Annotated in this window: 50 protein-coding genes, 1 pseudogene, 1 riboswitch and 1 other annotated feature (1 of these 53 cut by a window edge); of the genes and pseudogenes, 14 read left to right on the forward strand and 37 right to left on the reverse strand. The window is 41.9% G+C overall.

Annotation, left to right across the window (positions count from 1 at the left end; translation table 11 throughout):
* Together LJE72_RS04600 and LJE72_RS04610 are read left to right on the forward strand one after the other, a co-directional pair.
* Nucleotides 1-474 carry the 3' portion of an ATP-binding cassette domain-containing protein gene (locus LJE72_RS04600; RefSeq protein WP_229246448.1) on the forward strand. Its footprint begins 180 nt before the window's first position, so only the last 474 of its 654 coding nucleotides appear in the window; its start codon lies off the left edge, out of view; it ends in the stop codon at nt 472-474.
* A 352-nt stretch (nt 475-826) separates the two neighbouring features.
* A complete protein-coding gene (locus LJE72_RS04610; protein ID WP_229246449.1) occupies nt 827-1,123 on the forward strand; it encodes a hypothetical protein in 297 nt (98 codons plus the stop codon).
* 35 nt (nt 1,124-1,158) lie between these two features.
* Here LJE72_RS04610 and LJE72_RS04615 read toward each other — a convergent pair whose 3' ends face one another.
* From LJE72_RS04615 to LJE72_RS04640, 6 genes are all read right to left on the reverse strand, one after another.
* The gene (locus LJE72_RS04615; protein ID WP_312038894.1) at nt 1,159-1,386 is read right to left on the reverse strand and encodes a DUF1848 family protein; all 228 of its coding nucleotides are present in this window, start codon (nt 1,384-1,386) and stop codon (nt 1,159-1,161) included.
* 98 nt (nt 1,387-1,484) lie between these two features.
* Nucleotides 1,485-2,447, reverse strand: coding sequence for an ABC transporter ATP-binding protein (locus tag LJE72_RS04620; RefSeq protein WP_229246450.1), 963 nt, complete (start codon nt 2,445-2,447; stop codon nt 1,485-1,487).
* On the reverse strand, nt 2,444-3,430 hold the full coding sequence (locus LJE72_RS04625; protein ID WP_229246451.1) for an ABC transporter ATP-binding protein: 987 nt from the start codon (nt 3,428-3,430) through the stop codon (nt 2,444-2,446). Before LJE72_RS04625 ends, LJE72_RS04620 begins: the two co-directional genes overlap by 4 nt.
* A 14-nt stretch (nt 3,431-3,444) precedes the next feature.
* Complete coding sequence (locus LJE72_RS04630) at nt 3,445-4,338, reverse strand: ABC transporter permease (protein ID WP_229246499.1); 894 nt, start codon at nt 4,336-4,338, stop codon at nt 3,445-3,447.
* A 42-nt stretch (nt 4,339-4,380) separates the two neighbouring features.
* A complete protein-coding gene (locus tag LJE72_RS04635; protein WP_229246452.1) occupies nt 4,381-5,397 on the reverse strand; it encodes an ABC transporter permease in 1,017 nt (338 codons plus the stop codon).
* A gap of 88 nt (nt 5,398-5,485) precedes the next feature.
* Nucleotides 5,486-7,048, reverse strand: a complete 1,563-nt coding sequence (locus LJE72_RS04640; protein ID WP_229246453.1) for an ABC transporter substrate-binding protein — start codon at nt 7,046-7,048, stop codon at nt 5,486-5,488.
* A gap of 339 nt (nt 7,049-7,387) precedes the next feature.
* On the opposite strand from LJE72_RS04640, the gene LJE72_RS04645 reads away from it, so the two are divergent.
* On the forward strand, nt 7,388-7,621 hold the full coding sequence (locus tag LJE72_RS04645; protein ID WP_073031377.1) for a hypothetical protein: 234 nt from the start codon (nt 7,388-7,390) through the stop codon (nt 7,619-7,621).
* Nucleotides 7,622-8,761: 1,140 nt separating this feature from the next.
* Here LJE72_RS04645 and fabG read toward each other — a convergent pair.
* Nucleotides 8,762-9,505, reverse strand: coding sequence for a 3-oxoacyl-ACP reductase FabG (fabG, locus tag LJE72_RS04650; protein WP_229246454.1), 744 nt, complete (start codon nt 9,503-9,505; stop codon nt 8,762-8,764).
* A gap of 340 nt (nt 9,506-9,845) precedes the next feature.
* Here fabG and LJE72_RS04655 point away from each other — a divergent pair, with 340 nt between their 5' ends.
* A complete protein-coding gene (locus tag LJE72_RS04655) occupies nt 9,846-10,424 on the forward strand; it encodes a Uma2 family endonuclease (protein WP_229246455.1) in 579 nt (192 codons plus the stop codon).
* 58 nt (nt 10,425-10,482) lie between these two features.
* On the opposite strand, the gene LJE72_RS04660 is transcribed toward LJE72_RS04655, so the two are convergent.
* The 8 genes from LJE72_RS04660 to LJE72_RS04695 form a co-directional block, all read right to left on the reverse strand.
* Nucleotides 10,483-11,067, reverse strand: coding sequence for a helix-turn-helix domain-containing protein (locus LJE72_RS04660; protein WP_229246456.1), 585 nt, complete (start codon nt 11,065-11,067; stop codon nt 10,483-10,485).
* Nucleotides 11,068-11,072: 5 nt separating this feature from the next.
* On the reverse strand, nt 11,073-11,990 hold the full coding sequence (locus LJE72_RS04665) for an aminopeptidase (protein WP_229246457.1): 918 nt from the start codon (nt 11,988-11,990) through the stop codon (nt 11,073-11,075).
* Nucleotides 11,991-12,004: 14 nt separating this feature from the next.
* A complete protein-coding gene (locus LJE72_RS04670; protein ID WP_229246458.1) occupies nt 12,005-12,976 on the reverse strand; it encodes an ABC transporter ATP-binding protein in 972 nt (323 codons plus the stop codon).
* Nucleotides 12,969-13,940: an ABC transporter ATP-binding protein gene (locus tag LJE72_RS04675; RefSeq protein WP_229246459.1), complete on the reverse strand. Its 972-nt coding sequence runs from the start codon at nt 13,938-13,940 to the stop codon at nt 12,969-12,971. Before LJE72_RS04675 ends, LJE72_RS04670 begins: the two co-directional genes overlap by 8 nt.
* A 10-nt stretch (nt 13,941-13,950) precedes the next feature.
* Nucleotides 13,951-14,790, reverse strand: a complete 840-nt coding sequence (locus LJE72_RS04680; RefSeq protein WP_229246460.1) for an ABC transporter permease subunit — start codon at nt 14,788-14,790, stop codon at nt 13,951-13,953.
* A 7-nt stretch (nt 14,791-14,797) separates the two neighbouring features.
* Nucleotides 14,798-15,808: an ABC transporter permease gene (locus LJE72_RS04685; protein WP_229246461.1), complete on the reverse strand. Its 1,011-nt coding sequence runs from the start codon at nt 15,806-15,808 to the stop codon at nt 14,798-14,800.
* Between the two features lie 13 nt (nt 15,809-15,821).
* Entirely contained in the window at nt 15,822-17,381 is a 1,560-nt protein-coding gene (locus LJE72_RS04690) for an ABC transporter substrate-binding protein (protein ID WP_229246462.1), read from the reverse strand.
* 390 nt (nt 17,382-17,771) lie between these two features.
* The gene (locus LJE72_RS04695) at nt 17,772-18,125 is read right to left on the reverse strand and encodes a cupin domain-containing protein (protein ID WP_229246463.1); all 354 of its coding nucleotides are present in this window, start codon (nt 18,123-18,125) and stop codon (nt 17,772-17,774) included.
* 168 nt (nt 18,126-18,293) lie between these two features.
* On the opposite strand from LJE72_RS04695, the gene LJE72_RS04700 reads away from it, so the two are divergent.
* Together LJE72_RS04700 and LJE72_RS04705 are read left to right on the forward strand one after the other, a co-directional pair.
* The gene (locus LJE72_RS04700; RefSeq protein WP_229246464.1) at nt 18,294-19,520 is read left to right on the forward strand and encodes an aminopeptidase; all 1,227 of its coding nucleotides are present in this window, start codon (nt 18,294-18,296) and stop codon (nt 19,518-19,520) included.
* Between the two features lie 248 nt (nt 19,521-19,768).
* Nucleotides 19,769-19,969 (forward strand): Uma2 family endonuclease, encoded by a 201-nt coding sequence (locus tag LJE72_RS04705; RefSeq protein WP_229246465.1) that lies wholly within the window; start codon nt 19,769-19,771, stop codon nt 19,967-19,969.
* A gap of 6 nt (nt 19,970-19,975) precedes the next feature.
* On the opposite strand, the gene LJE72_RS04710 is transcribed toward LJE72_RS04705, so the two are convergent.
* On the reverse strand, nt 19,976-21,151 hold the full coding sequence (locus tag LJE72_RS04710) for an AI-2E family transporter (protein WP_396390379.1): 1,176 nt from the start codon (nt 21,149-21,151) through the stop codon (nt 19,976-19,978).
* A gap of 573 nt (nt 21,152-21,724) precedes the next feature.
* On the opposite strand from LJE72_RS04710, the gene LJE72_RS04715 reads away from it, so the two are divergent.
* From LJE72_RS04715 to LJE72_RS04725, 3 genes are all read left to right on the forward strand, one after another.
* Entirely contained in the window at nt 21,725-22,279 is a 555-nt protein-coding gene (locus LJE72_RS04715) for a ferritin-like domain-containing protein (protein WP_229246466.1), read from the forward strand.
* Nucleotides 22,280-22,507: 228 nt separating this feature from the next.
* Nucleotides 22,508-22,954, forward strand: a complete 447-nt coding sequence (locus tag LJE72_RS04720; RefSeq protein WP_229246467.1) for a MarR family winged helix-turn-helix transcriptional regulator — start codon at nt 22,508-22,510, stop codon at nt 22,952-22,954.
* Nucleotides 22,955-22,968: 14 nt separating this feature from the next.
* The gene (locus tag LJE72_RS04725) at nt 22,969-24,411 is read left to right on the forward strand and encodes an MATE family efflux transporter (protein ID WP_229246468.1); all 1,443 of its coding nucleotides are present in this window, start codon (nt 22,969-22,971) and stop codon (nt 24,409-24,411) included.
* A 398-nt stretch (nt 24,412-24,809) separates the two neighbouring features.
* On the opposite strand, the gene LJE72_RS04730 is transcribed toward LJE72_RS04725, so the two are convergent.
* The 6 genes from LJE72_RS04730 to hgcA all read right to left on the reverse strand — a co-directional run bounded on the left by LJE72_RS04730 (nt 24,810) and on the right by hgcA (nt 34,700).
* Nucleotides 24,810-28,262, reverse strand: a complete 3,453-nt coding sequence (locus LJE72_RS04730) for a pyruvate carboxylase (protein ID WP_229246469.1) — start codon at nt 28,260-28,262, stop codon at nt 24,810-24,812.
* Nucleotides 28,263-28,635: 373 nt separating this feature from the next.
* Nucleotides 28,636-29,895, reverse strand: a complete 1,260-nt coding sequence (gene lysA / locus LJE72_RS04735) for a diaminopimelate decarboxylase (protein ID WP_229246470.1) — start codon at nt 29,893-29,895, stop codon at nt 28,636-28,638.
* Between the two features lie 94 nt (nt 29,896-29,989).
* Nucleotides 29,990-30,163: riboswitch (Lysine riboswitch) on the reverse strand.
* 225 nt (nt 30,164-30,388) lie between these two features.
* The gene (locus LJE72_RS04740) at nt 30,389-31,999 is read right to left on the reverse strand and encodes a hypothetical protein (RefSeq protein ID WP_229246471.1); all 1,611 of its coding nucleotides are present in this window, start codon (nt 31,997-31,999) and stop codon (nt 30,389-30,391) included.
* A gap of 313 nt (nt 32,000-32,312) precedes the next feature.
* Nucleotides 32,313-32,666: a hypothetical protein gene (locus LJE72_RS04745; RefSeq protein ID WP_229246472.1), complete on the reverse strand. Its 354-nt coding sequence runs from the start codon at nt 32,664-32,666 to the stop codon at nt 32,313-32,315.
* Nucleotides 32,667-33,377: 711 nt separating this feature from the next.
* The gene (gene hgcB, locus LJE72_RS04750) at nt 33,378-33,677 is read right to left on the reverse strand and encodes a mercury methylation ferredoxin HgcB (protein WP_229246473.1); all 300 of its coding nucleotides are present in this window, start codon (nt 33,675-33,677) and stop codon (nt 33,378-33,380) included.
* A 24-nt stretch (nt 33,678-33,701) separates the two neighbouring features.
* Complete coding sequence (gene hgcA / locus LJE72_RS04755; RefSeq protein ID WP_229246474.1) at nt 33,702-34,700, reverse strand: mercury methylation corrinoid protein HgcA; 999 nt, start codon at nt 34,698-34,700, stop codon at nt 33,702-33,704.
* A gap of 481 nt (nt 34,701-35,181) precedes the next feature.
* Here hgcA and LJE72_RS04760 point away from each other — a divergent pair, with 481 nt between their 5' ends.
* The 3 genes from LJE72_RS04760 to LJE72_RS04770 are packed head-to-tail and all read left to right on the forward strand — an operon-like array spanning nt 35,182 to nt 37,885.
* On the forward strand, nt 35,182-35,730 hold the full coding sequence (locus LJE72_RS04760) for a ubiquitin (RefSeq protein WP_229246475.1): 549 nt from the start codon (nt 35,182-35,184) through the stop codon (nt 35,728-35,730).
* Between the two features lie 27 nt (nt 35,731-35,757).
* Complete coding sequence (locus LJE72_RS04765) at nt 35,758-36,432, forward strand: response regulator transcription factor (RefSeq protein WP_229246476.1); 675 nt, start codon at nt 35,758-35,760, stop codon at nt 36,430-36,432.
* Nucleotides 36,422-37,885, forward strand: coding sequence for a sensor histidine kinase (locus tag LJE72_RS04770; protein WP_229246477.1), 1,464 nt, complete (start codon nt 36,422-36,424; stop codon nt 37,883-37,885). Before LJE72_RS04765 ends, LJE72_RS04770 begins: the two co-directional genes overlap by 11 nt.
* 186 nt (nt 37,886-38,071) lie before the next feature.
* On the opposite strand, the gene LJE72_RS04775 is transcribed toward LJE72_RS04770, so the two are convergent.
* The 8 genes from LJE72_RS04775 to LJE72_RS04810 all read right to left on the reverse strand — a co-directional run bounded on the left by LJE72_RS04775 (nt 38,072) and on the right by LJE72_RS04810 (nt 46,070).
* Nucleotides 38,072-39,385 (reverse strand): TRAP transporter large permease, encoded by a 1,314-nt coding sequence (locus LJE72_RS04775; protein WP_229246478.1) that lies wholly within the window; start codon nt 39,383-39,385, stop codon nt 38,072-38,074.
* The gene (locus LJE72_RS04780; RefSeq protein ID WP_229246479.1) at nt 39,382-39,894 is read right to left on the reverse strand and encodes a TRAP transporter small permease; all 513 of its coding nucleotides are present in this window, start codon (nt 39,892-39,894) and stop codon (nt 39,382-39,384) included. Before LJE72_RS04780 ends, LJE72_RS04775 begins: the two co-directional genes overlap by 4 nt.
* Before the next feature lie 21 nt (nt 39,895-39,915).
* Nucleotides 39,916-41,004 (reverse strand): TRAP transporter substrate-binding protein, encoded by a 1,089-nt coding sequence (locus LJE72_RS04785; protein ID WP_229246480.1) that lies wholly within the window; start codon nt 41,002-41,004, stop codon nt 39,916-39,918.
* Between the two features lie 443 nt (nt 41,005-41,447).
* Nucleotides 41,448-42,164: an ABC transporter ATP-binding protein gene (locus LJE72_RS04790; RefSeq protein WP_229246481.1), complete on the reverse strand. Its 717-nt coding sequence runs from the start codon at nt 42,162-42,164 to the stop codon at nt 41,448-41,450.
* Nucleotides 42,157-42,924, reverse strand: a complete 768-nt coding sequence (locus LJE72_RS04795; protein WP_229246482.1) for an ABC transporter ATP-binding protein — start codon at nt 42,922-42,924, stop codon at nt 42,157-42,159. Before LJE72_RS04795 ends, LJE72_RS04790 begins: the two co-directional genes overlap by 8 nt.
* Nucleotides 42,925-42,938: 14 nt before the next feature.
* Nucleotides 42,939-43,931, reverse strand: coding sequence for a branched-chain amino acid ABC transporter permease (locus tag LJE72_RS04800; RefSeq protein ID WP_229246501.1), 993 nt, complete (start codon nt 43,929-43,931; stop codon nt 42,939-42,941).
* A gap of 54 nt (nt 43,932-43,985) precedes the next feature.
* Entirely contained in the window at nt 43,986-44,861 is an 876-nt protein-coding gene (locus LJE72_RS04805; protein WP_229246483.1) for a branched-chain amino acid ABC transporter permease, read from the reverse strand.
* A 15-nt stretch (nt 44,862-44,876) separates the two neighbouring features.
* Complete coding sequence (locus tag LJE72_RS04810) at nt 44,877-46,070, reverse strand: ABC transporter substrate-binding protein (protein WP_229246484.1); 1,194 nt, start codon at nt 46,068-46,070, stop codon at nt 44,877-44,879.
* 218 nt (nt 46,071-46,288) lie between these two features.
* Nucleotides 46,289-46,571: a binding site (T-box leader), on the reverse strand.
* Nucleotides 46,572-46,714: 143 nt separating this feature from the next.
* Here LJE72_RS04810 and LJE72_RS04815 point away from each other — a divergent pair.
* Both LJE72_RS04815 and bshB2 read left to right on the forward strand, forming a co-directional pair.
* Entirely contained in the window at nt 46,715-47,065 is a 351-nt protein-coding gene (locus tag LJE72_RS04815) for a YojF family protein (RefSeq protein WP_229246485.1), read from the forward strand.
* Nucleotides 47,066-47,092: 27 nt separating this feature from the next.
* Entirely contained in the window at nt 47,093-47,764 is a 672-nt protein-coding gene (gene bshB2, locus LJE72_RS04820) for a bacillithiol biosynthesis deacetylase BshB2 (protein ID WP_229246486.1), read from the forward strand.
* Nucleotides 47,765-47,892: 128 nt separating this feature from the next.
* Here the strand turns inward: bshB2 and LJE72_RS04825 are convergent, their stop codons facing one another.
* The 7 genes and pseudogenes from LJE72_RS04825 to LJE72_RS04855 all read right to left on the reverse strand — a co-directional run.
* Nucleotides 47,893-48,783 carry a formate/nitrite transporter family protein gene (locus LJE72_RS04825; RefSeq protein ID WP_229246487.1) on the reverse strand — a complete coding sequence of 297 codons (891 nt, stop codon included), beginning with the start codon at nt 48,781-48,783 and terminating at the stop codon, nt 47,893-47,895.
* Nucleotides 48,784-49,206: 423 nt separating this feature from the next.
* Nucleotides 49,207-50,364 carry a cache domain-containing protein gene (locus tag LJE72_RS04830; RefSeq protein WP_229246488.1) on the reverse strand — a complete coding sequence of 386 codons (1,158 nt, stop codon included), beginning with the start codon at nt 50,362-50,364 and terminating at the stop codon, nt 49,207-49,209.
* A 197-nt stretch (nt 50,365-50,561) separates the two neighbouring features.
* The gene (locus LJE72_RS04835) at nt 50,562-50,759 is read right to left on the reverse strand and encodes a DUF3102 domain-containing protein (protein WP_312038895.1); all 198 of its coding nucleotides are present in this window, start codon (nt 50,757-50,759) and stop codon (nt 50,562-50,564) included.
* Between the two features lie 425 nt (nt 50,760-51,184).
* Nucleotides 51,185-52,489 carry a homocysteine S-methyltransferase family protein gene (locus tag LJE72_RS04840; protein ID WP_229246489.1) on the reverse strand — a complete coding sequence of 435 codons (1,305 nt, stop codon included), beginning with the start codon at nt 52,487-52,489 and terminating at the stop codon, nt 51,185-51,187.
* Between the two features lie 320 nt (nt 52,490-52,809).
* Entirely contained in the window at nt 52,810-53,319 is a 510-nt protein-coding gene (locus LJE72_RS04845; protein ID WP_229246490.1) for a ribonuclease toxin HepT-like protein, read from the reverse strand.
* Nucleotides 53,316-53,666, reverse strand: coding sequence for a nucleotidyltransferase family protein (locus LJE72_RS04850; RefSeq protein WP_229246491.1), 351 nt, complete (start codon nt 53,664-53,666; stop codon nt 53,316-53,318). Before LJE72_RS04850 ends, LJE72_RS04845 begins: the two co-directional genes overlap by 4 nt.
* Before the next feature lie 84 nt (nt 53,667-53,750).
* Nucleotides 53,751-53,953, reverse strand: a pseudogene (locus tag LJE72_RS04855) (NADH-quinone oxidoreductase subunit N); the annotation flags it as partial.

Raw genomic sequence — 53,953 nt, forward strand, 5'->3', positions numbered from 1 at the left:
ATTCTCATTGGAGGTAAGAAACCAGGCGTTGAGACAAAGAAAATCATATCCTACCTCCCAGAAAAGACGTATTTGAATGAATGGATGCACGTAAACCAAATCATTGAGCTATTCTCTGATTTCTATGATAATTTTAAAACAGAAAAGGCTTATGACATGCTTAAAAGCCTCAATATCAACCCTAACGACAGACTGAAAACCATGTCCAAAGGAACGAAGGAAAAAGTGCAGTTAATTCTTGTTATGAGCCGCGAAGCAGAACTTTATCTTTTGGATGAGCCAATAGGTGGAGTGGACCCAGCAGCAAGGGACTATATTCTTAACACTGGGATCACACGTCTCACCCTCTACCCTGATATCACTGAGATCGCCAGAGAAATTGAGTTAGAGGTTGAAGATGAAGGACAGCTTCCACCGCCCACAGTCACCCCGAGTTCCGTATTAAAGATCACTTCGCCTTATATCAAAGGTTAGGAAGAAAAATTTCGCTATTATCCTACAGCCTATCAATGAACATTGAGTGATCCAAAGAACTCCCCCTATGAAGAAGTGTGTTGCTATTGAAATGATATCCAGAGATATAAGCTATAAAGGAAAATGCCTGTCAGTTCATTGAATTGAAGGGCATTTTCCTTTATAGCTTCATAAACTCCATTCCATGGGGAACACCATAATAATCGTTACTCATGAACAGACATTGCTGATTATACTCGCCGTATAGTTGGTTTCCGAGATGGCAGGCTAGAAAAAGACGAGATGGTATCTGCAATGTAACTATGGCCAATACTAAGGTGTAAAGAAAATCAAGGGAGAGGTGGCCATTTTGATGGAGGATTTCAATAATATTGAAGCTGAGTCCGATCAGCAGCAAAATGCAGCTAATACCGCAGAAGGTTCAATTCCATTTACCGATCTTTTTTCGTTGCAATTTAGGCAACAGTATACACAGTTTGATTCCATTGACGAATTGCTGTCATCTGGTGGATTTGAAGTAAATTCCGAAGAAGATTATGAGGCTATCTCAGATGAAGACATAGATGCTCATGTAGTAAAAACTACCAAATTTAATTCTTGGAAAGAAATGCTTACGAACGCGATAGCTACAGGATTTACTATGAAATAGGGTTGATATGGGAAATTGCGTTTTCTTGATTGGTGTTAAATAGTAAAACAAGGTGTTCCGCCAAACAGCGAAACACCTTGTTTTTGTGTGTTAAGGCAGTATGCACAGCCGTGCAAGCAGGTGTCATACACCCCAATATCCTTACTTTTAATGCAACCACACTCTGAACGTTGTGATTTATCCTTAACCCCTGGAACATCTTGACCAAATACTCGTCGGATATACTGGTTGTCGCATGATATCCTTATCCACCATGACTGTATTCCTCCTTAGCCAACTCGTAATCTCGAGTTAACTGCATAGTCAGGATGAGTTTTTATCACACATTCAATAAAATCGCTATGTTTACAAGGAAATCATTTTAAAACAGATGACATGCGACCCAATGATCGGGAGAAACTTCTTTTAGTTTCGGTGTATTTAGTTTGCAAGGTCCAAACTCCTTAAAACAGCGGGAACTGAAGCGGCAGCCGGCGGGGGGGTTAATGGGACTGGGCACGTCGCCCTTTAAGATAATGCGTTCCTTTTTCTCCGAATTAATGACGGGAATAGCCGAAAGTAAGGCCTGAGTGTAAGGGTTCAGGGGGTTGGCGTAAAGCTCTTTTTTCGGAGCGATTTCAACCAGTTTCCCTAAATACATCACCCCTACCCTGTCGCTGATGTGTTTGACTACCCCTAAGCCATGAGCAATAAACAGATAGGTAAGCTTGAACTCTTCCTTTAAATCATCGAGGAGATTTAAAACCTGGGCTTGGATGGAAACATCCAGGGCGGAAACCGGCTCATCACAGACGATTAGCTTGGGCTCCACAGCCAGGGCACGGGCAATCCCCACCCGCTGCCTCTGACCGCCGGAGAACTCATGCGGAAAGCGGTTGCGCTGGTGCCTTGCCAGGCCTACACAGTTTAAGAGAAAGATGACACGCTCTTCCACTTCACTCATCGGCAGCAGCTTGTTGATGATGATCGGTTCGGCGATGATATCCCCAATGGTCATTCGTGGATTCAAAGAAGCGTAAGGATCCTGGAAAATCATCTGGATATCCTTGCAATAGGAACGGCGCTGTTTTTTATTTAGAGCGGACAGTTCCTTGCCCTCAAAAAATATCTTTCCGCTTGTAGGAGTGTAAAGGTTGACCAGTATTTTACCCAAGGTTGTTTTCCCGCAACCCGATTCGCCAACTAAACCGAAGGCCTCCCCTTTGTTAATGGCAAAGGATACTTCATCAACTGCTTTTAAAACGGAAACGGGCTTGCCGCGCCAATCAGTATCAATGGTAAAATACTTGGAAAGGTCTTGAACTTTCATTAGTACTTCGTTCATTTTGCGCTCAATTCCCCTTCCTCGGCTTTGTCATATAAAAAGCAACGTACCTTGTGCCCATTTATCTCTTGCAACTCCGGCATTTCTTTGGTGCAACGTTCCATGCAACGGTCGCAGCGATCGGAAAAGGAACATCCTGGCGGCATATGCAAGGGATTAGGCACCATACCTTTGATCATGTATAAATGTTCATCACTCTCATTATCGATTTGGGGAATGGATTGCAGCAAACCCACGGTGTAAGGATGTTGGGGGTGCTCAAAAAGGGTCTTCACGTCGGCTTCCTCCACAATTTTACCGCAGTACATTACGATAACGCGATCGGCTGCTTCGTAAACAACACCTAAATCATGGGTAATGAGCAGAACAGCCATATTAAACTTTTCCCGCATTTGATAAAGCAGCTCCAGAATCTGAGCCTGAATCGTTACATCCAGTGCCGTAGTCGGTTCGTCGGCAATCAAAAGATCCGGTTCGCAGGAAAGTGCCATAGCGGTCATAACTCTCTGGCGCATACCGCCGCTCATCTGGTGGGGATAGTCGTTGGCACGTTCGGCTGGGGAAGGTATGCCAACTGTATCCAGCATTTCAACAGTGCGTGCCAGGGCTTCTTTTTTGGAGATTTTCATATGCGTCATAATGTTTTCCATGATCTGATCCTTGATACGCCAAACCGGATTTAAAGACGTCATGGGTTCTTGGAATATCATGGAGATCTTATTGCCACGGATTTGTTGCAGTTCTTTTTGGCTCAACTTAGTCAAATCCTGAGATTTAAATAAGATTTCTCCGCCGGCAACTCCGCCCGGTTTCTGGATGAGTCCCATAAGGGAAAGGGATGTCACGCTTTTTCCTGAGCCGGATTCGCCAACAATGGCTAGAATCTCGCCTTTATCTATAGTAAAACTGACATCATCGACGGCCCTTACAGTGCCACGTTTCAGTTTGAATTCCGTTCTTAAATTTTTAACTTCCAGTAACATCCTATTCACCACCCTTATTTTATTCTGGATTTCGGATCTAGGGCATCTCGAAGTCCGTCGCCAAACAGGTTAAACGCCAGTACAGTAATGGTGATAGCAATACCGGGGAAAATCAGTGTATAAGGTGCAGTAAAAATAAAACCCCTTGCTCTGCCCAGCATATCGCCCCACTCGGCAAACGGTGGCTGAACACCCAAACCTAAAAAGCCAAGCGCTGCAGTGTCTAGCACAGCACTGGATATGCCCAGAGTGGCCCGGACGACAATCAGGGAAATAATATTCGGTAAAATATGCTTGAAAATAATACGACTGTCTCCATTGCCGATGACCCTTGCAGCTTGGACATAGTCATTTTCTTTGACGGAAAGAATACTTCCCCGAACTATTCGGGCATATTCCGGAATGGAAACTAGACCGATAGCGATGACTGCCTTGTCCAATCCCTTGCCCAGCGCCGCCATAAAGGCAATGGCCAGCAAAATAGACGGAATGGCCAGCATTACATCCATTGTCCGCATAATGAAAGCATCCGTCTTGCCACCCCGGTACCCCGCAATGGATCCTAACAGAACTCCGATGGAAAGAGAAATCGCAACGGCCGTAACTCCTACGAACAGAGAGATCTTTGTGCCGTCAATAATTCTGCTGAACACGTCTCTGCCCAGTTGATCCGTTCCGAACCAGTGCTCCGCATTTGGCCAAATAAAGCTTTTAGTCATATCGGAATAATTGGGATCATAGGGCAATATCTGTATTCCTATTAGTTCACTTATCCATACAGTAACAGCAATCAGAGCCAGCAAAGCGATGATAACCAGACCAACAACTGCGGCCTTATTCTGCCTAAGGGTTTCCCACATTTCTTTCAGCTGCGATTCCGGTTTCTCCACATATTCTGCAGCCTGCATCAAATTCTCAGCTGAATTCGCACTATTATCTTTAGCCACAAGCTACACCTCTTTTTTAGAATATTTAATACGTGGATCAAGGAATGCATAGAACACATCAACAATCAAGTTTACAAGCACGAAAATTGAAGCAATGAGCAAGACAACCCCCTGCACCACAGGAAAATCCGACTTTAGGATACAGGCCACGGTGTAGGCACCGATCCCGGGCCAGGAGAACACTGTTTCCGTTAGTACAGCACCGCCGAGAAGACTGCCAAGTTGAAGCCCAATAACCGTGACGATGGGAATCAAGCCATTGCGAAGGGCATGCCTAATAATCACTCTGCCTTCTGAAATTCCTTTGGCTCTGGCAGTGCGAATAAAATCCTGCTGCAAGGTTTCCAGCATACTAGAGCGGGTCATCCTGGCAATGATGGCCATGGAATACATTGCCAGAGCACTTGCCGGCAGCACCAAATGCCGAAAAGCATCCTTAAAGCCGTCCATATTATTTGTCACCAGACTATCGATTAAATAAAAACCCGTAATATCCAACGGCTGCAACAAAGGGTCAATTCTTCCGCTCGAGGGAAGCCAATGTAAGGTGCCTGAAAAGAAAATAATCAGCAAAATACCAAGCCAGAAAATCGGCATCGAAACGCCGATGAGAGCAATAAACATACCGGCATTATCAAAAATCGAGTTCTTTTTCACCGCAGAAATCACTCCTATAAGGATACCGAAAAAAGAAGCAAGCATTATAGCAACTAAAGCCAACTCGATGGTGGCAGGAAAACGGGCAAAAATCTCTTTAGTGACGGGCATCTTGGTATAGTAAGAAATACCTAGATCGCCGGTTAGAGCACCTGTAATATAATGAAAATACTGCAGGTAAATCGGATCATTCAGTCCATTTGCCTGTCGCCACACCTCGACAGCTTCCTGTGTTGCGTGCTGGCCCAAAACAATCGGAGCGGGATCCGGTGAAAAGACACGCATGATGAGAAACACAATAATGGAAACCCCAATCAATACGGGAATTAACATCAAGATTCGTTTAAAGATATATTTGAGCATTTACAACAACCTTTCAGCAAAAAACAAAACCGGGAACCGGTTTGAAAACCGGTTCTCGGCAGCCTAAATTCACAATACGAAAGCAGAGTTATTTCTTCGATACGCCAACAAACGGTGTGACACCGGTCATATGGAAGTAGAAATCACTAATGTTCGGTCTATAGGCACAAAGTGTTTCAGCGTGGGAAACTGGTAGCCATGCAGCGTCTGCAGCAGCCATTTTTTCCAGTTGGGTATAAATCGCAATGCGATCGGCACCGGCAGGAGTTTCCACACCCTTGACAATCAACTTGTTAAATTCAGGATTCTTGTAGAGTGCAACGTTCATGCTAGGGTCTTCGTGAGCTAACAGATACATAAAGTTATCCGGATCTCCGTTATCTCCGATCCAACCATAGAAGCAAATATCATAATTGCCTGCTTTTAATTTTTCCCTATAAGTTGTCCAGTCATAAGAATCGATCGTGCAGGTGACGCCTACTTTGGAAAGATACCCTTGAACCGCTTCAGCCAATGCTTGTCCTGTGGCTGAATTATAGGGTCTGGGGTTGGTGTAAGTCATCAATTTTACGGAAGTTAAGCCTGATGCTTTAATCGCTGTAGCGGCAGCCTCTGCATCATATGGTACTTGAGCGATGCTCTTGTCATACCCTTCCATAAAGGTGGGCAGAATGGAAGTTGCAGGTTCAGAGTAACCTTGATAGAGGCTCTTCACCATTTCTGGGACATTGATAGACTGAGAAATAGCAGCACGGAGCTTAGGATCGTTGAATGGTTTTTTGGATGTATTGTAAGCCATGTAATTGATATTCATACCCGGGGCCTGGAAGATTTTATTGCCTGCGTCAGTGATCTGTTTGACCACAGTAGCATCAATACCATCAATCATATCAGCCTCGCCATTGTTTAAAGCAACTACGCGTGCTGAGTTGTCTTTAATAAATTTGAAGATAACATTCTTGGTAAGGGCCTTGGTTCCCCAGTATTCGTCATTGCGAACTAAAACAATGTTTTCGTCCTTTGCCCAATTTACAAACTTGTAAGGACCTGTACCAACCGGTGCCTGGTTCACATTGTTGTTATTGTCTTTTAAAGCCTTGGGGCTGATAATCGGTGCACTCATAACCATGGCCAGATTGGCGAGGAAAGGCGTGCTGGGAGCTGTCAGATTGACTTTGACTGTGTTCTTGTCCACAACCTGAACATCTTTCACGGAACCGTAAACAAACGATGCGTAAGCCATGTCCGCAGTCACCTGGGGAGGCAACTGGCGATCGATGTTAAATTTCACAGCATCGGCATCAAAATCAGTGCCGTCATGGAATTTTACGCCCTCTTGCAGATGGAAGGTATATGTAAGGCCGTCCGGACTCACATCCCAACTTTTAGCAAGAGAAGGCTCAACCTTTGTGGAATCTTTGCTGTACTTTAGAAGCCCATCATAGATATTGATCATTACTTTAGCCGACTCACCGTCGTCGACCATTGCCGGGTCCAACCCTCTTGGCTCTGCGCCCTGGGCATAGATCAGGGTATCGCTTGCCTTTGGTGTGGTGTCGCTGCTTTCCTTAGGCCCTCCGCAGCCAGTTAAGGAAATCCCGACGAGAGCTACTGACAGAACAAGAGCAGCAATCCTTTTGAATTTCTTCATTTTTCTCTCCCCTTTTTTACTTTCTGATTCCGAATACAATATACAATCACTTTTTTAATAGTAACACTCTAAATTTGTATGCGCAATACTTCATCTGCTAATAAAACTATAATTTCTATTTAATTATTTGATAATTGAAAATTACAAGCAGATATCCCAATGTATGGTTACGTCACATTTTTTCATTACATATTCTTAGTATACTTCAGCTAATTTATACATTACTGTGTTGTATTACAGATCGTCTTACAAACCGACAAAACTGTTTATCTCCAATTTCATTTCATAAGTCTGCCAAAAGATATATACTTAGTTAAAATCACGAAAGAAGGTATAATTATGTCCGTCTCTTTAGTTTTTGTAAATAATAAAATCGAGTTTGAATATGTCTCAGATCAAAATAAAATTTTTGTTTTTGATATTAAGAATGATAAGGCGTTACCAACTTATTCATTACCTGATAAATCTGCAGAACTCGATAAAGCTGCTTTCATTGATATTTGTCTAAATATCCGTAAACAAATTGACAAAGGAAGGCAGACCTTGAAACAGCGTTCGCAAGCAAATTTGTAAATTATGCAGCTGTGCCGTTAAAGTAAACTCGTTCAATGAATTTCAAAAGCCCCTATTTAATCTTCTTATCATGCACAAACTCTTCTTCATATTCTCATTGGTTATTCTTATCTCACCTTACCCAACTCCCATTTCTTCCATTATTAAGATTTCCAACTTGCCATTGCTGACCTGTTTCCCTGTAGAACTACCTTTCCCCTATCATTAGTTCATTTTCGTAAGCACCTTCAGCTCTTACTGTTTACCCCTATGCCCTTTTACTTGTTTTCTTCGCTATGCTGCAGGGCTTATATCCCCCGGCGTACAGTTTTCCGAGCCGCAAGATACTTTGAGAAAGCTTATTCGCCATTAATTCAAGGAGGTTGCTCATAGAAAAAAGGCCACTCATTGAGTGGCCTTAAAAATTAAATCCCGCAAAGTTCCTCCAGAATTAATGGATACACGGCTCTAGATTAATCGTCAACTAGTAAGAGAATCTCAATACTTTGATCTAACTAAACGCAAACCAGTCAAAAACCAAGCTTTTAAGGTAATGAAACTAATCTGGACAAATCCTCCACTATTTCTTCAATTACTTTAGGCTCTAAACTAGGAACAATCGAATAACAGTCACTAAGAAAATTTAGATTTCAGATCACTCAACAGTAACTTGAAAAACCATGCTACAATTAGGATAATCTTCGGACTAGACTTACCAAGCTCATCGACATGCGGACTCAACAGCGACTTTCCAATATACTTTTCCCAAAGACCTAACTACTACTGACTTCTAATAGTGAGAGGAACTTTGCGGGAAATCTTTCTTAAACAACAAAAACCACCCTTCTAGGCGGCTACAATTCTTCGAAATTCAGCATCGACTTAATTAATTGCAATGCCTAAACCTTCGATGAATCGAAACTTTACCTAGCACGCGACCAATAAGTTATTTTGCAAAACTGAATCTTTATGATTGACTCTTTACAATTTTATTATAGCTGAAATCCGTTTCCTGTCAAGTGCCTTCAATGAGTTTTTAAAATGCCTGATGATGGGTCTGAATCCGATGATGCAATTGTACGAAGAAGTATGCCCGCGCCTTTCACGTAGAGCATACTTCTCGTTTATCCTTAATAACGCCCCCGGCAAAGCAGGTTGTCATTACATCAAGAATCCTCCACAAACTTTGATACATTCACCATTAACAAAACTTGAGTCATCTGAAGCCAGAAATGATACCACTGAGGCAACTTCTGACGGATTTCCGGCTCTGGCTGCAGGACATAACATAATTGCCATCGACTTCATGGGTTCAGGCATGATCCTTGTCATTTCTGTATCAATTAGTCCTGGGGCTATCGCATTAACGGTGATATTTTTATTTCCCAGTTCTTTGGCAAGAGACTTGGTTAAACCAATCATACCCGCTTTAGAGGCGCTGTAGTTTACTTGTCCTGCATTACCCCAGGCAGAGGTTGAGGAGAGGTTGACTATTTTCCCATATTCCTGCTTACGCATTTTGGCAACTACAGCCTGACAACAATTGTACACGCTAGTAAGGTTTACAGATATAACCGAATCCCATTGATCTTCTGACATTTTATGAAACATAGCATCTCTGGTGATTCCTGCATTGTTTACAAGTATATCTACTTTGCCAAGTGTTTCATAGATTTTGCTAAATACTTCATTTACTTCGTTTCTATCTGCGATGTTACATTTCATAGGTATAACTCTTTTTCCTGCAGAGTCCAATTCCTTAACTGTTTGTTCCAGTTGTTCCTGGTTACTGTCCAAAGCCACCACGGAAGAAGCACCGTCTTCCAATAGCCGCTCTACAATGGCAGCACCAATACCTTGAGCGGCTCCTGTTACAACCGCCACTTTGTTTAATAATTTCATCATTAAGCTTTCCCTCCTTATTTCGGATGCTATTTGATAAACTTCATTTTAAGCCTTCCATATCTTTCCTTGATTTCCTGCCAGAATCCATAGGAATCATCAAGAAAATCAGACCTTTAGATTGTGGCGGTTCATCGCTAAACATATTACGTGTCATTCGAGACTCTTTCAACCCTCAAGACCATGTTTAACTTTGCAGTTCTAATAATCCGTATTTAGACGAATTGATCAAATCATATGACTGGAGGGTTAGGATTTCAAGTATAAATAGTCCTTGTCCCAACAAGAACGATGTGTTACCATATCGATAGGGAATAATTGGAATCAGAAGGGGGTTTAATCCTTGAGTGATACTGCTCAGCGTTCTGAACAATTGTACACATACCAGGATTACCTTACTTGGCCAGAAAGTGAGCGCTGGGAATTGCTTAATGGACGAGCTTACAATATGACTCCGGCCCCTTCGCGCAGGCATCAGGAAATTTCCGGACAGTTACTTACTCTTTTTAATAACTATTTAAAAGGTGAAACTTGCCGAGTTTATGCAGCCCCTTTCGATGTCCGCTTACCCCAGCTGCAAGAGAGCGAAGAACAAACTTCAACCGTGGTTCAACCGGATTTAGTTGTGGTATGTGATAAGAGCAAATTAGACCATCTAGGCTGCAAGGGCAGTCCGGATCTGGTTGTGGAGATTACTTCTCCCTCCACTTTTCAAAAGGACCTGAAGGAAAAATTTATTTTGTACGAAAGAGTAGGCGTTCTTGAGTACTGGATTGTTTACCCGGAGGAAAATACCCTATCTGTATTTCATCTTACCCAGGAGGGTAAATACAGCAGACCGGAAGTATACACCGAGCAAGATTCAATTAAGGTTGGTATATTCGAAGATCTGACAATAGAACTTTCAGAAGTCTTTGCCTAGACAGAACAAAAACCACTGACATTTGCGTCAGTGGTTTTTATATCTGCTCTTATCCATACTAAAAAGAAGCCGGGGTCATGGCCCAGATTCCTATAGCAACCTGATCTCCGTGATTAAAAAAGCGATGGGGAATTGTGCTGTCTAAGTAAATGCTGTCCCCTTCCCTCAACAAATATTCCTTGCTTCCAGCCACAACCGTCATCTCCCCATGAACAACAACTCCGCACTCTTCTCCTTTGTGTGCCACTAAATCTCTGTAAGTTGAAGTCCCCGGCTCTAAGACAATTGAAAGGAACTCTAACTTAGTCTGATTATTAACCGGCGAAAGAAGACGATAGGTCACATTAGATTTAGGCAATATCATAACTTTTTGTTCTTCACGTGGAATCACAACAACCCGCTCATTTGAACTTTCTTCAAATAATTCAATCAGAGATATCCCTAAAGCGTGGGTAATCTTCCAAAGTGAATCTAAGGATGGAGTGGAAAGCCCGCGCTCTATCTGGCTGATCAAACTGGGGCTTAAGTTACATTGGTTGGCCAAAGCCTCGACTGTCAGTTCTTTTTCATGACGGAAATTGCGGATTTTTCTCCCCATATCTTTGATGGGAATTCCTTCAGGCAAGTTTGATAAATCATTCATATTCTCTACGCTCCCGGAAGATAGTGTTGCAAAAGGTGATCATCCAAATATATTTTGGGGGTTCGAACGACAAAGTCCACATGATAGATGGACTTTGTTAAGCCCAGACTATAACTGTCCCCAATGGCAAAATGGACACTGCCGCCTTCCTTTTCATCGGTCGAAATATTGTTGTAGGGTTTATTTATGGTTGGATTCATCCCAATTGCAAATTCGCCGATATTACAGACCCCACCGGCATAAAGTCTAATTCGGTTAATAAATTCATGACTTCCGGCAACTAACACCCCTGCCTCAAACTCCAACTTCAACGGTTCCCTTGGCAACCAAAGCCGTGATACGGTGCCATCGACAACAATTTGACCTGTAAATGTCTCTTCGATTGGACAGGTATAGATTTCTCCATCCGGCAGTTGCGCTAATTTGCCTGGCTCACAATACCCGTCTGCTGTAATCCAGCGCCGTCCTTCAATTGAAAAGCTAATATCCGTTCCCAATTCCGATGTAATCTTCACTTTTTTAACCGAAGACAGTTTCTTCTTTAAGGACTCTGTCGCAGTGGAAATTACCGGATACTCCAAATCTCCCCAGAAGTCATCTTCCAAATACCGTTCATCCCAATTCCAAAGTGCCAAAACAAGTTTGCCCTGATCAAATAACTCATGACGCAATTCCTTTAAGAAAATAGAATTTTCTAAAGTCGGACTGTATAATTCAATGATATGGGTAGCTCTACCTACTTCTGGAGATGAGGCTAAATCTATTACAGAAATATTTAAGGGAACAGACAAGATTGGACACTTTATATTAAGTATTTCTTTAAGTTTATATCCAAAGGATAGATTATCAGTTAGCAGCAACAGATTTTCAATTGGTTGATTTTTAGCCAATGATTCCAAGATACGTTGTCCAACTTTTGGCAACCTATACATCCCCTTTATTCTTTTCTCCCCCGACTCATTGCATTACAAGAAACCCAGTGACCCTCTTTAATAAATTGCAATTCCGGACCTGCTTCACGACAGAGATCATTAGCAATGCTGCAACGAGAATGGAAACTGCATCCTAAGGGAGACTTATGCAGAGTCGGTATTTCACCCTCAACTTCGACGAGAAGGGGTTTTTCAGGATTAATATTGGGTATAGATTGCAGAAGAACTTTAGTATAAGGATGGAGGGGATTATTAAATAACTCATTTGTGTCAGCTAACTCAATAATTCTGCCAAAATACATAACCGCAACTTTATTGCTTAAATGCCTGACAACGGCTAGATTGTGCGAAATAAATAAAAACGCTAAATTTAAATCTCTTTGCAATTTTTTAAGCAAGTTGAGAATTTGGGCCTGCACTGATACATCTAAGGCTGAGGTGGGTTCATCAAGGACGATAAGTTTTGGATTCAGAGAGATCGCCCGGGCGATAGCCACACGCTGGCGCTGACCTCCACTCAGTTCATGGGGAAACCTAGCTAAATATTCCTCCCCTAATCCTACTTTATCTAGAAGTTGCCTTACCCGTTCCTTCCTCTTTTGTTTATCCCGCCATCCATTTAAACGTAAAGGTTCTTCGACAATCTGTTCGATTTTAAATCTCGGGTTCAGCGAAGATTGGGGATCTTGAAAGACAATTTGTATTTGTGATTTTAAAGCCCGCTGCTGGTCCTTGTTGAGATTTGCAAAATTTTGACCCTCAAACAGGATCTCTCCACTGGTTAAATCTAAGAGATTAAGCACCAAATATCCTAAGGTGCTTTTTCCACAACCGGATTCACCCACTAAACCCACCGTCTCACCGGGACAGATATCCAAGGACACTTCATTGACGGCTTTATAAGATAACCCTTTTCCAGTTCCGCGGGCAGGAAACTCCTTTCCCACCCTTTGTAAGGAAAGAAGCGGCTTAAACATGATCTTCCTCCCTCCAGCAGGCTACATAATGATTTTCGGAAACTGTTGTCAACTGCGGCCGAAGCTCCCTGCAGGTCTTTTTAACCAAATCACAGCGTGGGTGGAAGCGACATCCGGCTGGGGGGCTTAATAAGTTAGGTACGCTCCCCGGGATAGATTGTAACTCTGTCTCAGAGTCAGGATTAGGTAAAGCCTTTAAAAGAGCCTTTGTATAAGGATGCCTGGGTTCGCGTAAAACTTTGGTCACAGGACCACTCTCTACAATATTACCACAGTACATCACCGCAACCCGCTGACAGGTTTGCGCCACCACAGCTAAGTCGTGAGTTATTAGAAGCACCGAGGTCCCAAGTTGATCAGCTGTCTCTTTCATAAGCCTTAAAATCTGAGCTTGGATGGTAACATCAAGAGCGGTTGTAGGCTCGTCTGCCAGCAGAAGTTGTGAGCCGCAGCTAAGTGCCATGGCTAAAAGCACTCTTTGCCTCATGCCGCCGCTTAACTCGTAGGGATACTCCTTAACAACCTTCTCTGGATTTTGTATATGAACCTGTGTTAACCAACGAACCGCTTCCGCCTTCGCTTCCTTATTAGATAACCCTTTATGCAATTTGAGGATTTCCACCATTTGTTTACCAATTTTATAGGAAGGATTCAAGGCATTCATGGGCTCCTGAAAAACCATGGAAATCTTTTTGCCTCTCAGGCCTTGGAACTCTTTCTCCGATCTCCCAATCAATTCCTTACCTTCGAACATAATTGAACCCTTAGAGATCACAGCGCTCCTTGCAGGCAGTAATCCAAGCACAGCGTTGGCTGTAAGAGATTTCCCTGACCCCGACTCACCCACTAATCCTAAAAACTCTCCGGGAAAAAGCTCTATATCAATCCCATTTAGGACTCGGGCTACTCCAGCATAACTGAGAAAGCCAACATGAAGATCACTAATTTTTAGAAGAGGTTCCATGACTTTCCCCCTAATTATGGAAACGCGGATCAAGCATATCTCGAACCCCATCTCCAAATAGATTAAACCCTATGACCGTAATGAATATAGCGATGCCTGGGAAAGATGCATACCACCATTGATCAAGCAAGTAGATTCTGCCCATACTCACCATAGCTCCCCACTCCGCTGCCGGTGGTTGAGCCCCTAAACCGATAAAGGACAGCGTCGCAGCAATCAAGATAGCTTCCCCAATCCCTAGTGTTGCTTGCACAACAACCGGAGATAAACAATTAGGTATAATATGCCGACTTATGATCCAAACTTTAGGCGCACCAAAGGTTTGAGCTGCTTTTACAAATTGCCTTTCTTTGATGGACAGTGCCTGTCCACGGACCAAACGAACATAAACCGGGATTTTTACAATCGCAATGGCCAGAATACTATTGCGAAAATTAGGTCCTAAGGCAGCAGATAAGGCTAGAGCCAAGACCAAACTTGGAAAGGCTAACATGATATCCATAAGACGCATAACTGCTTGATCGACTTTACCCCCTAGTAATCCTGAAACACTTCCGATGACTATACCAAACAGCCCTGCAATACCAACGATCCCCACACCAGCTAATAGAGAAAGCCTTGCCCCATAAATTATCCGACTCAGTATGTCACGCCCCAGCTCATCCGTCCCCAAAAGATAAATGCTGCCCGGAGGTTTCAAACGGTCTGTCAAGTTCAATGTATAAGGGTTATGCGGTGAAACTAACGGAGCTGCCAGAGAAACCATTACTACCAAAAAAATAATGACTGCGCCTGTTACGGTCAGGGGGTAACGCTTTGTAAAATACCTAAGATATCTAAACTGAGCCAACGTTAGTTCACCCCTTAATCTGCGGATCTAGGATAGGATACAGCAGGTCAACTACCATATTAATTATGACGTAAATGGTAGCTACTAAAATTGTGAAACCCATAATAGCGGGAAAATCAAGAAAAGAAATAGAATCCACCACATATTTACCCATACCAGGCCAAGTAAAAATTGTTTCCGTTAAAATAGCTCCCCCCAAGAGCTCACCAAAGGTTAAACCAATCAGGGTCACAGTGGGTATTAAAGCATTTCGCAAAGCATGTCGATATATAATTCGATAACGAGGAATCCCATTGGAAAGTGCCGTCTTAATGTAGTCTTGCTCAAGCACCTCGATCATACTGGCCCTCACTAAGCGAGCAATTGTAGCCAGTTGAATATAACCTAAACAAATGGTTGGTAAAATCAAGTGCAAGATACTGCTTTTAAGGGCAACCCAGTCTCCCGTCAGGATACTGTCTAACACGTAAAGCCCGGTTATTTGGGTAGGCGGATTAATAAAAGAGTCAAGTCTGCCGGACCCGGGCAACCAGCCCAGATGCTTGTAAAATAACAGCAAGACCATCAAACCCAGCCAAAACAATGGTGTCGAGACTCCTAAAATTGCCAGAACTCGGGTGCCATGGTCAATGGGAGTATCTCGGTAGGCTGCAGATAGCAAACCAAGTCCTACTCCACTGATCACTGCAAATCCCATGGCAAAGAGTGTTAATTCAATGGTTGCGGGAAAATAGGTCAAAAGTTCGCTAAGAACAGGTCGCTGGGTACGGATAGAGATTCCTAAATCCCCTTGTAATAACCCTCCTAAATAGTCAAAGTATTGGAGCCAAACTGGTTTATCAAGCCCCATAACATGTCGCAGGTTTTCCAAGGTTTGGGCGTCCGCTCTTTGTCCAAGCAGCATGCGTGCCGGATCACCCGGCACCACATGCGAAACAAGAAAAGTTACAAGTGAAACCCCTAGAAGAACAATAAGGAGTTGGCTCATTCGTTTGACTGCTGATTTAAGGCCACTCATTTTATTACCCCATTTACTTGTTCATCATTTCGAAATTATACATATCCTGAAGCATAGGATTAAAGACAAAACCTTGTACGGATTTTCGCATAGGTAATTGATAATTTTTCTGAACCAGGAAGACATAAGGCGCATCCTGCATAATAAGCTCCTGGGCCTGTTTATATAAGTCGGTTCTCTGCGCTTGATCATTGACACTGGCTGCTTTACGGACAAGTTGATCGACTTGGTCATTTTTGTAGAAGGCACGATTGCCAGCTAAGCCGAAATTGTCAGAGTCAAACCAATAATTCATAAACATATAAGGATCTGCATAATCAGGACTCCAGACACCCAATGTCAGATCGAAATCCCCTGCATCAATTTTTTCCCGTTGAGCGGCATAAGCGATTTTTTGCAAATTGACTTTAATCCCGATCTCAGAAAGATTATTTTGGATGATTTGGGCCTCTTGCTCCCACCAAGCTTTGTTATCGGAATACATAAAATTAAGTGTCAAGTCTTTAACACCGGCTTCCTGCAATAAAGACTTAGCCTTTTCAAGGTTTTTGGTATATTGGAACAGGTCAGACTGATAACCCCACAGCCCCTGCGGAACAGGGCCCCGCATTTGAGTGGCATTTCCCTGCCAAACACTTGAAATGATGCCTTGATAGTCTACAGCATAAGAAATTGCTTGTCGAACTTTAGGGTTATCAAGGCCGGGTTTTTGTGTATTTAAGTATACATAATCGACCATCAGGCTCGGGGTATTAAAGACTATTAAATCTTGATTACTCTTTAACTCTTTAAGCTGATCCACTGGAATATTTTCTGCAATATCAACATCCCCTTTTTCCAAGGCCATGCGCTGGGAAGAGGGATCTTTGATAATCTTTACATTAATTGAAGCTAACTTCGGTTTATCCCCTGAGTAATTGGGATTGACTGTTAATTTAAGCGACTGTTCAGGAATCCACTCTGACAAAACATAGGGGCCACTGCCGGCAGTGTGATTAGCTAACCAGTTTTGTCCCAAGTCTCCGTCTTTCTCTTCCTTCATAACAGCAGGGTTTACTATGCCTCCACCATTTGTTGCCAAGGTCGAAAGAAAGGCCGGAAAGACTGTTTTCAATTTAAATACAACAGTCTGTGGATCAACCACTGTCACGCTTTCTAAACTGGGAAATGCGTCAGAAGGTCCTTTTTTTATTGTCATTAACCTGTCAAAAGAATATTTGACGGCTGCAGCATCCAGAGAAGTACCATCTGCAAATTTATGATTTTCTTCTAAAATAAATGTCCAAGTTAACCCGTCCGGAGAAATACTCCATGACTTCGCTAAACCAGGCTCGACCTCAGTACTGCTTCCTTTGAAATTAACAAGGCGCTCATAAGCCGGATAACTAATTTTCCAGGCTGAATTGTCCATAGCCACAGCCGGATCAATCGTTCCCAAATCGGCGGCAGTCGCAATCACCAAGCTTTTATCCTGGGTGGTTGCAGACTCTTGAGGTGTATTAGCTGACTTTGCACACCCTGCTAAACTAGTCAGGACTAGGATACTAATAATTAGAACCAATACCTTTTTCATGCTTCTCTCCTCCTTCTAAATATTAAATCAAATATGTTCCCTAAGTTGATATAAAGATAAAGTTGCTCACCCCCTCTATAAAACTACCTAGTGAATTAAACCCTCATCCAAGATTAAATACGGTTAAACTTTTTTTAATGAGAGTGAAGAAAATGATCATACTTAGCCCTTTAGGAGTTTTTCAAAGTCAATTTCTTTATTAAAAAACGAGGCCCAAGAAAAAAACTGTAAAGTTTAAGTCTTGAGCCCCGTTGCTCTTCAAAGCTGTAATTATTTTTACTCAATTGTATTCGCGGCTTGTACAAGTGTCAATAGATTACTCAGATGTATACAAAATATCTTTCTTTGATTCTCAAAACGCCCCAATCATGTATAACCCACGAAGATTGTTCAGTCGAATAGGATTAAGGCCATAACCTCTAAATCAACTGTCCCTGTATTTTCAATCGAATGGCTTTCTCCATCTTTAGTAATGATTACATCTCCTGGTTTAACCGGCTTTTGGTCTCCGTTATCATTGACTAGGCCTTCCCCACTTAGAATAACATAGGTTTCTGTATCTCCTACATGTTCATGGAAACCAATGGAGGTCCCAGGTTTTAAGACATTTTTAGCAAATAACCGACCTTTAGCGTTAAATTCATTCTTTTCTGTTTCAAGAAAGTGTGTCATTTGAATTTCACCTTTCCCTCCACGGAAGTTAGAAACTCTATCTGTCCTTAAATCCTTTGAATGTTTTATCATATTCTTGCTCCTTTATAATAAATTTAGAGAAATTATATCATAATCAGCGGTTAATATCTTCGTTCTCACGAAAATCACTGCAGTAATGACTATTTGTATTTACCTGAAATTTTATGATATAATTTTTTCCAAATTTAGGTTTCAATTAAGCTTATTAAAGGAGTCTATATGAATAACAATTTACTGGAAAAATATGCCCATCTCATTGTAAAAACAGGTATAAACCTCCAAGACAATCAAACGCTTGTTATTTCTGCTCCGATCGAATGTGCATCATTTACCCGCTTGGTCGCTCAAAAAGCTTATCAAGTGGGTGCAAGGGATGTTGTGATTCAATGGAGAGATGAATTATTCTCAAAGATCCGCTACCTCCAGGCTCCTGAAGAGATTTTTGAAGAATTTCCAGAGTGGCAAAAGGAATTTTACCTTTCCTATGTACATCAAGGAGCTGCTTTCTTAAGCATAGCAGCCTCAGACCCTGAGCTAATGAAAGATGTCAGTTCAGAAAGAATCACCAAGGCCCAAAAAGCAAGCAATACCGCCCTCAAAGATTATCGTGATCGGCTCATGAGCAACAAAAATACCTGGTGTGTTGTCTCGATACCGACAGCATCTTGGTCCAAGAAAGTTTTTCCACACCTTTCCGAGGAAGAGTCGATTGAAAAGCTCTGGGATGTCATCTTAAAAACGGTACGTGCCGACACCGAGAATCCTATCGATTCTTGGGAAAAACATAAAGCTAATCTTAAAACAAGAATAGATTTTTTGAATTCGCTTGCCTTAACGTCCCTTCATTACAAAAATTCCTTAGGAACTGATTTAATAATTGAGCTTCCTGACAATCATATTTGGCTGGGCGGTTCCGAGTTTACTCCTGAAGGTATCGAGTTTATTGCCAACCTGCCTACGGAAGAGGTATTTACGTTACCTAAGAAAACAGGGGTGAATGGCAAAGTCGTCAGTTCGTTGCCTCTAAACTACAACGGAAACCTCATAGAGAATTTTTCTATGACATTTAAAGACGGTAAGATTGTCGGTTTTAGTGCAGAAAAAGGATGCGAGACACTAAAGACAATTATTGAGACAGATGACGGCTCCCATTTTCTCGGTGAGGTCGCTTTGGTACCCTATGATTCTCCGATTTCAAATTCCAATATCTTGTTTTTCAATACTCTCTTCGATGAAAATGCCTCCTGCCATTTAGCATTAGGAAAAGCTTATCCCGTATGTATGAAAAATAGTGCAGATTTAACCCCAGAAGACTTTCCGAAACTGGGAATCAACGAATCTCTGGTGCATGTAGACTTTATGATAGGAACAAGGGATCTGGAAATCTCAGGGATGACTTCAGACGGCAACTCAATTCCCATCTTTAGAAACGGCAACTTTGCTTAGTCACTTTCTCATCGCCTTTTAAAACAAATCGAACCCTGGTGTGATTTTACAAAGGAAGTGTTTTATTTGGAAGAAATACCATTGGAATTCGAGTTTGACCGATGGGAACGTATTGATAGTGTCATTTACGATATGACACCACCTCCCTCATCCCAACACCAAACTATTGCGGGGAATTTATATGGTGAATTTTATACATATTAAAAGGTAAACAGTGCAAGGCCTTTCCTGCACCTTTTGGGGTATGGTTGGATGATGAAAATGACAACTACGTTGAACCTGATATAACTCTGATATGTGATCAATCAAAGATCCATCAAAAAGGCTGCGTCGGGGTTCCAGACCTTGTGGTTGAGGTCTTGAGTCCGTCAACAGCGTTAAAAGACAAACGAGTCAAATTAAGACGCTACCGGTTGTCAGATGGGGCGGCGAGGAGTTTGCAATCATAATACCGCCTATTTGTCCAGATAATCTTTCGTGTCCTCAGGCAGTCCTTTGGCTTTCAAGCGCGCTTCTACAATCTCTTTGATGATGGAATAGATAAGCACAAAGAGCGGCACACCGATAATCAGGCCGATAAAACCAAAAAATTTACCCCCTATAAGGATTGCAAAGAGAATCCAAAAAGAAGAGATGCCCAAAGAATCTCCTAGGATTTTCGGTCCGATCACATTCCCGTCCAGTTGCTGCAAGATAAAGATGATGATAAGGAACCAGAAGGCCATGATCGGCGATTCGAAGAAGATAATGATCACTGAAGGAACAGCTCCAATGAAGGGACCGAAGAAAGGGATGATGTTAGTGACTGTGATGATGAAAGTAACCAACAAGGTGTAAGGCATATCTACGATGGTGAGGATGATAAACGTTAATACTCCGATAATCAAGGAGTCGAGGATTTTGCCGCCAAGAAATCTGCTGAAGATTATTTGGGTGCGTCTCAAAATCTCAAGGACTCTGTCTGCATTCTTCACGTTGAAAACACTATAGTTGAGTTTCTTCGCCAGACTGATAAACTTCTCTTTTTCTGCCAACATGTAGATAGAGATGATGATGCCGAGAAATATGTTCCAAACGGAGAGGGCGGTGTTTCGAAGGAAGGAAAGCGCTATGGGAACTAGGTCCTCTGCAATGTTACTGATAAAGACCGCCAGCTCGTCCAAGCGTTTATTGATGAAATCCACAACCTCCGGTGGAAGCAGAATATCATCCGACAGATATTTAATGTATTCCGTCGTGGAGCGAACATATTCCGGTATGTTCCGGACAAGCCCGGTGATGCTCGCGACGAGCTGTGGGAAAATAAAGGCCAGGAAAAGATACAGAAAAAAACTCGAAACCAGATATGCCAGGAAAAGGGACAAACTATGGAACCACGATTCTTTAATTTTTTTCAGGGATGGAATCTTTCCTAGCTGCTTTTTAAAGAAGTTTAAAAGGAAGTTTACGAGATAGGCGATAACGAACCCGTAGATAAATGGGTAGAGAGCAGAAAAATAACCCGCCAATACTTGGGTGAAGTTGTCCAGCCCCGACATGACAAGAAAGAACAGGATGCTGGAAGCAATGACTACGAAGCTGTACATCGCAATAGTAGTGTATTTCTTATTCCAATTACAATTCAAATCCACATTAACCTCCAATAATTCGCAAACGACGATGTGATACAATATCTTAAAATGTTTAAAACCCCGACTCTAAGCGTCCATTCTCCTTTTGAAGACTTTGCCCATTATTAAACTTTTATCTAAATATACTTTTTTTATATATCATTGACAATATCTAAGCTGATAAAACAGCATAAGAATACCTATTGAAGGTCTTTGGTCAATAGATTTTTTCTGATATTCGGCTTTTGCAATCCTTGTGAAACGAATTTTTTAATTTTGCCAATATTCATATCTCTTCCAATGATTTCATAGGCATGCAGCATGCAATTCAATGGGCGATGGCTTGTGGAATTATTTTCACCGGACTTCTATGTGTAGCCTACTTTGCAGTGACTAATTTTATTTTAAGCAAACGCCTGAATTTGGAATAAGGCACACAGATCAACCTTTTGCATATTGCCTATTATTATGAACTCGGTCAGGATTGAAATAATCCTGGCCCTTTTCTTTTAAATACGTTCTGAGCTTACAGACATTTTTTAATCCCTTCAGAATATATAACATAATAGAACTCTGTGTCTGGAGGTTGATGCAATGACTGAAATCAATTGTGAAAGTCATAAAAGTGGGCAATACTCTGACCCATCTCCCTATCCCGAGGTGAAAGTCCTTAGTCCTAATCTCAATTATGCTGAAATACTAATGGATGACTATGCGGGTGTAGTCAGTGAGTTCACTGCCATTAGTCAATATCTTTATCACTATTTCTTATTTAAGCAAATTGATAAGGAGCTTGGAGAGTTACTAGAAAATGTATCAATAACCGAAATGCACCACATGGATATCTTGGCAGACACAATAACAAAGCTTGGGGGAAATCCATTAATTAGGGGTTCCAACAGTACACATCACAATTTCTGGTCAGGAAAGTTCGTTTATTACGGAACTAATCTTTGTGAACAATTAAAGGCAGACATTGATGCAGAATATAAAGCAATCTCAGAATACCAAAAACACATTTGCTATATTGCAGATTCACAGATACAAGCAATACTTCAGCGAATTATTTTAGATGAAAAAGTACATATCCGGCTCTTCAATCAAGCACTTCGCAAGTTTTGCGGTTGTCAATATTTTCCTCTTGAATAAGAACTAGGGTTTTACCTTTGTTATTATATTTGAAATTTTTAACAAGATAATTGCCTTAAAACTAAAAACCTTCCCATAGCTAATTAGTTTGGCACGGGTTGGTTTTTTTACGCCAAATTGTTTTTATTTTATACTTGACGATGTTAAATGATCGGAGTAAACTATGTTAGTATTCTTACAGTCGGTATTCTTACAGTTAGATTTCTAACTAGATTGGTGGTGTAGGGATTGAATTATTCAGAGACTCGGGAATTACATGATCTACTATTTAGCTTTATGGATATGTTTCACGAAAAATTCCTTTATTCCTTTAGAAATAATAATGAAAGTAAAACCGGAATGAAGAAAAATCACGCTAAAATCATCATGATGTTATATCGGTTTAAAAGTCTGACCTCCACAGAAATTGCTAGGATGTTATATATGGAGAAAGGCAGTGTAACCACATTAATAGACCAATTGACAGAGTCTGGTTTTGTTGTTCGTTGCAATGTTGCTAATGACCGTCGAAAGTCCTTAGTTTTGCTGACTGATTCAGGAAAAGCACAAATGGAGATTATTATTGCAAATCACATCCAAAGTATGGACGAACTATTTCACGATGTAGATTCTAATGAAATGGAGCAATTTGCAAACAACCTAAAAAACGTTGTTAAATTTATGAACAAATTATAGAAGGTGGATTAATTATGAGTAATGAATTAGCTATGGGGAAGCAGAACGTTGGCAGTTTGCTTTGGAAATTTTCCCTTCCGGCAATCGTGGGTATGCTGGTGAACGCACTTTATAATATTATTGACCGAATATTTGTTGGCCGCGGAATTGGATCACTGGCCATTGCGGCGACAACCGTGGCCTTTCCAATAATGCTCATTATGATGGCCTTTTCGATGCTGATAGGAATTGGGGCTACAGCTTTAATCTCGATACGTCTGGGAGAACGGAAAAAGGAAGAAGCGGAACAAATCATCGGCAACGCCTTAACGATGTTAATTATCTTACCCCTAATTATATCCGTCATCTATCTCCTTTTTTCAGATCCCATTCTGATTCTATTTGGTGCCAGTCCGGAAGTCTTACCATATGCCAGAGATTTCACGCACATTATCATGTTGGGTTCGGTTTTAGGCTCACTCGGTATGGGCATGAACAACTTCATAAGAGCAGAAGGCAATCCCAGATTGGCCATGATTACACAACTGTCGGGAACCTTTATTAACGTGGTGCTAAACTATATCTTTATTTTTAAAATGGGCTTAGGTATCAAAGGATCAGCTTTGGCAACAATATCAGGTCAGATGGTTACTACTCTCTTGGTATTAAGCTATTTCTTTTCAGGACGAAGCATAGTAAAAATCAGGTTGAGAAATTTGAAACCTCAGCTGGCTATCCTAACCAGTATCGTTGCCATAGGATTCGCACCTTTTGCTATGCAGCTTGCTAACAGTCTTCAAAATCTGATACTCAACAAAAGTCTGTTCACCTATGGCGGAGATTTAGCTTTGTCTGCAGTAGGAATTATTATGAGCGTCTCTATGTTACTATTGATGCCTGTCGTAGGCGTTAGTCAGGGAGCTCAACCCATTATTGGTTATAATTATGGAGCCAAGCAATATGCCCGAGTAAAAGAGACTTTGCAGAAGGCAGCTATCGCAGGCACCGGAATCTCTATCATTGGCTTTTTAGCTATATATCTATGGCCAACACAAATTGTAGGACTGTTCAGCAACAACGATGTGGCGCTTACGAAAATGACGGCTGATGCCATGCTTGTATATTTTGCGTTGTGCCCTTTGATTGGTTTTCAAATCATTGGTTCCAGTTACTTTCAAGCAGTGGGAAAAGCAATCCCCTCCATTATACTCAGTTTATCCAGACAGGTTTTACTGTTTATCCCGCTCTTAGTATTCTTGCCAAAATTCTGGGGAATCGACGGCATCTGGAGAACAGCCCCTATCGCAGATGGTTTAGCAACACTATTAACCGCTATCCTAATTTATTTAGAAATGAAACACATTGCTAAGATACGACATGATCAATCATCACGCGAAGACAAGAAGATGGATCTTGTTGCCGAAAACAATTTTAGAGGCACCGATAATAGACCTTCTCCCATAACTGGTAGAAGCTAGGCATTGTCTGAAAGCCCGTCGTCTAACTGAAAATACCCTCCTGCATTAAATCAGCGCAGGAGGGTATTCAGTTTGTGGTGAACAAATCTATACAGATGGTAACCTTCTCTAAAACAGAAGCTTTTCTACAATGTAAAGTTGATTAAGAACAAAGCACTTAATATATACCTTGCTTCTTGACAGCGGACTTAAGCTGATAGACATTCTGTGGGATAAGGAGAGGGGATGTCATGAAACTTGTTTTCCGGTTTATTACATCCCCTCTCTATTTGTAATCCCCTTATATACTGGAGGACTGTTCACCACTTCAAAGGTGTCCAGTCCTCTATTTTGGGATAACGCACCACCAGTTTGAAAAAATCTCAAATTTCGTTACGATCCCTTTTTCATAATACCCATTATTCGACAACAATAAGGAGTTCGCCGGCCTTGACTTGCTGTCCTTCTTTAATATTCACCGATCTGACAATCCCTGAGATAGAACTTGTTATCCTTGTTTCCATTTTCATAGCTTCAACAACCACCAGGGTCTGATTTTGGGTTACCTGATCTCCTTCTTTTACCATTAACGTCACCACCGTCCCTGGGATAGTGGATCCAATCTCATTCTTATTGTCAGGGTCTGCCATCTCCGTCAAACTGTATTCTCCAGACTGGCTAAGAAGGTTAATGGCACTCCAGTTCTTGTCCTTGATTTTGATTTCTCTTCTATTCCTGTTGACTTCAAATACCAGAGTTCTGTATCCTTCCAAATCCGGCTTTCCAATGGAGCGGAGCTTGATCATCAGACTCCTTCCTTCTGCGACCTCAGCCTCGATAATCTCTCCTTCATGTAGACCGTGAAAGAACACGTCGCTCCCAAGCCTGCTCAGGTCTCCGTATTCGCCTACAATTTTCAAGAATCCTTCAAACACTTCCGGATATAAGGCATAACTCAGGATATCCTTCTGAGTTGGTTCAAACTCAAATTTATCCCTCAGGTGATTAGAGATTTTGTCAAAATTTTCATCTGGGAGCAGTTCGCCTGGACGCTCAGTGATCGGTTTTTCTCCCTTCAGAACCAGCTTCTGGAGTTTCTCCGGGAAACCTCCCATGGGCTGGCCCATCATCCCCTTAAAATAAGCTACGGCAGAATCAGGAAAGGTCATATGCTCTGCTTTCTCGTAAATATTCTCTGGAGTGAGGTTATTTTGGACCATAAATATGGCAAAATCTCCTACGACTTTCGAGGACGGAGTGACTTTCACGATATCCCCCAACATCTCGTTTACTGTCTTGTACATTTCCTTAATCTCGGTAAATTTATGCCCGAGCCCGAAGCTTTCCACTTGAGGCTTAAGGTTGGAGTACTGCCCTCCGGGAATCTCATACTTATAAATTTCAGCAGATCCCGATCTTAAGCCGGACTCGTATTTGCCATAAACCGGTCGTACTGCTTCCCAGTAGTCAGACACCTTTTGGATTCCTTTTAAATCAATTCCCGTGTCCCTTTCCATATTTTTGAGAGCTGCAGCAATGGAATTCATGGCTGGTTGGCTCGTAAGTCCTGACATACTATTAAACGCAGTGTCCACAATATCTACCCCCGCTTCCACAGCCATGAGTACCGTTGCCACCCCATTACCTGTAGTGTCGTGGGTATGAAGATGAATGGGAATACCGATCTCGTTTTTCAAGGTGCTGACCAGTTTATAGGCCGCATGAGGCTTTAAGAGGGCCGACATGTCTTTTATACACAGAATATGGGCACCGGTTTTTTCTATCTCTTTCGCAAGCTTTATATAGTAATCTAAGTTATACTTTTCCTTCTTACTGTCGAGAATGTCTCCCGTATAACAAATACAGGCTTCAGCGATCTTCCCGTTCTTTAAGACTTCCTCGATAGAGAGTTCCATGCCTCTCAGCTCATTTAGAGAGTCGAAGATTCTAAAGACATCAATTCCCGTGACTGCTGACTCTTTAATAAATTCTCTAATGACATTGTCCGGATAGTTCTTATAGCCTACCCCATTCGCTCCTCTTATGAGCATCTGGAAGAGGATATTGGGGACTCGTTTCCTCAGCAGCTCCAGCCTTGCCCATGGAGACTCTTTGAGGAATCTGTAGGCCACGTCAAAGGTTGCGCCCCCCCACATTTCAAGAGAAAATAGATCTTTGCCGTAGGCTGAAGTTGCCTTGGCAATCTTAACCATATCCTTGGTCCTGATCCTTGTCGCCATCAGCGATTGATGGGCATCCCGCATGGTCGTGTCTGTAAGCAATACCTTCTTCTGAGATTTTATCCAGTTGACAAGCCCCTCTGCACCTTGAGCATCAAGGATCTGCTTGGTCCCAATCAGATCCTTCAGACTGATACCTTCGGTTTTTGGTACCTTGGGAACGTCATATTCCTGCTTTACCCCCCTCGTCTCATTGACTACGACATTGCCGAGGAATTTCAAAAGCCGGCTTTCATCATCTGTTTTCTGAGTAAGGGAGATTAAGTCAGGATTTTCCTCGATGAAACCGGTATGGCATTCTCCCTTCAGAAACTGCGGGTGATTGAGAACGTTGATCAAAAATCCCATATTGGTCTTGACCCCAGTAATCTGTGTCTCCGTTATAGATCGGATGGATTTCTTGATGGCATCCTGAAAACTCCTGGACCAAGAGATGTTCTTGAAGAGGAGGCTGTCATAATAGGGACTGATTTCAGCGCCAGTGAATCCGTTTCCGCCGTCCAATCTGATCCCGAATCCCGAGCCCGTTTTGTAGGATTCGATCTTCCCAGTGTCAGGAGCGAAATTAGTCGCGGGATCCTCTGTCGTGATTCTGCATTGAATGGAATACCCATTGAGCATAATATCCTCCTGGGAGTTTATCCCGATCTCAGGAGATTTCAGGGCGTATCCTTGGGCGATCAGGATCTGTGCCTGGACGATATCTATCCCCGTAACCATCTCTGTTACCGTGTGCTCAACCTGGATCCGTGGATTCATTTCAATGAAATAATAATTTCCCTGGTCGTCTACCAGAAATTCTAGGGTTCCGGCGCTCCTGTATTTTACAGCCTTGGCAATCTTCAGAGCGTCCTGATAGATATTATTTCTAATTTCCTGGGGGATGGAAAAGGCTGGCGTGAATTCCACAACCTTCTGATGCCTTCTTTGGATTGAACAGTCCCTTTCAAACATGTGTACTATATTGCCGTACTTGTCCCCGAGGACTTGCACTTCGACATGTTTGGGTTTTTCAATAAATTTTTCCATAAAAATATGATCAATGCCAAAGGCTTTTTTCGCCTCGCTTTTAGCGCTTAAGAAGCCAGACTCCAGTTCGCTTTCGTCTCTGACGATCCGCATTCCCCTTCCGCCGCCTCCGGCAGTCGCCTTAAGCATCAGAGGATAACCGCATCCTTTCGCGTGCCTTCTTGCTTCAGCCACAGTTTTTATATCCTTTTCATAACCCGGAATGATCGGGACTCCGACTTCCTTGGCGACAATCTTTGACTTGATCTTGTCGCCCAGCGAGTCCATCATCTTTGCCGTCGGTCCAATGAATTCGATACCTTCTTGCTCGCAACGTTTGGCAAATTCAGGATTTTCCGACAAAAATCCGTATCCTGGGTGGATTGCATCTACGCCCTTTTTGATTGCCAGACTGATAATTTCCTCAATATTTAGGTAAGCGTCAACAGGACTTCTGCCTTCACCGATGAGATAAGCCTCATCGGCTTTGCTTCTGAAGAGGGAGTATTTGTCTTCGTTGGAATATATGGCGACAGTCCTTACTCCCAGCTCATTACAAGCTCTAAATACCCTAATCGCGATTTCGCCTCTATTGGCTACCATCACTCTTTTAAAATTACTCATAAATTTCTTCCTCCATACTTCTTTGAACACTCGACTTTGCCAAAGGTAAACCTTTCCAACAAATTTTATGCACCTAATTATACTTTATTTTTTCCCTTCTTCTTGCCATATTAATAATATCCTGTAATAAGCGATATTGACGACACAACCTTGAAATCTATAAAAACTTTATATTCACTCGCATAAGAAATTACAAATAATGAGGGGGATGTAACGAAACTGCGTTTTCCAGTTTATTACATCCCACTCTATTTGTAATCCCCTTATATATGGAGGACTATTCACCACTTCAAAGGTGTACAGTCCTCTATTTTGGGATAACGCACCACCAGTTTGAAAAAATCTTAAGTTTCGCCACGGCCCCTTTGTAAAATTAATCCTCCAGCCCTGAAAAATCCAAAGTAGCAAAAAGGTCCTCAAGCGTCTCCTCTCTCCGGATAACTTCCACGCTGCCGTCCATTTTGAGGAGCAATTCTGCGGAGCGCAGTTTGCCATTATAGTTAAATCCCATAGCATGACCATGCGCTCCGGTGTCATGGATAACAGCAATATCCCCAATATCCATTCTAGGTAACGCCCTATCTATGGCAAATTTGTCGTTGTTCTCGCACAACCCCCCTGTTACATCGTAAATGTAATCAGCTGGCCAATCCTCTTTGCCCATCACTGTGATGTGGTGATAAGCCCCATAAAGACCCGGACGCATTAAGTTAGCCATACAGGCATCTAACCCTACATAATTTTTATATATTTCTTTCTTATGCAATACCTTGGTTACTAAATAACCATAGGGGCCCATGATCATCCGTCCGCTCTCCAGGGCGATCTTCAAAGGGGCCAGCCCCCTAGCAACAATCAATTCGTCGTAAGACTTCTTTATCCCTTTCCCTATAGCATCCAGACTAACGGGTTCCTGATCCGGCCGATAAGGAATACCAATGCCTCCGCCTAAATTTACAAATTCAATTTTAATCCCTAATTTCTCGTTTATCTCCCCGATAAGCTTAAACATCATAGTGGCAGTCTCTATAAAATACTTAGAATCAAGTTCATTAGAAATAATCATTGTGTGAATCCCGAAGCGTTCTACTCCTTTTTCTCGGGCAATTTGATAGGCTTCAAAAATTTGCGCCTTTGTTAAACCGTATTTAGCGTCAGCCGGTTTGCCGATAATCGCATTCCCTCCGTCGCGCAAGCGGCCCGGATTGTAGCGAAATGATATAATTTCAGGCATCCCGATATTTTTTTCTAAAAAATCAATATGAGTAATGTCATCCAGATTAATAATTGCGCCTAATTCTTTGGCCTTTTTATATTCGGTAACAGGAGTATTATTGGAGGTGAACATAATATTTTCGTCAAAAATCCGAGCCTTTTCCGCTAAAATTAGTTCAGCCATTGAACTGCAATCCGCTCCGAATCCTTCCTCACGCAAGATTTTAAGGATATATGGGTTAGGTGTTGCTTTGACTGCAAAGTACTCTTTAAACTCCGGAGCCCAACTGAATGCCTCAATTAACTTCCGGGCATTTTTTCGGATAGCTGCTTCATCATAAATATGAAAAGGTGAACCGTATCGGTCGATCAATGTTTCCAGCTGTTGCTTGTCAAAAGGTAATGTTTTTTCTGCCACTAATGTTCTCCCCTTACTTCAATTTATACTCTAAATAATAAGAAAACAGTTTAAAGAGCGAACTCCTAAACTGCTTAAATATCTAAGCGAATCTTTAAGAGATAGTGCTCCACCCAGCGTCTGGGTGACAGTCATGTACCTATTAAATACATAACCAGTAAAAGTCCTTATACCGCAGCTTTTACTTCGGCAATTATTCCTTTCGGCACACCTCATCGCTGGATCGCTTAGTGTACTTACTCTTAATAACCGCACCTCTATCAAAATTATTGAGTTGTTTTATTATGCAACAATGCTTTTATAAATGTCAATCAAATTTTAATATTTGTCATGGTTCCTCTCTTCAGATTGCCCTGTTTGCTCTAATTTTATGAAATTTAATGTTCTTTCCACTTTTTGAAAATCAATAAATTAGCTTTCTCTCAAAATTTCTTGATATTTTGGTTTCTATAATCCAAAATATTGAACCTGCCCCCTTGTTTAATGCGTTCCTTTAATGTAGTTTTACGATACTATTTACCGTTTCTTTGTCTTCTACATATTTAACGCTGATGGTTTCACCTATTTTCAGGAAGGGTAATCTTTCTGATTTGGAGATATTCGCTGTAAACACATCCCCCTGTCCTTCTAACAGAATATAGTAATACGTATTCCCTTCGATAACGACATTTTGGATATCCGTAATCTTAGCTGATACTTCAAATTCCTCTTGGGGAACTTGTGCATCTTTACCAATTGTTCCAGCGCCTCCAACTGTAAACTTTTCGTAGGTTTCTTGTACAGTGACACCTGTTATCACTTTTTGATAGTCCCCAGCATCTACTAAAGCATACATCTTAATAAGCCCTGCGTTGTCTTTTAGAGCAATGAAATAGGTTGGTTTTCCGTTGATATTTAAAAGCAGAGGGAAAGTTGAGACATAACCTTTCTCTTGTACTGCACCTTGGGCACTATCCATAGCGGAATATTCTTCAGCCGACGGTATACTGTAAAATGTCGTTTCTTTTGTTCGTAGATTGACCAAGATAAAGCCGATATTTGATTCATCACGCACCACAGATGTTATTCCCGTATACAAATATACGTCATCATTAATCGCCAGATAATTGTATCCATCGGTTGTCGCCAGAACCCCTCGTTGTCCAAATATCGAATTCAAAAACCCGCCTTGATATTTTCCATTATAATTAACTTGTTCTAGCACTAGTTCGGACTCAAAGACCCTATCAACCCATGTTGGAACATCTTCTATACTTATTTTTTGATGCTCTCCTGTTGAAGCATTTAGCATAATTACATTTTTTACATCAGTCCCACCAAAAAGACCGATTTTCTTTTCATGTACAGCTACAATCCAATAAGGCGTTCCTTCTTCGTCTACTTCAAAGCTGAAGTCTCCAAAAATATCGGTCATATAATTAAATCTTAAGAATCGTTTTAGATTACTGCCAAACCGTTCACTTTCAGAATACATGATATTTTGTTTTGGTTTTTCTAAAGTTACTTCTCCATTAATCATATCGACCATAATATTATTTGGAATTCCGGCTTCCTTATTATTGAGCCATTTAAAGAACCCAGCGTATTCCAAGGGAGAGACTCTAACCGGTTTTCCGTGGTAGTTGATTTGAGTATAATCCGAAGCTACGCTAAATTGTGAGACCAATTCAACAATCTCACCCATTTTTCTATCCCCTAGTCTTTGAGCCGTATCTCTATCAACTGTTGGGACTTGATCAAACGCTATTTCTGTAACAACTTCTGAAAAATTACCTTCCTGCTTTTCAATTAGATTTGCGTATTGTTGGGCATGTAATAGTGGCATAGAGTAAATTGCAACTACTCCGCCGACGACTAATATCAGCACTGACGCAATGAGTAGATAAGATGATGTGGATACTTGTTTACTTAAGATGATCTTATTATTTTGTATTGCAAACTGAGGGAACAGAAATAACCCGGAGCCTAAAAGAAGCATTATGGATAAGTATGCCCAAAAGCCCATTGATTGGATGTTAATAGGTATTAGTAAAAAGTAATACGAGATTAAGATAAGTGCTATCCATATGATCGCTGTAATGATGTTCCCTTTTGCAGTTTTCATATTTTGTTCCTTTCTTTTTACCAGTTATATTGACTCCATGCCTCATTACTAACGTTTATTTTAGGTATTTGCTAAAGACTTCGCTAAAAGTAGTCAAAGTCCTTTTTATCTGGTAAGCGATGATGCTCGCTACAAGTTACTTGACAGAGTAATATTATGTATTAAAAGCTATGGGCAACCTTATATTAAGAAGAGGGATTTAACTCGGGAAACAAGATACCTGCAAAAATGCCGCAATCAGGCTAGGGGTCTGATTGCGGCATTTTTACAGTCGGCATTTTATAACAAGTCGGGATTAAGCGCCTTATGCCTCCTAGGAAGACATCCTTCTCTCCAACTCCAGACCGTACTCAGGTTGTGATAATTGGGCTTTTACTTTAAGAATGCTCGCTCGTCTTCTTTCGTCTGATCTCCTGCTGAATTCTAAGCCATTCATTGTAATGATTTCCTGTTTTCTATGAATCTTAACGTAATAGATAAGGGAACCAATGACAGCAAAGAAGATTGCTAAAACAAAGTAGCTCGTTGCTAGAGATATATAAATTGTATAGTCATAAGTACTCATTTGTGCAGTAATTACGTCCTTAAGGAGCAAGACTTTTGAATAACCCATTCCATAGAACAATAAAGAGGAAAGATAAAAACAAATTACAGTTACATTCGGCATATTTACACCCTCCAATTAATCAAGACGATATTCTGATCTTCGAAGTTAACAACCAAGGACTCAGTGCCCCTTCTTCTTAAGTACTTCTGCCTTATTAACCACACATTGCCCAATCTCCAGTAATGCATTCGGTACATCCTCCTACATGTATCAGTCTGTTCCGACACACTGGGCACTTGCCGTTCTGGATTAGCCACTGTTCACAGGGCTCCATGCAATAGGTCCTTCGGTTGCAATCTACGCATGCATCGTTCATTATATTCGCCTCACAGTACAGGTATTTGTAATTAATGCGAACTTATGTTCTTATTATAGCGATATTCTGTACGAATATCAATAGAAAACCGCTCTTTTTTGCAATAAGATTTTGCGTTGATTAGAGTCTGTTAATCTCACGCAAACTTTAAATGACAAAATCAGGCATAGGCCTGATTTCTGCGCTTTTATGTTGTCGTCAGACTTACTGTTCAAGTATATTTTAAAGCATATAGGGGATCAAATTGCAAATATCAATCTTGTCCATATTCTATTGAATATAATACCTGTTACTCTCGGCAATATCGTTGGTGGCACCTTTTTTGTAGGGTTAGCTTATTGGGCAGGCTATAAGTATATTCCAAATCTATATAAGCTGGAAAAGGGTGCTTCTAAACAAAAATATAAAGTTCAATTTCGAAGAATCCGATCTCATCTGAGTGGAAAATAGGTACATTAACAACAATTGTCTCCACTGCCGCCCGAACAATCGCAACTCGGTTCCGTTCCAGTCAGCCAACCCATAATGATAGCGTAAGCACAACCTACCCCCGGCTTAACTTCAATGGCATTAAAGGGACAGTTTTTAACGCAAGCACCGCATTCCATACAGCGGTCCTTATCAAGAATGACCGATTTCCTGTCTTCTATTATAAATACATTATGGGGGCAAACCTCAAAGCACCTGCCGCAACCCCTGCATTGATCTGAGTTAAGTTTCAAAGTAGCAACATTTTTTAAATATCGATTTTTCATATCTTACAAAAACCTCCTTAGAGTTTAAATAAAGCTATCAACTAAAACCAAAAGGATTCCCACGACAATTAAAATAATTATCATTGGAACTGCTTTTCTCATCTCTTTCAAGACTCCCGAAAAAGAAGTGAATGTCGAAGAACCTGTAAAGTTCATTGCTAAATAAGCTGATACAGGGGGCAGAATAAATATATACCCCAGAGCTCTCAAAATACTATACTGAGGAACAGCGGTCCATCCATTAAGAATGTTAACCGTGACAGCCCAGATAAATCCCAACAACCACCCTTTCCACGCGAAAGGACTGCCTGGAATCCATGGCAGTAAGACCGGAGTTAAAACACATCCTATGATGACTGCTCCTATATAAGCGTAAAAATCAACGATTCCAAAAGGTCCTAAACCTAGTAGATTCAATAGAAAGAGCACCCCAAAAATCATCAAGGAAACTTTTGAAGTCCCAACAAGTTCTATAGGAGTCAATACAAGTCGGTCATACGCAGTGAACTTGACCCTGCGCATTTCAGCCGTTGCTTTCATTCCTGACTTGAGAAATTCTTGGAGATCCTTGGCCCTCACTGGGCCATAAACCACTTTGAAGCCAGAAAACTTGGTAACTTCGTGTGCACTTATACCCGGTGCCCCCAACTGTGGTACAATAACCGTTCTGTGAGAGACAACCTTCTCAAGTTGTACAATAGCCATTCGGTTTAGCAGCTCTTGGGTACCAAAAGTTCCTTTTCCGGCAGCACACCATACATTGACCCCCTTGGTATCCAGCACTAAAATCCAAGCATTGACCTCCATCAATTCTTTTCTTAAGCTATCGAAGCTCATTTTGTAATTTGCGGAAACAAGGACTGGAGAATTGCTATCTGGTTTTCCTACACTATAGAGTCCAGGTTCCACCTTAAAGTTCATTCTGTTAATTCCCCAACGAGCCTTCCAAGTCCCCAATATATCATTAAACGTTAATTCAGCTGACGTTTGGATGATTTTCAATTCTCTACTGGAAATTTCCATATTAGCGACACCTCTTCAAAAGATTTAGGATATAATTAAAGGACATGCTTGGAATATAGATAATTATCTATGTCACAACCGTATTATACTTCTTACATAGATAACTGTCTATATAAGAGTAAGATTTATCCAGCTGCAATCAATCTCGAGGGACTATCTCTTCTTAGTAAGCATTTTTAAACTCAGCGTAGAAACTGCATCCTAATTATGAAATAGTATCTTAATCATAGTAGTTAAATATTATGGTTAAAATATTGTAGATACTGTCAAGTGACAAACTTCTAAAAGCAGAAACAATAAGATCCGGAGGATTAAGGCCACCGGACGGAGAAGTTGAAATAAGAGTGTCTTGAAAAGCCCCTGGTTATGAGATAGAATTTTTTTAATCTGATTTTAATTTTTAACAAATTCTCCTTGAAGTCTTTTGGGTTAGAATACAAACATACTCAATTACATCACAAAACACCAAGGAGGAAATTTTATGACAACCCTAGAACAAGTGGAAAAACTGCGTGCCATGGCAAATGTAACCTATGACGAGGCAAAGGTCGCTTTAGATGCAGCAAACGGAGATTTGCTAGAAGCCATTATCTACCTGGAGAAACAAGGTAAGGTAAACTCACCAAGCGGAGGCGGTTATTACAGCAGCCAAAAAACTGCGGAAACAATCACAGGCGCCTACAAAGAAGCATGCTGGGAAAAGCAAGCAAAGAACTGTGACGCTGGAACAAGCTTTACTTCTCTGATTAAAAAATTCGGAGCATTTTGCATGAAGTTAATCCGCAAGGGCAACTCAAATTCCTTTGAAGTGCTCAAAGGTGAGGAAAGCAAAGCTTCTACCCCTGTCACTGGCTTTGCCTTGCTGTTGATCTTCGCCCCTTGGATTACTATTCCACTGATTATCATTGGACTATTCTTTGGTTTTCGCTATCGTTTCAACGGTCCGGATTTCAAAGACAACACCGTCAATGACGCGATGAATAGCGCGGCGGATGCAGCTGTAAACCTTAAAAAGTCCATGGAAAAATAAAAAAATATTTGAAATGGCGGGGCTTTAATGAGTTCTAAAATACTGATTATTGAGGATGAGGAAAAAATCGCCCGTTTCGTCGAGCTTGAGCTTGGCTATGAGGGCTATACCACAACAAAGGCTTTTGATGGCAGAACAGGGCTTGAACTCGCTGAAACAGGCGAGTTCGACCTCGTTTTGCTGGATGTTATGTTGCCTAAGTTGAGCGGCATGGAAGTGTTGCGCAGAATTCGCAGAACTTCCTCCGTTCCTGTCATCATGCTGACGGCGCGGGACAGTGTGGTGGATAAGGTTTCCGGCCTTGACAGCGGGGCAAGCGATTATATCACTAAACCCTTTGCCATTGAGGAGCTTCTGGCCCGGATTCGCACCGCACTCAGGAAAACCGTGCAGGAGGACGCTGTGTTGTCAGCCTCCGGCCTGCTTTTGGACGTCAGTCGCCGTACGGTTACCATGATGGGAACACCTATCGAACTAACCAAACGCGAATTTGACCTACTTCACTATCTGCTGAAAAATAAAGGATTGGTCATTTCACGAGAAGCACTGCTCGAAAACGTATGGGGTTTTGATTTCCAGGGAGAAACCAACGCCGTCGATGTTTACGTGCGTTTTCTGCGCGGAAAAATTGACGAGGTGTTCGACCTCAAATTGATTCATACCGTAAGGGGAGTGGGGTATGTGATTAAGGATGGAAAATGAGTCGGTAAACAATCCCACTAACCGTATTGGCGATAAAATACGGTTTTCTCTTGTATGGAAGCTAAACCTCAGACTATTTTTTCGTTTGCTGGCAATGTTTGTGACTCTGGATGTGGTTATGTGTCTGGTATCCACAGCAGGGCTAGTAGTTCACGCCGAACAGACTGTGGCTTCGACAGCCCAAATGCTGAAGCAAACAGGACTGCCTGCCACGGATGCGGAAAACTGGCTGGAGCTTTCCGGATACAGAGTTGTTCTTCAGACAGGCGAACCGGAAGGATTTAAACTGCCCGAAAGTTTGCAGTCCCTCATTTCCAAACACAGTATATCCGGTGTAAGGAGTATCGACCTGCCGGATTCGAAAGGCTTCCCTTTTTGGGAAGATTCAGAGGATATTACTTATAACACCATCATTGATGATCGCGGAGGTTCTTATCTTATTTCCATCCGTCTTCAGGAGACCCTGCTCATATTTGCAGGGATATTTGCTATTCTATTGATGCTGGAGCTTTTAATGCTCTTCAATAGCATCTTCTCAGGCGCTAGAAGCATCCGAGAAACCCTCCGTCCCATTGAAGAATTAGCTAAAGCTGCGCAGCATCTGAATACTGACGGCGTCTTTACTCCGGAACAACTGGAAGCTCTGGCAGGTAAGTTGGACAACATCAATGCTACAAGGCTAGATACAAGAATTTCAGTGGGCGATACTCAAAGCGAACTTAAAACTCTGGCTTCTGCCATTAACGGGATGTTAGACCGAATTAATGATTCCTACCGCTCTCAGGTGCGCTTTGTGTCAGATGCGTCCCATGAGCTAAGGACACCAATTTCTGTAATCCAGGGATATGCAAATCTGCTGGATCGCTGGGGAAAGAATGATGAAAAGACGTTGCAGGAATCTATCGACGCCATCAAAGATGAAACAGCGAATATGAAAGGCTTGGTGGAACAACTTTTGTTTCTGGCGCGAGGAGACAACAACACCATGGCTTTGCAAATAGAACGTTTTGAACTATCTGCTCTTGCGGAAGAAATACTGCGGGAAACCCAAATGATAGACAGTGGGCACGAATACAGTTCGAGTGTTATGTCCTTTTTTATTAACGCGGATAAAGGGCTTATTAAACAGGCGGTCCGGATACTGATCGACAATGCTATTAAATACACTCCCACTGGTAAAAAGATCACTATTTCTGTTTCAGGAGCAGACAACTATGCCCGGTTGACCGTACAAGATGAAGGTATTGGTATAGCTCCTGAAGCTGTTCCTCAGATTTTTGACCGGTTTTTCCGTGCCGACGAATCCCGCGCCAGAGCTACGGGCGGAACCGGACTGGGCCTGTCCATAGCAAAGTGGATCGCTGAACGGCATGCCGGACACATGGAGGTCTTGAGCAGGCAGGATATCGGAACTAGAATTTCCATTGTACTCCCCACCGCAAGCGATTCATGATCGAGGATTGTACTGTACAGGAGTAAAATGATATTCCACATATGGAACAATTTCTTAGAAAGATCTAAGGAATAGAGTAATTAGGCACTCTTCATAATTTAGAAGAGTGCCTAATTACCCTATTCCTTTTTGGAAGACTTACGTCAGCGAAGTCTCGATGTTCAGTTTTAGCTGAACGAGTTAACTTTACGATGCCGTCAACAGCTCCGGTAAATAGGTAGCAATCCCCGGGAAAAGCGTCAACAAGATTAAACAAATTACAATGGTACCCAGAAATGGCCATACCCCTTTAAAGATTGTTTCTAAGGGGATCTCCGGAGCTACTCCTTTAATAATATAAACATTCATTCCTACCGGAGGGGTAATAACACCCATGGCTACTACCAAAACTACAACGACCCCAAACCAGATGGGATCATAGCCCAAGGTATCCACCACTACAGGGAAAAATATAGGAATGGTCAATAAAACCAACGCTAGAGCATCAATAAAACAGCCTAGAATGAGGTAGATGAAGAGAATCATCCCCATGATGGCAAAAGGTGGCAAAGGAAGAGCTCCAACCCAATTTGCCAGTTCAAAGGGCACTCTGCTTACGGCCATAAACCGACCAAAGATCACAGCTCCGGCAAGCATGAGCATAATCATAGCGGTGGTTCGAGTAGTATCATATAATGACTTTTTCAGTGCTTTCCAACCTAGCCGTTTTTCTAAGAGACTGACAATTAGTATCCCACCGGCACCCACCGCACCTGCCTCAGTAGGCGTAAACCAACCGGCAAAAAGGCCGCCAATTGAAAGAATAAATACCGCCAAGGCTTCCCCCAGTCCTCCCCGAAGAGCATGAATTCTTTCTCCCCAGCTTGATTTGCTTCCAGCCGGTCCCAAACTCGGGTTGCGTAAAGTAAGCAAGTAAATCATACCCATATTTAAGAACATCAGCAGAATTCCAGGAATGATCCCTGCCATAAAAAGAGTTCCCACAGACTGTTCCGTGGCTGTGCCATACAAAATAAAAATAACGCTAGGGGGAATCATTACCCCTAAAACGCCCCCGGCAGCAATACTGGCTGTGGATAATGATTTGTCATAATTATATTTATCCATCTCAGGCAGTGCAATGGCTGCCATTGTTGCCGCAGTTGCAGTATTGGAGCCACAAATCGCTCCGAAAATTGCACAAGCTGCTTGTGTTGCAATTGCCAGACCACCAGGCATATGTCCTACCATTTTATAGGCAAAAACATACAGGCTCGTGCCAATTCCTGAATAATAAGCCAGAAACCCCATCCAAACAAACATGGCGATAACACTAAGCGAATAAGAAGTGAAAGTATTATACAGTTCTTTGGCCACCATGTCCGAAGACGCAGGTACAGTAGTAAGATAGCTGAATCCAACAAAACCAACGAGTGCCATGGCATAGGCAATCGGCATTCGTACTATTACCAAGCCAAAGAAAATTGCGATCCCAATTAGCCCAACTAAAAATACACTCATGGTGTCACCTTCTTAGCCGTATCGTTCCCGAGAACTGCTCTGAACGAAGCCAGGGACTTGAACAACAACACCAGGCAAAGCCCCATTAGTCCGAAAGCAACTAAATAAATAAAGGGGTAAACGGGTATCTCTGCAGAAGGGGAAACAAGCCCTTTTATCTTCATAGAATAACCAAATTTCCCAAGGGACCAGACTGCAGCGGTCCACAACATCAAAGAAGTGACATTAACGAATACCGCTGCAATAGATTGAGTTTTCCGCGTAAAGTGTTCTATGATAAAGCTAACCGCAATATGCCCGTCTTGAAAAGCACAGTGTGCCAGAGCCAAGGCCACCCCCATTGCTGTTATAAAGCCTACAAGCTCATAAGTCCCCAAAATGGGCTGGTTGAAAATTGTCCGTAAAATAATATTTGCTACAATCAACAGCATCACGGAAAAAAAACATAGACCGGCTAATTTATCCAAGATACTGCTTATTCCTTTTACTATGTCAACTAATTGTTTCAACTCCGGATTCCCCCTCAGGATTTACTGATACTCTTTATTATATTGATCCGCAAGACTTTTCACTTTATCTAAGATTTCTTGTCCTGGTTCTCCCTTTTGATTCATTTGGGCTACATAATCATCCTGAATGGGTTTTATTAAACTAATCCATTGATCCTGTTCTGCTTGAGAAAGGGTAATAACTTCCATCCCTTTTTCAGCAGCATACTTTAACGCAGATTCATCTTGTGCATCCCACAAACCCATGGCAACTTCTTCAAAGAACTTTTCATTTACCGTTTCAATTGCTTTCTGATCTTTAGGGTCCAAGGAGTCCCATTTGCTTTGGTTCATGGTGATATAGAACAAATTATTGTATAAGAAAGGGGAAAAGGTTACATACTTGGTTACTTCCGCCTGCTTCCAACCCTGCAGAACTTCTACCGGACCTAGATTTCCCTTTACGACGCCCTTCGATAATGCTTCGTAGGCTTCAGATTGAGCCATTGCCACTGGCGTAGCTCCCAGAGCCGCAAGACTTTTAGCGCTAAGACCTGTAGCTCTGATTTCTAATCCTTTCAAATCCTTAAGTGCACGTACAGGTTCTTTAGTATATAAATCCCCAGGGCCTGTTGTAAACACCATCATCAACTTTGTGTCTTGGACCTCCTTAGGATTAATTTGTTTGATCCCTTCCCAAGCAACTTTACTTGCAGCCTTGGAATTGACGTACTTAATACCCGGCAGTTCAAAAACCTCCGATACCGGAAAACTGCCCCGAGTATAGGAAAAACAAGAAAGACCCAAATCTGCCACACCATTGACCACTCCGTCATAAACCCCGTCAGCCTGTAAAAGTGTCTGTCCCGGGTAACTGGTAATCTTTACTCTGCCCTCAGTTGCAGCGTCGATCGCCTTGGCCCATGGCTGCACTAACTCTTTCTCAGCTGGGTGTGTAGCAGGAAAGAAATGGGCCAACTTTAACTCGACTGTTTGAGATTTTGTTTCAGCAGGAGCAGATGCTGTCTGTCCACATCCCGAAACAAAGAGCAAATTCAGTGCCAGTGCCCCTAATAAAATTCCTTTCCCAATTGACCTTAACTTAATTGATTTGTATAATCCTTTTTTCACAATCATCTCTCCTTATATGTTTTAAACAATAAAAAAAACTCCCACTAGGAGTTAGAAAAACTGGGAATCGCCCTAAATCCGCAACAAAATAAACGGATACAGGGAATAAACCACATCCATAATTCTACCACCCTACAACTATCCTACACAGTATGAAACAACCGTTACCTACCCTTACAACTACCCTACATATCCTACACACCTGCAGAAAATCCATCTACTCAAGGACACTTAACACTACTATAATATTCTACATTAAAATACCACACTTCTTTGTAAAAATCTAGTTATTATTTCAGAAGTTTTTAAAACCTGCGATGATTAGCTGGAAGACAAACAGCGACCTCCCATAACCCTCCCTACCTTGAACTTCGGTAACAGGAGGGCTTTCTATATCGTCACAGTACCTTTTAGCCGTTTCTTTTCCTAAAGCAATCTATGAGCTAACGAGCCCGCCCCAAGTATGCCTCTTGAATAGATGAGTCCGCAATGATATCCAGAGAATTACCACTATGGGTAATACCGCCTCTTTCCATCACTAAGACGCTGTCCGCCACTTTTAGGGCGGATTTGGTATTCTGTTCTACAAGGATTATCGTGACGCCGGTGTTTTTTAACTTGACCAGAATAGACATTATCTCCCGAACTACCAATGGAGCCAGCCCAATCGAAGGTTCATCGAGCATTAGGAGGGCAGGCCGAGACATTAAGCCCCTGCCAATTGCCAACATCTGCTGTAAACCACCGCTTAAACTGCCCGCCTGATCACTCTCTCTGCCTTTTAAAGCCGGAAATAGCTCTAGTATTTCTTGAATATCGTTCATTAATACTGGCTTATCTTTTCGATAACGATGGAAAGCTCCCAACATGAGGTTATCAAGGACACTCAAAGAGCTGAAGATTTCTCTTTTTTCCGGAACAAGGCTTATGCCTTGCCTAACAACCTGTTCCGTTTTTTGGCCGGTAATTGATTTACCTTTAAAAATAACTTCCCCTGCAGTCGGCTTGTACAGGCCGGCTACAGTCCCTAACAGAGTACTTTTCCCTGCCCCATTTGCTCCTAAAACAGCCAGCAGTTCTCCTTCTTTGACCTCTAGGGACAGCTCTCTGATGGCCTGTACGTAGCCATGATAAACACCCAGGTTCTTAATTCTAAGCAATCTTTTCATCCTCTCCAAGATATGCTTTAATGACCTCTGTATTTGCCTGGATTTCCGCGGGCGTACCTTCCGCGATCATTTGTCCAAAATTTAAGACAACGATCCTGTCGGCAGCTTCCATCACCGTTTGCATGTCGTGTTCAATCAGGATCATAGCGGTTCCTTTCGTCTTAAGTTCCTTTAGATACCCTGTCAGGATCTCTGTTTCTGCGGGGTTTAAGCCAGCCGCAGGTTCATCAAGCAGTACCAACGCAGGATGAGAAGCCAACGCTCTGGCTATTTCCAAGAGTCTTTGTTTTCCGAAGGGTAACTCGGAGGCAAAAAGTCCGGCAGTCTCCACCAGCCCAATGTCTTCGAGTAAAGTCAGGGATTCCTCCCTGATCTTTCTTTCTTCACGGCAATTTCCCGGAAAGGTGAAGAATGAACGCAGAAAACCTTTTTTGCTTCTAAGATGTGCTCCAGCCATAACGTTTTCCAACACCGTCATGTTGCTGAAAAGTTGCAGATTTTGAAAGGTCCTGGTGATACCGGCAGAAGCAATCTCAAAGGGTTTAAGACCTACTATATCCCTGCCTTTTATGACGATCAAACCCTTCTCCGGTGGCAGCGTCCCGGTAATAATATTAAAGAGTGTGGTTTTTCCTGCACCGTTAGGACCAATCAGAGCAACAATGCTTCCTTCAGCCACCCTAAACCCAATATCCTTAACCGCAGCAATACCGCCAAAATGTTTGGTAACCCCACTTAACTCAAGAAGCATTCATAATCCCCCTTTCATCCTCTTATTTTAACGTCCGCCTTTAACTGCTTTTTGAGAGGTATTCTGAAGTATTGACCCATCCCGCTTAACCCTTTAGGTTGAAAAATCATCAGGCCCACCAGAATTACTCCGTAAATGATAATCTGATATTCGCCGCCTGCCCCAGGTATTAATAAAGGCACAATTTCGCGCAGTAATTCGTTTAAGGCAACCACCACGACCGCTCCTATTACCGGTCCCCAAAAAGTGCCCAACCCCCCGATTACCGCCATTAAGACAAATTGGACTGAAGTATGAAAACTGAACGGAGACGGACTGATGAAACTAACATAAAAAGCATATAATCCCCCAGCAAGTCCAGCCAGCAAAGCACTGAAGACGAAGGCCTGCAACTTAAGCCGAGCACAGTCAATACCTGCATTTTCTGCTGCATATTCACTTTCTCGAATCGAGCAGAGTGCTCTGCCGGTCCGTGAATGGACCAGATTATAGATTCCTATTAACAACATCAACAAAATAAGCCAAACAAGCAGATAGAATTTCTGATCACTGTCAAACTCAAAACTTCCGATGGAAAGATTGGGGATTCCGCTCATTCCTGACGGTCCACCTGTCAGTTCCCCACCCTCATTGAAGAAAATATGAACTAAAATTCCAAAACTGAGCGTCGCTAAGGCTAGATAAAGTTCACGCAGCTTGAGGGTCTGTCGGCCGATGAGTCCGGCAATGATTCCCGGAAGTATTGCTGAGGCCAAAAGCGCCAAAAGTGTGGGCCAGTGAAACCGCGTCGATATTATAGCTGCTGTGTATCCACCCAAGCCGAAGAAAGCAGCATGCCCAAAGGAGACCTGACCAGCATATCCCATCAAAATCCCTAAGCCTTGTACGATGATCGCATAAAGACCGATGATGACTAGCGTGCTGTACAAGTAATTGCTTTCTGCCACCAGAGGAATTATAAGCAGCAGCAACAGGATGATAAATCCTCGATAATTTTTTAGTTTCATTTTATAACCATGCCTTTCGTTCAACTCATCCTCTCTTCAAGCTGGGGTTTGCAATCATATCTTTCTCTCTCTTATAGCCCCAATAATTCCCTCAGGCCGAAACAGGAGTACACCCAATAAAATAATCATGGAAATGGCATCTTTTAACCCGGAAGATATGAGTCCAGAGCTGAAGGACTCCAGAATACCCAAGAGAATACCCCCTATAACTGCGCCGCCGACATTGCTCAAACCCCCGATAGCGGCGGCCACAAAACCCTTCACACCCAACATGAACCCCATATCATACGTCACCATGGTAATTGGACCGATGCTCACCCCAGCCGCTGCCCCTAGACCACCAGCAGCCACAAAGGCTAAAAAGGAGATGGTATTCAAGTTTATGCCCTGAAGCCTTGCTCCTGTTTGGTTATAAACCGAAGCTTTGACCGCTTTGCCCCAAAAGGTATGCCCAAAAAAGCCATATAACCCAGTCAGGGTAACCCCAACCAGAGCAAAAATCCAGATACTCTGAGGATTTAAGGCAGCTCCGCCCAGGACCATGGACCCGCCTTTAGAAAAGGCGGGCAGAGAATAGGTCTCTGTTCCCCAAATAAGGAGGGCTAATCCTCGCAAAGAAATCGAGAGACCGATAGTAATTATCAGCATGCTAAGGTTACTGGCACCTCGTGCTCTGTAGATTGTCAGACGCTCCAGCAATCCACCCAAGATTGCTACTAGGATTACTGATACGATAAATACAGCAATCATAGGCATTCCTGTTCCCTGCAAACTGACAGCCAACAGAGCCCCAATCACGACAAACTCGCCCTGTGCCAAGTTCAAAATACCCGTGACATTAAAGGTCGTAACCAGGGTTAACGCAATGATGGAGTATATGCTTCCCAAAGTCAGTCCGGTAAATAAAAGTTGTAATAGTTGTTCTTCCATCAATCAAACACCCCGTTATTCTATAAGCTTCCATTTCCCTTGGTCTACCTGCACTAAAACTGCGGAATCTTCCTTCAGACCGTTGTGATCCTGAGGGGTCATGTTGAACACTCCTGAAATTCCAACAAATCCTTGGGTTTTTTCCAACTCATCCCGGATCGCCACGCGATCTGGACCAGCCTTCTCTAGAGCGTTTACTAACAGATTGAAGGCATCCCAAGCATATCCTCCAAAGGAATTGGGCTCAGCATTGTACTTCTTCGAATAATCAGCAATATAACTTTCCAGAACTTTTTTCTGGGAATCATTATCTGAGATTTGTTGGGTCACAGAAAGTTTACCGATGGGTAAGATAACGCCGTCTGCAGCGCCCTGAGCCAGCTCAATAAATTTTTGGTTGCCTACCCCATGACTGTGAATCAAAGGAATAGAAAGGCCAATATCTTTGAAATTCTTGGTCAGAATGGAAGCCGAGGGTGGGATCGCCCAAACTATCGCAACTTGCGCCTCGCTCGCCTTAACCTTAGTTAACTGAGGCGTCATATCTTTGTCATTAGCATCAAATTTTTCTTCGGCAACAATATCGATCCCGCTATCCTTAACAGCGGCGGAGATGGCCTTCTTCCCATTGTCGCCGTAGGAATTATTCATATACAAAAAGGCTATTTTATTCTGGTTGTTTTTCTTTAAATAACTAATAATCTTATTGATCATCACAATATCGCTTTGGGCAGTTTTATAGACCCATTCCCGCTCACTGGTCGGCTCAACGATGCTGCTGGCAGCCGCTAAGGATATCATGGGAACCTTTTCACTTTCAACCGTCTTAATCATGGCCATGGAGGTTCCACTCGAACTGGCCCCTAGAATAGCAAGGGCACCTTTCTCAATCAGCGTTTTAACTGCCAAAACACTTTCCGTTTCGTCACTTTTGTTATCCATGATAGTCAAGTCGATAGGATGTCCTTTAACCCCGCCATTAGCGTTTAGCTTTTCAACCATCATTAGCAAGGTATCCCGTTCAGGGACTCCCAAAGAAGATGAATTTCCGCTGATATCCAACACTGCCCCAATTTTGTACGGTTCATTGCCGCCAGTACTCTTTACATCGGCTTCTTTGGTCGGGCTGCAGGCACTGATCAGAAGGCTTAATACCAATAGAAGTGCAAGCCATAGTTTACTTTTTAACCTCATTGTTATCTTTCTCATGTAGATCTCTCCTTACAATTTTTTATTTAACCGTCAAGACTCCCACTGCGCTTACGGCGATAATCTCCACCGGAGACCACCGTACTGGAGACTTACGCCACCGAATTCTCTATGTTCAACTTTAGTTGAACGAGGTTCACTAAGATCATCCGATCTATTGAGCCTTTCACCTCCTCGTTTAAAGAATAAAGAACAAAAAAATAAACACATCTCATCCCTCAAGGGACGAAAAGTGTTTTTTCGCGGTACCACCCAGATTGAGTCTGTAAAAGACCCCTCCTCATTGCAAGTACGGAAATAAAATATAATTAAATATCTATTTCTTATACCCCCTTCCTTTTAACGGTGGAAGTCTCCGACCAAACCTACTTTCCCTAGGGTTTCAGTCTGGCAGCTCAGGAGTGAACCTTCAACGGTTGATACTTTAGCAGCGCTTTCAGTCTATGACGCTCCCTCCCTGAAAAGACCCTTCCGTTTACTTTACCCCGTCATCACAATTAAAAATATAGGTTATGTTGGTGGTATCTTACCAGTTTTTCTTTCCTAGGTCAATAGGTCGTTGCTCTGTCCGCATGCACCCAGTGAAAATAATCGAAAAGTGGTATATAATAAGTTGGAAATCAATGGTGAGGTGGGGATAGTTCATGGAGCCAATTAATAAATCGATTGTACAATCTGCCCTGGACGGTTTTCTTAACCGCGACGTTTACCTCCATTTAGAGACGACCAATGGAGCTTATGCCGTCCATAGGAAAGAAAGTAATATGACTGTGGGAGCGTATATTCGCAATGGTCGTATCTGCTTTGAACGCGGGATCATCACGGGTGAGGGTCCATACCGCGTGGGGCTTAAGATAGACCTGGGCTGGGTTTACGCCGAAGGTCTAACGGATTTTGAGACAGACCAGGAAGGTCGGCTCTTGCTCGCCGGTCATGATCAAGATGGGCGCCTGGCTGTAGCTTTAGAACTCAGTTTATCCCCTTTTGAATTGTAAATTAAATTAATGTGGGAGGAATAATTCTTGGAACAACACGTTCTCGTAGTTTTCCCACACCCAGACGATGAAACGTTTGGCTGTGGCGGAACCATAGCACAATTCACTAAATCGGGTGTTCCTGTCACTTACGTCTGTGGTACTATGGGCCAAATGGGGCGCAATATGGGAAGGCCATTCTTTGCCAACCGGGAATCGTTGCCAAGTATTCGGGAAGCAGAGTTGGAGAAAGCTTGTCAGGCTATCGGCATTCAACACCTGATTAAGCTTGGGTTGCGAGATAAGACAATTGAGTTTGAAGACCCGGAACAATTGACCGATAGAGTTGAACAGATCCTCAAAGAGGTCCGCCCCTCTCTGGTCATAACTCATTATCCGGGATATGCAGTGCATCCGGATCACAATGCTCTAGGTGACGTGACGATCCGCGCCGTCTCTCGTCTTTCCGTTCGGGAACGCCCGATTGTCTACGCTCATGCTTTTGCACTCGACTGTCAGGATATCCTCGGCGCGCCAGATATTATCAACGATATTAGTGCAGTGTCAGAGATGAAGTTGGCTGCGATTCGAGCACACAGGTCACAATCCCAAGTAATTCTCCCGCGTCTCGGGAATGGACAATTCAAGAATCCATCATCCAAAAACTCATATAGCCATATGCTCAAGCGTGAATCTTTCTGGACTTACCATTTTTCGTAAGAATTAAGAAGTCTTCACAAGTATATTCTATAAAAACCTGCTCAATAGACAGCTCAATATACTTAAAGCTTTTTTGATTAGCATTCCTCCCCCTTTTAGGGGGAGGAATTTTGCTTTATGCGGCTATTTTACTTAGCGGCATTTGACCTTGACTGATTTAGCGATACATGTTCTTGATTTACGTTATTTTTTATATAAACAAACCAATAAACTCCAGCCACAAAAATTGATCCCCCAACAATGTTTCCAAGAGTTACAGGAATCAAATTATTGGTTATAAAGGTCCCCCAATTTAAGCTTGCTAGCACTTGAGGAGTAAGATGAGATTCAGCTACCCAACTTGGATTTGCCTTTGCCAATATTCCAGCGGGAATATAATACATATTTGCTATGCTGTGTTCAAAACCGGATGTGATGAAAAGCCATATCGGGAAGAAAATTGCAAGTATTTTGCCTACCATGTCCTTTGCTCCATATGCCATCCAAACTGCCAAGCAGACTAACATATTACACATAATTCCTAAATAGAAGGCCGACATAAATGGCAATCCTACTTTATAGGCTGCTATTTTAATAGTCACTCCACCCAGAACATTTGCACCGCTATCGTATAATCCAGAATGAACCATCATATAGGCAAGAAGTATGGCCCCAATAAAATTACCACTATAAACGAAAAACCAATTTTTAAGCATGTCATTAAATTTAACTTTGCCATCTAAGACTCCGCCTAAAATCATTGTATTCCCGGTGAACAATTCTCCACCTGCTAATACAACTAACATAAGTCCTGTTCCAAAGATAGCACCTGCCAGAACTTTCCCCAGACCATAAGTTTCTGGCTTTGCAAATAGATTGAAGGCTGCCATATTTGAGCCTTCGGCAGCAAAAGCTATAAAAGCCCCGGCAAGAATCCCCAAAATAAATTGATTTGAATATTTCATACCTACTTTTTTTATTCCTGCCTGTATAGTGGCATGAGTTATTTCAGATGGTGGCAAATAACCTTTTGTCTCCATTTTTTATCACTCCTTTACTTTAACAAACTTCCAAGCAGCAAGATTTTCTCAGTAGGAACTTTACTCGAGGATTAAGACAGTTTTGTTTAATTTGATTGCTCCTTTCTCAATCAAAGTGTTGACGAGGGCACCAGCAACTTAAGATTATATCTGAGCAAACCAGGTGCCTGTAATTTACTTTATCTTTCACCTCAAAGACTGTCACGCATATTAACTTAAATAAAGCGTTATGTGGATAATTAATATATTTCGAAAGTTTTGTAAATTAGAGCTATAGGGAATTTTTGCTTATCCATCCATGGGTAATAATCTCCTTACCCAGTTATAAAGCGGCATGAGCCCGGTTTAATACCGAACTCATGCCGCTTACTTAAGTTTCTTTATTTATAGTCTATTTGTCAGACTGTCTGTAAAAGGAGACATTTATGAAGGTATAAATAACTTTACAGGTCTGCCGATACCGTATTTAAGTTTGGATATTAATACTCCACGGTCTTCTAAGAATTCGAGATAGCGACGTACTGTTACCCTGGTCAGCTTCACCCCTTCAGCGACCTCCTCTGAAGAGAGAGGCCGGCGATTTGTTTGTAAAAATTGTGTTATTTGAACAAGAGTTGTTTGATTCAAGCCCTTTGGCAACTCCTCTTCTGCAATAAACCAGGCAGTATCGAGTTTGGGTTTTTGCTCTTGCTCAGCAGTGACGGCAGTTTGGATTACACCCTCACTACCTTGGGTCGACTCTGTAACCGTACCAATATTAATTTCAATTGGTTCACTTTCTTGATTACTGCTGGTCGCCCGATTAATTTCCCCTGTAAATGACTGGAACTGCTCCACCATTTGGTTAAAGGCATCCTCCAGTTCCTCAATTTCTTTGGTACCGGAAACTTTGACCTTTTGAGTCATGTGTCCGGTTGCAACATCCCTGGTTCCTAACATGATATTATGCAAGGGATTAATGATAACTCTTTGAATGAAAAACCAGGTAAGAAGTGCTATCAAAATTGTTAAGGCTAATCCCAGTACCGCCATTGTAATTAAAGATCGAGTGATTATTTCCTGTTCATAGGCATGAGAGATTCCTACATAAAAAATCCCAATAATGTTTCCGTTTTCCGCTCGTAATGGAGCATAACCCGATTGGTGCCACTGGCCAACAACATTAGCTTCTCCTATATAAGTCTGACCATCCTCCAGTACTGTCTGGGCTACATTAGCAGAAACCTTGGTCCCAATCACACGTTCACCGTTTGAACCAAGTACCGTGGTCGCTACCCTTGTATCCCCCAAAAATATGGTCACTGTGTCCCCCGTAAGGCGCGACAAATAATCGACCAGGTCATTATTAAGGTTGATCTTAGTAGTTCCTTTATAAAGGTTCCCCTCTTGCACTGACCATGAGCCAGGATATGTCTTATCAATGATTTCTCCACAGGTTGTTAAATCTGTTTGCGCTTTTATTATAGTCGCCGCCACAACGCGGTCTTTCATATACCAGCCAAGAACTGCGAGGAAGCAAACTGCCAGCAAAAAGAGCGAACCCAGCAATAATATTAGGATTTGATGTTTAAGCGAACGCACGCAATCACCTCTTTCGTCGACTTCATTATTGTTTTTTCGAACCTCAATAGAGTGGGTATTCTAAAAATATTTATAAAAAGTGTTAGAATATTTATTAATTAATTAATTCGCAAATTATGTTGAAAATACCTTCTCTAATAGTCTACTCTATAAATATTACTACTTAGGTCTTGCTAATTTATCGAAAAGTCAAGACTTTACAAGGGTTTAAGGGTAGTTTTCTTAATCAATATGTGCATAAAAAAACAGCCTTTGGCATCAAAAACCGTGTACATGGAGTTAAAATCAAATGTTGCATCGATGCACCATTTGGCCTCTCTTCCCCGACGGGGGGAGTAACTCACTGATTCTGTCAGCCATTTGAGCCACTCCCCATGGGGTGCCAGCTCTTTGATTTCCCGTCAAAAGCCGTCCGATCCCAACGGCATCTACGCAGCATTTTGCTGCTTTGTTCCTTGATAAAGTTAACCTCGGACGGGATTTGCTCGGGCGTCGTTGGAAATTTCCATCCTCATACCGGCTGCCAATCCCTTTATAGAATGGCTTTTCAGATCCCGCTATAGGATATGCCGAGCCCCAGACAAGCGTGAGGGCTATAGCGCCAATCCACCCTTGTCGGATTGCCCAAAGTCTGAGTTGGATATTAAGGCGGAAAATCCTAATATTCTGGTTGCCGTTCATTCCTTTTACTCGTTATTATTATTCTCTTTGTATAATATACCCTGTTCTGATACTAAAGAAAACCTTCACCGTTGATGTAACAAGCATATAAGAACACCGAAATCAGGCCTAATTTCGGTGTTCTTATGTCCTAGAGGTATCAAATGGTTATAGGTTCTAATTTATCATTAAGAATCAAAGCACCGTAGTGTTTTATTTGAGAAAGAGGAATTTTTGTATTATCTGACAGAACTACTCCGACCTTTCCGGGATAATATCTCAGAAATTTATCAAGGATTTCGATTGATTCACATTTAATGATTAATGGTTTTTTAATTAAAAAGCTAATGGTGCTGATAAATCCCCATACATCAAACAATTCATTCATATTACTAAAATCAATTAAAAGATAATCCATATTTGCTGTTTTATAATCTTGTAATAAGTTATAAAAGTCACCGTTTTTTAACATATTTACAGTAGTATCTTCTTTAAAAGAAAGTTCTTCAACCGCATATTCCTTGTCTTTCGAAAACACCAGATAATTAAAGGCAGAAGTAATAGTTGAACTGGATTTTATATCTAAATTCGGTGCTTTGACCCCATCAAGTTCTTTCTTTATGGCACTTATAAATTCCGGAGTCGTTCCACAACATCCGCCAATAAGCCTTACTCCATTCTCTACAAATTCTTTTGTATACGAACTAAATTGGTCTGGTTCTTGCTTATAGACTGCCTCTCCATTCAATAATACAGGCATCCCGGCATTTGCCTTTACTGAAAGAGGAATAGATGCCACCGAATGCATTTTTTTAATGGGTTCAAGCAAACTATCAGGACCGCCCGAGCAATTAGCACCCATTACTGCCACTCCTAATGATTCACATACTAGAGCACATACTTCTGCCGAATTACCCGATAGGGTTCTACTGTTGTCATTAAATGTTGCTGAGGCAATAATTGGCAGACTTGTGGTTTCTTTAGCTGCTAATATAGCAGCCCTTAATTCATTTAAATCCGTAAAAGTTTCAAAATTAACGACATCTGCACCTGCATCTTCTATTGCCCTTAATTGCTCTTTAAAAATACTGTAGGCTTTATCAAAACTTAAATCCCCCGCGGGTTCTAATATCATACCCGTAGGACCCACTGAAGCGGCGACATAAGTGTTATCCCCGGCAACTTCTTTAGCTAATTTAACGCCCTCGAAATTTACTTGATAAGTTTTATCCCCTAAACTATGCTTATCTAAGGTAATTCTATTGCCTGGGAAAGTATTGGTTTGAATTACGTCAGACCCTGCATTTTTGTATAAACTATATAGATTTTTAACCTCATCCGGTTTTGATAAATTCCATGATTCTGAAGCCTCGTTACCTTTTAAACCTCTCTTTTGAAGCATAACCCCTTTAGAACCATCATATAGTAAAACCTTTTCCTCGATGGAACTTAGAAAACTTTTCATGACTTGACCTCCTTGAAAAATAGATAGATGAAAGTGCTGTTAATTATACTAAACTATACCTTATCTCTAAAGAATTCTCTACTTTTAGATTATCCCCTGTCATAATCTAATCAGTTTGATATTTTCCTTCGGAATATTTAAGTTTAGCTTTATTTTTCCAATTAATCTCTAAATTCGTACTCTACTAAATCATAACAACCAAACCAAGACTACTCGTTTAAAAGAGCATCACGCCCAAAAAAAATAAGGACTTCACGTCATCAAAACGAGAAACCCCATACAGGAGAAATATCGAATTCTGAAAAACGACCCTTGAGTTATTAGATGGAATTACTCAATTTGTCTACAAACTGCATAAACTCGGACATCCTTTCAACTAGAACCTTTGTCAATGAATCTATCCCCTTCGCTAAGGGTTCCATTTTGCGCCAACGAAGCTCTGAGCCATAGGAATGCCTAAACATATGACGAAAACGTCGATATTCATCTAATTCCTCTGCTAAATCACGTGAGATTATACTCGGTCGTACATCCGGAATCTCAATAGTCATAGAGCGTAATAACTCCCGATGATAGTCTCCGCCTGATGTCAAGCCTCCATCAAAAACTCTGGAAATACGCTCAAAAATTGATTCGATACCAGTATAGTAATGATGTAAATACCCCGCACAGGCCATCAAATCAGATCCCCGTACTATCCCATTCTCACTTTCCAAGACTTGAGTCATCCCTATAATGTCATCTGTTATTTTTCCAATCGATTTTAAATCGTCTTTAATATCTACAATAAGCCTTTTGTACTGAACTCGTTTCTTCTCTTTCCCCGTCATACCCTCACCCCATCCCTAAGAATACGCTCTTTCATGGATTCTTGAGCAAATTCAAATTGTATGAAATCCAGAGGAAAAGGTTCTGCAATATCTTCGGCAATTCGATATGCCTTAAAATAATCCTCTTCCGCCAGTTGTTTCACCGCGATGTCAATATCGGAATCCATGTCAAATGCATTCGTCGTCAGTGAACCAATAAGATATACTTCAATATTGGGAAATTCTTCTCTGAGAGCCTCAGCGATTTTCTCCGCTCTTTCATATGCTTTCTTATAGTAAGTTAAGCGCCTTTGTTCCTCATCTTTAATTCTCGATTTATGCCCTTCGACGTATGGAGTTATGTCCATAGTCTGTCCTCCATCACAACATTTTCCTATATATACCATACCATAAGTGAGCCAAAGGGACAATAGTCGCAGACGACACCTAACTCAAAATAAACTCTGAGCTGCCGCAATCGCCATCTGAGCGAGAGGGGTTGGGTATAGACCAATTGCTATGGTTATGAGCATGGTAAAGACCATCGTAAACTTCATCGCTCCATGGACTGGAACATCCGGTAAGCCCTCCCCTTCGGCGAGGAACATGACCTTAATCACTGAGAGATAATAGTATACGGAAATCATACTCATGA

Source organism: Desulfosporosinus shakirovi (assembly GCF_020595055.1).
Classification (GTDB): domain Bacteria; phylum Bacillota; class Desulfitobacteriia; order Desulfitobacteriales; family Desulfitobacteriaceae; genus Desulfosporosinus; species Desulfosporosinus shakirovi.

What these genes read in the sequence shown, in the direction of transcription:
- LJE72_RS04690 (WP_229246462.1), bottom strand. Translation starts at nt 17,381, where the DNA reads ATGAAAAAGGTATTGGTTCTAATTATTAGTATCCTAGTCCTGACTAGT.
- LJE72_RS04725 (WP_229246468.1), top strand. Translation starts at nt 22,969, where the DNA reads ATGAGTAATGAATTAGCTATGGGGAAGCAGAACGTTGGCAGTTTGCTT.
- LJE72_RS04625 (WP_229246451.1), bottom strand. Translation starts at nt 3,430, where the DNA reads ATGTTACTGGAAGTTAAAAATTTAAGAACGGAATTCAAACTGAAACGT.
- hgcA (WP_229246474.1), bottom strand. Translation starts at nt 34,700, where the DNA reads ATGGAAATTTCCAGTAGAGAATTGAAAATCATCCAAACGTCAGCTGAA.
- LJE72_RS04635 (WP_229246452.1), bottom strand. Translation starts at nt 5,397, where the DNA reads ATGCTCAAATATATCTTTAAACGAATCTTGATGTTAATTCCCGTATTG.
- LJE72_RS04765 (WP_229246476.1), top strand. Translation starts at nt 35,758, where the DNA reads ATGAGTTCTAAAATACTGATTATTGAGGATGAGGAAAAAATCGCCCGT.
- LJE72_RS04620 (WP_229246450.1), bottom strand. Translation starts at nt 2,447, where the DNA reads ATGAACGAAGTACTAATGAAAGTTCAAGACCTTTCCAAGTATTTTACC.
- LJE72_RS04685 (WP_229246461.1), bottom strand. Translation starts at nt 15,808, where the DNA reads ATGAGTGGCCTTAAATCAGCAGTCAAACGAATGAGCCAACTCCTTATT.
- LJE72_RS04715 (WP_229246466.1), top strand. Translation starts at nt 21,725, where the DNA reads ATGACTGAAATCAATTGTGAAAGTCATAAAAGTGGGCAATACTCTGAC.
- LJE72_RS04695 (WP_229246463.1), bottom strand. Translation starts at nt 18,125, where the DNA reads ATGATAAAACATTCAAAGGATTTAAGGACAGATAGAGTTTCTAACTTC.
- LJE72_RS04670 (WP_229246458.1), bottom strand. Translation starts at nt 12,976, where the DNA reads ATGTTTAAGCCGCTTCTTTCCTTACAAAGGGTGGGAAAGGAGTTTCCT.
- LJE72_RS04630 (WP_229246499.1), bottom strand. Translation starts at nt 4,338, where the DNA reads ATGCAGGCTGCAGAATATGTGGAGAAACCGGAATCGCAGCTGAAAGAA.
- LJE72_RS04845 (WP_229246490.1), bottom strand. Translation starts at nt 53,319, where the DNA reads ATGACGGGGAAAGAGAAGAAACGAGTTCAGTACAAAAGGCTTATTGTA.
- LJE72_RS04640 (WP_229246453.1), bottom strand. Translation starts at nt 7,048, where the DNA reads ATGAAGAAATTCAAAAGGATTGCTGCTCTTGTTCTGTCAGTAGCTCTC.
- LJE72_RS04775 (WP_229246478.1), bottom strand. Translation starts at nt 39,385, where the DNA reads ATGAGTGTATTTTTAGTTGGGCTAATTGGGATCGCAATTTTCTTTGGC.
- LJE72_RS04805 (WP_229246483.1), bottom strand. Translation starts at nt 44,861, where the DNA reads ATGGAAGAACAACTATTACAACTTTTATTTACCGGACTGACTTTGGGA.
- LJE72_RS04700 (WP_229246464.1), top strand. Translation starts at nt 18,294, where the DNA reads ATGAATAACAATTTACTGGAAAAATATGCCCATCTCATTGTAAAAACA.
- LJE72_RS04645 (WP_073031377.1), top strand. Translation starts at nt 7,388, where the DNA reads ATGTCCGTCTCTTTAGTTTTTGTAAATAATAAAATCGAGTTTGAATAT.
- LJE72_RS04745 (WP_229246472.1), bottom strand. Translation starts at nt 32,666, where the DNA reads ATGCCGAATGTAACTGTAATTTGTTTTTATCTTTCCTCTTTATTGTTC.
- LJE72_RS04740 (WP_229246471.1), bottom strand. Translation starts at nt 31,999, where the DNA reads ATGAAAACTGCAAAAGGGAACATCATTACAGCGATCATATGGATAGCA.
- LJE72_RS04610 (WP_229246449.1), top strand. Translation starts at nt 827, where the DNA reads ATGGAGGATTTCAATAATATTGAAGCTGAGTCCGATCAGCAGCAAAAT.
- LJE72_RS04660 (WP_229246456.1), bottom strand. Translation starts at nt 11,067, where the DNA reads ATGAATGATTTATCAAACTTGCCTGAAGGAATTCCCATCAAAGATATG.
- fabG (WP_229246454.1), bottom strand. Translation starts at nt 9,505, where the DNA reads ATGATGAAATTATTAAACAAAGTGGCGGTTGTAACAGGAGCCGCTCAA.
- LJE72_RS04840 (WP_229246489.1), bottom strand. Translation starts at nt 52,489, where the DNA reads ATGAAAAGTTTTCTAAGTTCCATCGAGGAAAAGGTTTTACTATATGAT.
- LJE72_RS04760 (WP_229246475.1), top strand. Translation starts at nt 35,182, where the DNA reads ATGACAACCCTAGAACAAGTGGAAAAACTGCGTGCCATGGCAAATGTA.
- LJE72_RS04800 (WP_229246501.1), bottom strand. Translation starts at nt 43,931, where the DNA reads ATGAAACTAAAAAATTATCGAGGATTTATCATCCTGTTGCTGCTGCTT.
- LJE72_RS04675 (WP_229246459.1), bottom strand. Translation starts at nt 13,940, where the DNA reads ATGGAACCTCTTCTAAAAATTAGTGATCTTCATGTTGGCTTTCTCAGT.
- LJE72_RS04825 (WP_229246487.1), bottom strand. Translation starts at nt 48,783, where the DNA reads ATGGAGACAAAAGGTTATTTGCCACCATCTGAAATAACTCATGCCACT.
- LJE72_RS04730 (WP_229246469.1), bottom strand. Translation starts at nt 28,262, where the DNA reads ATGAGTAATTTTAAAAGAGTGATGGTAGCCAATAGAGGCGAAATCGCG.
- LJE72_RS04850 (WP_229246491.1), bottom strand. Translation starts at nt 53,666, where the DNA reads ATGGACATAACTCCATACGTCGAAGGGCATAAATCGAGAATTAAAGAT.
- hgcB (WP_229246473.1), bottom strand. Translation starts at nt 33,677, where the DNA reads ATGAAAAATCGATATTTAAAAAATGTTGCTACTTTGAAACTTAACTCA.
- LJE72_RS04815 (WP_229246485.1), top strand. Translation starts at nt 46,715, where the DNA reads ATGGAGCCAATTAATAAATCGATTGTACAATCTGCCCTGGACGGTTTT.
- LJE72_RS04770 (WP_229246477.1), top strand. Translation starts at nt 36,422, where the DNA reads ATGGAAAATGAGTCGGTAAACAATCCCACTAACCGTATTGGCGATAAA.
- LJE72_RS04810 (WP_229246484.1), bottom strand. Translation starts at nt 46,070, where the DNA reads ATGAGAAAGATAACAATGAGGTTAAAAAGTAAACTATGGCTTGCACTT.
- LJE72_RS04795 (WP_229246482.1), bottom strand. Translation starts at nt 42,924, where the DNA reads ATGCTTCTTGAGTTAAGTGGGGTTACCAAACATTTTGGCGGTATTGCT.